The sequence below is a fragment of the Vibrio marinisediminis genome (assembly GCF_014050145.1).
Classification (GTDB): Bacteria; Pseudomonadota; Gammaproteobacteria; order Enterobacterales; family Vibrionaceae; genus Vibrio; species Vibrio marinisediminis.
The window spans coordinates 1-55,599 of sequence record NZ_JACFYF010000005.1 but is presented as its reverse complement, the minus strand read 5'-3'; the positions used below and the strand labels follow the sequence as shown (position 1 = coordinate 55,599).

The 55,599-nt window shown below is 45.0% G+C and carries 67 protein-coding genes and 1 pseudogene (1 of these 68 only partly in view); 53 read left to right on the top strand and 15 right to left on the bottom strand.

Features of this window, described 5'->3' with window-relative positions; translation table 11 throughout:
* The 3 genes from astA to H2O73_RS10265 form a co-directional block, all read left to right on the top strand.
* Positions 1-524, top strand: the 3' portion of a protein-coding gene (gene astA / locus H2O73_RS10275) for an arginine N-succinyltransferase (RefSeq protein WP_182108753.1). 496 nt of this gene lie to the left of the window's left edge; only the last 524 of its 1,020 coding nucleotides appear in the window; its start codon lies off the left edge, out of view; the stop codon is at positions 522-524.
* 45 nt (positions 525-569) lie between these two features.
* On the top strand, positions 570-2,027 hold the full coding sequence (gene astD, locus H2O73_RS10270; RefSeq protein WP_182108752.1) for a succinylglutamate-semialdehyde dehydrogenase: 1,458 nt from the start codon (positions 570-572) through the stop codon (positions 2,025-2,027).
* Between the two features lie 113 nt (positions 2,028-2,140).
* Positions 2,141-2,935: a DUF1338 domain-containing protein gene (locus tag H2O73_RS10265; RefSeq protein ID WP_182108751.1), complete on the top strand. Its 795-nt coding sequence runs from the start codon at positions 2,141-2,143 to the stop codon at positions 2,933-2,935.
* Positions 2,936-3,011: 76 nt separating this feature from the next.
* Here H2O73_RS10265 and crp read toward each other — a convergent pair whose 3' ends face one another.
* From crp to H2O73_RS10235, 6 genes are all read right to left on the bottom strand, one after another.
* The gene (gene crp / locus H2O73_RS10260) at positions 3,012-3,644 is read right to left on the bottom strand and encodes a cAMP-activated global transcriptional regulator CRP (protein WP_005597159.1); all 633 of its coding nucleotides are present in this window, start codon (positions 3,642-3,644) and stop codon (positions 3,012-3,014) included.
* 241 nt (positions 3,645-3,885) lie between these two features.
* Positions 3,886-4,755, bottom strand: coding sequence for a phosphoribulokinase (locus H2O73_RS10255; RefSeq protein WP_182108750.1), 870 nt, complete (start codon positions 4,753-4,755; stop codon positions 3,886-3,888).
* Between the two features lie 106 nt (positions 4,756-4,861).
* On the bottom strand, positions 4,862-5,074 hold the full coding sequence (locus tag H2O73_RS10250; protein ID WP_182108749.1) for a YheU family protein: 213 nt from the start codon (positions 5,072-5,074) through the stop codon (positions 4,862-4,864).
* A 60-nt stretch (positions 5,075-5,134) separates the two neighbouring features.
* Complete coding sequence (locus H2O73_RS10245) at positions 5,135-6,109, bottom strand: hydrolase (RefSeq protein ID WP_182108748.1); 975 nt, start codon at positions 6,107-6,109, stop codon at positions 5,135-5,137.
* Complete coding sequence (locus H2O73_RS10240; protein WP_182108747.1) at positions 6,106-6,594, bottom strand: TIGR02444 family protein; 489 nt, start codon at positions 6,592-6,594, stop codon at positions 6,106-6,108. Before H2O73_RS10240 ends, H2O73_RS10245 begins: the two co-directional genes overlap by 4 nt.
* Positions 6,591-8,513 (bottom strand): ABC transporter ATP-binding protein, encoded by a 1,923-nt coding sequence (locus H2O73_RS10235; RefSeq protein WP_182108746.1) that lies wholly within the window; start codon positions 8,511-8,513, stop codon positions 6,591-6,593. Before H2O73_RS10235 ends, H2O73_RS10240 begins: the two co-directional genes overlap by 4 nt.
* Before the next feature lie 134 nt (positions 8,514-8,647).
* On the opposite strand from H2O73_RS10235, the gene kefG reads away from it, so the two are divergent.
* The 7 genes from kefG (at position 8,648) to motX (ending at position 15,449) form a co-directional block, all read left to right on the top strand.
* On the top strand, positions 8,648-9,253 hold the full coding sequence (gene kefG / locus H2O73_RS10230) for a glutathione-regulated potassium-efflux system ancillary protein KefG (protein WP_182108745.1): 606 nt from the start codon (positions 8,648-8,650) through the stop codon (positions 9,251-9,253).
* Complete coding sequence (gene kefB, locus H2O73_RS10225; RefSeq protein ID WP_182108744.1) at positions 9,243-11,039, top strand: glutathione-regulated potassium-efflux system protein KefB; 1,797 nt, start codon at positions 9,243-9,245, stop codon at positions 11,037-11,039. The genes kefG and kefB overlap by 11 nt, the downstream gene beginning before the upstream one ends.
* Before the next feature lie 77 nt (positions 11,040-11,116).
* Positions 11,117-11,317: a YheV family putative zinc ribbon protein gene (locus H2O73_RS10220; protein WP_182108916.1), complete on the top strand. Its 201-nt coding sequence runs from the start codon at positions 11,117-11,119 to the stop codon at positions 11,315-11,317.
* An 85-nt stretch (positions 11,318-11,402) separates the two neighbouring features.
* Positions 11,403-11,984, top strand: a complete 582-nt coding sequence (gene slyD / locus H2O73_RS10215) for a peptidylprolyl isomerase (RefSeq protein ID WP_182108743.1) — start codon at positions 11,403-11,405, stop codon at positions 11,982-11,984.
* A 143-nt stretch (positions 11,985-12,127) separates the two neighbouring features.
* Positions 12,128-13,066 (top strand): isoaspartyl peptidase/L-asparaginase family protein, encoded by a 939-nt coding sequence (locus H2O73_RS10210; RefSeq protein ID WP_182108742.1) that lies wholly within the window; start codon positions 12,128-12,130, stop codon positions 13,064-13,066.
* A gap of 157 nt (positions 13,067-13,223) precedes the next feature.
* Positions 13,224-14,543, top strand: a complete 1,320-nt coding sequence (locus H2O73_RS10205; protein WP_182108741.1) for an adenylosuccinate synthase — start codon at positions 13,224-13,226, stop codon at positions 14,541-14,543.
* A gap of 270 nt (positions 14,544-14,813) precedes the next feature.
* Positions 14,814-15,449 (top strand): flagellar protein MotX, encoded by a 636-nt coding sequence (gene motX, locus H2O73_RS10200; protein ID WP_182108740.1) that lies wholly within the window; start codon positions 14,814-14,816, stop codon positions 15,447-15,449.
* Between the two features lie 80 nt (positions 15,450-15,529).
* Here the strand turns inward: motX and H2O73_RS10195 are convergent, their stop codons facing one another.
* On the bottom strand, positions 15,530-16,939 hold the full coding sequence (locus H2O73_RS10195) for an amidohydrolase (RefSeq protein WP_182108915.1): 1,410 nt from the start codon (positions 16,937-16,939) through the stop codon (positions 15,530-15,532).
* Positions 16,940-17,188: 249 nt separating this feature from the next.
* On the opposite strand from H2O73_RS10195, the gene rnr reads away from it, so the two are divergent.
* The 30 genes from rnr to rplQ all read left to right on the top strand — a co-directional run bounded on the left by rnr (position 17,189) and on the right by rplQ (position 34,570).
* Positions 17,189-19,660, top strand: coding sequence for a ribonuclease R (rnr, locus tag H2O73_RS10190; protein ID WP_182108739.1), 2,472 nt, complete (start codon positions 17,189-17,191; stop codon positions 19,658-19,660).
* A gap of 24 nt (positions 19,661-19,684) precedes the next feature.
* Positions 19,685-20,422: a 23S rRNA (guanosine(2251)-2'-O)-methyltransferase RlmB gene (gene rlmB / locus H2O73_RS10185; protein WP_182108738.1), complete on the top strand. Its 738-nt coding sequence runs from the start codon at positions 19,685-19,687 to the stop codon at positions 20,420-20,422.
* A gap of 502 nt (positions 20,423-20,924) precedes the next feature.
* Positions 20,925-21,236, top strand: a complete 312-nt coding sequence (rpsJ, locus tag H2O73_RS10180; protein ID WP_001181007.1) for a 30S ribosomal protein S10 — start codon at positions 20,925-20,927, stop codon at positions 21,234-21,236.
* A gap of 14 nt (positions 21,237-21,250) precedes the next feature.
* Positions 21,251-21,880 carry a 50S ribosomal protein L3 gene (gene rplC, locus H2O73_RS10175; RefSeq protein WP_182108737.1) on the top strand — a complete coding sequence of 210 codons (630 nt, stop codon included), beginning with the start codon at positions 21,251-21,253 and terminating at the stop codon, positions 21,878-21,880.
* 17 nt (positions 21,881-21,897) lie between these two features.
* Positions 21,898-22,500, top strand: a complete 603-nt coding sequence (gene rplD, locus H2O73_RS10170) for a 50S ribosomal protein L4 (protein WP_182108736.1) — start codon at positions 21,898-21,900, stop codon at positions 22,498-22,500.
* A complete protein-coding gene (rplW, locus tag H2O73_RS10165) occupies positions 22,497-22,799 on the top strand; it encodes a 50S ribosomal protein L23 (protein WP_005597130.1) in 303 nt (100 codons plus the stop codon). The genes rplD and rplW overlap by 4 nt, the downstream gene beginning before the upstream one ends.
* Before the next feature lie 16 nt (positions 22,800-22,815).
* Complete coding sequence (gene rplB, locus H2O73_RS10160; RefSeq protein ID WP_182108735.1) at positions 22,816-23,640, top strand: 50S ribosomal protein L2; 825 nt, start codon at positions 22,816-22,818, stop codon at positions 23,638-23,640.
* A 19-nt stretch (positions 23,641-23,659) separates the two neighbouring features.
* Complete coding sequence (gene rpsS / locus H2O73_RS10155; protein WP_011078827.1) at positions 23,660-23,938, top strand: 30S ribosomal protein S19; 279 nt, start codon at positions 23,660-23,662, stop codon at positions 23,936-23,938.
* 10 nt (positions 23,939-23,948) lie between these two features.
* Entirely contained in the window at positions 23,949-24,281 is a 333-nt protein-coding gene (gene rplV, locus H2O73_RS10150; protein WP_182108734.1) for a 50S ribosomal protein L22, read from the top strand.
* A gap of 19 nt (positions 24,282-24,300) precedes the next feature.
* Positions 24,301-24,999, top strand: coding sequence for a 30S ribosomal protein S3 (gene rpsC / locus H2O73_RS10145; protein WP_005471060.1), 699 nt, complete (start codon positions 24,301-24,303; stop codon positions 24,997-24,999).
* A gap of 11 nt (positions 25,000-25,010) precedes the next feature.
* Entirely contained in the window at positions 25,011-25,421 is a 411-nt protein-coding gene (gene rplP, locus H2O73_RS10140) for a 50S ribosomal protein L16 (protein ID WP_005379577.1), read from the top strand.
* Positions 25,421-25,612, top strand: coding sequence for a 50S ribosomal protein L29 (gene rpmC / locus H2O73_RS10135; RefSeq protein ID WP_182108733.1), 192 nt, complete (start codon positions 25,421-25,423; stop codon positions 25,610-25,612). Before rplP ends, rpmC begins: the two co-directional genes overlap by 1 nt.
* Positions 25,612-25,866: a 30S ribosomal protein S17 gene (rpsQ, locus tag H2O73_RS10130; protein ID WP_182108732.1), complete on the top strand. Its 255-nt coding sequence runs from the start codon at positions 25,612-25,614 to the stop codon at positions 25,864-25,866. Before rpmC ends, rpsQ begins: the two co-directional genes overlap by 1 nt.
* A gap of 163 nt (positions 25,867-26,029) precedes the next feature.
* A complete protein-coding gene (rplN, locus tag H2O73_RS10125; protein ID WP_004745883.1) occupies positions 26,030-26,401 on the top strand; it encodes a 50S ribosomal protein L14 in 372 nt (123 codons plus the stop codon).
* Between the two features lie 13 nt (positions 26,402-26,414).
* Positions 26,415-26,729: a 50S ribosomal protein L24 gene (gene rplX / locus H2O73_RS10120; RefSeq protein WP_182108731.1), complete on the top strand. Its 315-nt coding sequence runs from the start codon at positions 26,415-26,417 to the stop codon at positions 26,727-26,729.
* Between the two features lie 14 nt (positions 26,730-26,743).
* Entirely contained in the window at positions 26,744-27,283 is a 540-nt protein-coding gene (rplE, locus tag H2O73_RS10115; RefSeq protein ID WP_075711288.1) for a 50S ribosomal protein L5, read from the top strand.
* A gap of 17 nt (positions 27,284-27,300) precedes the next feature.
* A complete protein-coding gene (gene rpsN, locus H2O73_RS10110) occupies positions 27,301-27,606 on the top strand; it encodes a 30S ribosomal protein S14 (protein ID WP_182108730.1) in 306 nt (101 codons plus the stop codon).
* 29 nt (positions 27,607-27,635) lie between these two features.
* Positions 27,636-28,028 (top strand): 30S ribosomal protein S8, encoded by a 393-nt coding sequence (rpsH, locus tag H2O73_RS10105; RefSeq protein WP_182108729.1) that lies wholly within the window; start codon positions 27,636-27,638, stop codon positions 28,026-28,028.
* A 10-nt stretch (positions 28,029-28,038) separates the two neighbouring features.
* Positions 28,039-28,572, top strand: coding sequence for a 50S ribosomal protein L6 (rplF, locus tag H2O73_RS10100; RefSeq protein ID WP_182108728.1), 534 nt, complete (start codon positions 28,039-28,041; stop codon positions 28,570-28,572).
* Positions 28,573-28,581: 9 nt separating this feature from the next.
* Positions 28,582-28,935 carry a 50S ribosomal protein L18 gene (gene rplR, locus H2O73_RS10095; RefSeq protein WP_182108727.1) on the top strand — a complete coding sequence of 118 codons (354 nt, stop codon included), beginning with the start codon at positions 28,582-28,584 and terminating at the stop codon, positions 28,933-28,935.
* Positions 28,936-28,949: 14 nt separating this feature from the next.
* Complete coding sequence (gene rpsE / locus H2O73_RS10090) at positions 28,950-29,453, top strand: 30S ribosomal protein S5 (protein WP_005597103.1); 504 nt, start codon at positions 28,950-28,952, stop codon at positions 29,451-29,453.
* A 7-nt stretch (positions 29,454-29,460) separates the two neighbouring features.
* Complete coding sequence (gene rpmD / locus H2O73_RS10085) at positions 29,461-29,637, top strand: 50S ribosomal protein L30 (protein WP_000201159.1); 177 nt, start codon at positions 29,461-29,463, stop codon at positions 29,635-29,637.
* A gap of 6 nt (positions 29,638-29,643) precedes the next feature.
* Entirely contained in the window at positions 29,644-30,078 is a 435-nt protein-coding gene (gene rplO / locus H2O73_RS10080) for a 50S ribosomal protein L15 (RefSeq protein ID WP_182108726.1), read from the top strand.
* 20 nt (positions 30,079-30,098) lie between these two features.
* A complete protein-coding gene (secY, locus tag H2O73_RS10075; protein WP_182108725.1) occupies positions 30,099-31,433 on the top strand; it encodes a preprotein translocase subunit SecY in 1,335 nt (444 codons plus the stop codon).
* A gap of 39 nt (positions 31,434-31,472) precedes the next feature.
* Positions 31,473-31,586 carry a 50S ribosomal protein L36 gene (gene rpmJ, locus H2O73_RS10070; protein ID WP_000868186.1) on the top strand — a complete coding sequence of 38 codons (114 nt, stop codon included), beginning with the start codon at positions 31,473-31,475 and terminating at the stop codon, positions 31,584-31,586.
* Positions 31,587-31,734: 148 nt separating this feature from the next.
* Positions 31,735-32,091, top strand: a complete 357-nt coding sequence (rpsM, locus tag H2O73_RS10065) for a 30S ribosomal protein S13 (RefSeq protein WP_004410414.1) — start codon at positions 31,735-31,737, stop codon at positions 32,089-32,091.
* An 18-nt stretch (positions 32,092-32,109) separates the two neighbouring features.
* Complete coding sequence (gene rpsK, locus H2O73_RS10060) at positions 32,110-32,499, top strand: 30S ribosomal protein S11 (protein WP_001118870.1); 390 nt, start codon at positions 32,110-32,112, stop codon at positions 32,497-32,499.
* A gap of 27 nt (positions 32,500-32,526) precedes the next feature.
* A complete protein-coding gene (gene rpsD, locus H2O73_RS10055) occupies positions 32,527-33,147 on the top strand; it encodes a 30S ribosomal protein S4 (RefSeq protein WP_021708922.1) in 621 nt (206 codons plus the stop codon).
* Positions 33,148-33,170: 23 nt separating this feature from the next.
* Positions 33,171-34,163 carry a DNA-directed RNA polymerase subunit alpha gene (locus H2O73_RS10050; protein ID WP_075651020.1) on the top strand — a complete coding sequence of 331 codons (993 nt, stop codon included), beginning with the start codon at positions 33,171-33,173 and terminating at the stop codon, positions 34,161-34,163.
* A gap of 26 nt (positions 34,164-34,189) precedes the next feature.
* Entirely contained in the window at positions 34,190-34,570 is a 381-nt protein-coding gene (gene rplQ, locus H2O73_RS10045; protein WP_162047298.1) for a 50S ribosomal protein L17, read from the top strand.
* 84 nt (positions 34,571-34,654) lie between these two features.
* Here the strand turns inward: rplQ and H2O73_RS10040 are convergent, their stop codons facing one another.
* Both H2O73_RS10040 and bamJ read right to left on the bottom strand, forming a co-directional pair.
* Complete coding sequence (locus H2O73_RS10040; protein WP_182108724.1) at positions 34,655-35,140, bottom strand: DUF2780 domain-containing protein; 486 nt, start codon at positions 35,138-35,140, stop codon at positions 34,655-34,657.
* 91 nt (positions 35,141-35,231) lie between these two features.
* Positions 35,232-35,852 carry a BamJ family beta-barrel-assembly machinery protein gene (gene bamJ / locus H2O73_RS10035; RefSeq protein WP_182108723.1) on the bottom strand — a complete coding sequence of 207 codons (621 nt, stop codon included), beginning with the start codon at positions 35,850-35,852 and terminating at the stop codon, positions 35,232-35,234.
* Between the two features lie 234 nt (positions 35,853-36,086).
* Between bamJ and H2O73_RS10030 the strand changes: the two genes are divergently transcribed.
* Positions 36,087-36,656 carry a LysM-like peptidoglycan-binding domain-containing protein gene (locus H2O73_RS10030; protein ID WP_182108722.1) on the top strand — a complete coding sequence of 190 codons (570 nt, stop codon included), beginning with the start codon at positions 36,087-36,089 and terminating at the stop codon, positions 36,654-36,656.
* A 4-nt stretch (positions 36,657-36,660) separates the two neighbouring features.
* Here the strand turns inward: H2O73_RS10030 and H2O73_RS10025 are convergent, their stop codons facing one another.
* From H2O73_RS10025 to cpdB, 4 genes are all read right to left on the bottom strand, one after another.
* Positions 36,661-37,521, bottom strand: a complete 861-nt coding sequence (locus H2O73_RS10025; protein WP_182108721.1) for a DMT family transporter — start codon at positions 37,519-37,521, stop codon at positions 36,661-36,663.
* The gene (locus H2O73_RS10020) at positions 37,521-37,976 is read right to left on the bottom strand and encodes a GNAT family N-acetyltransferase (protein WP_182108720.1); all 456 of its coding nucleotides are present in this window, start codon (positions 37,974-37,976) and stop codon (positions 37,521-37,523) included. The genes H2O73_RS10025 and H2O73_RS10020 overlap by 1 nt, the downstream gene beginning before the upstream one ends.
* Before the next feature lie 66 nt (positions 37,977-38,042).
* Positions 38,043-38,606, bottom strand: coding sequence for a Crp/Fnr family transcriptional regulator (locus H2O73_RS10015; protein ID WP_182108719.1), 564 nt, complete (start codon positions 38,604-38,606; stop codon positions 38,043-38,045).
* A 152-nt stretch (positions 38,607-38,758) separates the two neighbouring features.
* Positions 38,759-40,720, bottom strand: coding sequence for a 2',3'-cyclic-nucleotide 2'-phosphodiesterase (cpdB, locus tag H2O73_RS10010; RefSeq protein WP_182108718.1), 1,962 nt, complete (start codon positions 40,718-40,720; stop codon positions 38,759-38,761).
* Between the two features lie 264 nt (positions 40,721-40,984).
* Between cpdB and cobA the strand changes: the two genes are divergently transcribed.
* The 5 genes and pseudogenes from cobA to cysC all read left to right on the top strand — a co-directional run bounded on the left by cobA (position 40,985) and on the right by cysC (position 46,715).
* The gene (gene cobA, locus H2O73_RS10005) at positions 40,985-41,881 is read left to right on the top strand and encodes a uroporphyrinogen-III C-methyltransferase (RefSeq protein ID WP_182108717.1); all 897 of its coding nucleotides are present in this window, start codon (positions 40,985-40,987) and stop codon (positions 41,879-41,881) included.
* 39 nt (positions 41,882-41,920) lie between these two features.
* Positions 41,921-42,841: pseudogene (gene cysD, locus H2O73_RS10000) on the top strand (sulfate adenylyltransferase subunit CysD); the annotation flags it as partial.
* A 20-nt stretch (positions 42,842-42,861) separates the two neighbouring features.
* Complete coding sequence (gene cysN / locus H2O73_RS09995; protein WP_182108715.1) at positions 42,862-44,289, top strand: sulfate adenylyltransferase subunit CysN; 1,428 nt, start codon at positions 42,862-42,864, stop codon at positions 44,287-44,289.
* Between the two features lie 71 nt (positions 44,290-44,360).
* Positions 44,361-46,085, top strand: a complete 1,725-nt coding sequence (locus H2O73_RS09990; RefSeq protein WP_182108714.1) for an SLC13 family permease — start codon at positions 44,361-44,363, stop codon at positions 46,083-46,085.
* Positions 46,086-46,097: 12 nt separating this feature from the next.
* The gene (gene cysC / locus H2O73_RS09985; RefSeq protein WP_182108713.1) at positions 46,098-46,715 is read left to right on the top strand and encodes an adenylyl-sulfate kinase; all 618 of its coding nucleotides are present in this window, start codon (positions 46,098-46,100) and stop codon (positions 46,713-46,715) included.
* A 146-nt stretch (positions 46,716-46,861) separates the two neighbouring features.
* Here cysC and H2O73_RS09980 read toward each other — a convergent pair whose 3' ends face one another.
* Together H2O73_RS09980 and zur are read right to left on the bottom strand one after the other, a co-directional pair.
* Positions 46,862-47,323: a chemotaxis protein CheX gene (locus tag H2O73_RS09980; RefSeq protein ID WP_182108712.1), complete on the bottom strand. Its 462-nt coding sequence runs from the start codon at positions 47,321-47,323 to the stop codon at positions 46,862-46,864.
* A 16-nt stretch (positions 47,324-47,339) separates the two neighbouring features.
* A complete protein-coding gene (gene zur / locus H2O73_RS09975) occupies positions 47,340-47,804 on the bottom strand; it encodes a zinc uptake transcriptional repressor Zur (RefSeq protein WP_182108914.1) in 465 nt (154 codons plus the stop codon).
* Between the two features lie 252 nt (positions 47,805-48,056).
* On the opposite strand from zur, the gene dusA reads away from it, so the two are divergent.
* The 7 genes from dusA (at position 48,057) to H2O73_RS09940 (ending at position 54,977) form a co-directional block, all read left to right on the top strand.
* Positions 48,057-49,037, top strand: coding sequence for a tRNA dihydrouridine(20/20a) synthase DusA (dusA, locus tag H2O73_RS09970; protein WP_182108711.1), 981 nt, complete (start codon positions 48,057-48,059; stop codon positions 49,035-49,037).
* A 161-nt stretch (positions 49,038-49,198) separates the two neighbouring features.
* Positions 49,199-49,408 (top strand): envelope stress response protein PspG, encoded by a 210-nt coding sequence (gene pspG / locus H2O73_RS09965; protein WP_182108710.1) that lies wholly within the window; start codon positions 49,199-49,201, stop codon positions 49,406-49,408.
* A gap of 63 nt (positions 49,409-49,471) precedes the next feature.
* Positions 49,472-50,128: a TIGR04219 family outer membrane beta-barrel protein gene (locus H2O73_RS09960; protein WP_182108709.1), complete on the top strand. Its 657-nt coding sequence runs from the start codon at positions 49,472-49,474 to the stop codon at positions 50,126-50,128.
* A gap of 140 nt (positions 50,129-50,268) precedes the next feature.
* Positions 50,269-50,508, top strand: coding sequence for a hypothetical protein (locus tag H2O73_RS09955; protein ID WP_182108708.1), 240 nt, complete (start codon positions 50,269-50,271; stop codon positions 50,506-50,508).
* A gap of 86 nt (positions 50,509-50,594) precedes the next feature.
* Positions 50,595-52,484 carry an assimilatory sulfite reductase (NADPH) flavoprotein subunit gene (locus H2O73_RS09950; RefSeq protein WP_438696047.1) on the top strand — a complete coding sequence of 630 codons (1,890 nt, stop codon included), beginning with the start codon at positions 50,595-50,597 and terminating at the stop codon, positions 52,482-52,484.
* Complete coding sequence (gene cysI, locus H2O73_RS09945) at positions 52,484-54,208, top strand: assimilatory sulfite reductase (NADPH) hemoprotein subunit (RefSeq protein ID WP_182108706.1); 1,725 nt, start codon at positions 52,484-52,486, stop codon at positions 54,206-54,208. Before H2O73_RS09950 ends, cysI begins: the two co-directional genes overlap by 1 nt.
* The gene (locus H2O73_RS09940) at positions 54,201-54,977 is read left to right on the top strand and encodes a phosphoadenylyl-sulfate reductase (protein ID WP_182108705.1); all 777 of its coding nucleotides are present in this window, start codon (positions 54,201-54,203) and stop codon (positions 54,975-54,977) included. The genes cysI and H2O73_RS09940 overlap by 8 nt, the downstream gene beginning before the upstream one ends.
* Positions 54,978-55,599: the final 622 nt, after the last annotated feature.

The window sequence follows — 55,599 nt, the reverse complement described above, 5'->3', positions numbered from 1 at the left end:
GCGGTGTTTCTGATGATGAAGGTAACTCTCCCTTTTGGCAGTGGTTGCAAGAGAACTTCTTTAGCATTGATTTCACTCTCGCCGATTACCTTACGGGCATAGGCAAAAAAGGCTTCATCGCTGATCTTATGCCTAAACTGCCAATCTACATCAACCTACTCAGCAAAGAAGCTCAGGCGGTGATAGGTAAAGTGCATGAGAACACCAAACCTGCACTCAGCTTATTAGAGAAAGAAGGGTTTACCTGTCGCAACTACGTCGATATTTTTGACGGCGGTCCAACGGTGGAATGTGATGTGCGCAATATTGAGTCGGTGCGTCACTCTTTTCGCGCCAAAGTGGCGATCAGTGAGCACAGCAGTTGTAACGATTATCTGATCTGTAATACCTCTTTCGAACACTTTAGAGCGGTGGCGGCAAAAGCGGCTTACGATCAGGCAACAGAATCGGTGATTTTGGCTCCCGATGTTGCTAAAGCTCTACAAATCGAATCAGGCAGTTACGTGCGTATGTTGGCGCAATAACGTTAATCAGGGACTCTACGCAATAGACTCAAAGGAAGGAACAGCATGGCTAATTGGATTGCAGGTCAGTGGCTCGCGGGGTTAGGAGAGTGCATCACATCGACGAGTCCTTACAACGGTGATGTTGTTTGGCAAAGTCAGAGTGCCACAGCCCCACAAGTGAACGAAGCGGTTAGCGCCGCGCGTAAGGCGTTTATTGGTTGGAAAAAACGTACGATTATAGAGCGAGAACAAATCGTACAGCGCTTTGCTGATCTAGTGAAAGCCAATAGCGAGCAATTGGCAGAAGTGATTGCAAAAGAAACCGGAAAACCATTATGGGAAACCCGTACTGAAGTCGCAGCAATGGCAGGGAAGATAGCGATATCAATTCGTGCTTATCATGAGCGTACCGGTGAAGCGCAACGCGAACTGGCGGGTAATCAAATCGTACTACGCCATCGACCTTTAGGTGTTATGGCGGTATTTGGTCCCTACAACTTCCCTGCTCATTTGCCTAATGGTCATATTGTGCCTGCAATATTAGCGGGGAATACCGTGGTATTTAAACCGTCCGAGCAAACGCCGTGGACCGGCGAAGTCGCGATGAAGTTATGGCAACGAGCAGGCTTGCCTGACGGCGTGATTAACCTTGTTCAAGGTGGTAAAGAGACAGGTATAGCGTTAGCGGAATCAAAAGGGATTGATGGGTTGCTGTTTACTGGCAGTGCCAATACGGGGCATGTACTGCATCGTCAATTTGCGGGTCAGCCAGAGAAGATGCTGGCGCTGGAAATGGGCGGCAATAACCCGATGGTGATTTCGGAACAGTATGGCGAACTTGATGCGACGGTTTATACCATCATCCAGTCAGCTTTCATCAGTGCCGGACAACGTTGTACTTGCGCTCGTAGGCTCTATGTACCTAGTGGTGATAAAGGAGATGCGTTGCTGGTTCGCTTAGTTGAGGCAACCCGCAATATTGTTATGGATGAGCCTTTTGCCCTGCCAGAGCCTTTTATGGGCTCACAAATTTCGATCGCGGCGGCGCAGCATATTCTTGATGCTCAAACCAAGCTACAAGATTTAGGTGGGGAGAGCCTTATCGAGGCAAGAGCGGGTAAAGGAGCGTTTGTTAGCCCTGGAATCATCGATGTGACGGCAGTTACAGCGTTGCCCGATGAGGAATACTTCGGACCGCTGCTGCAAGTTGTCCGTTATCAAGGGATTGAACAAGCGGTGGCACTGGCGAATGATACTCGCTTTGGATTATCCGCGGGCTTAGTTTCGACCGATGATACCGAGTGGGACTATTTTGTAGAGCATATTCGTGCAGGTATTGTGAATCGCAACCGCCAACTAACCGGCGCCAGTGGTGATGCACCGTTTGGTGGTCCGGGGGCGTCGGGCAATTTACGACCTAGCGCTTACTATGCGGCAGATTATTGTGCATACCCTATGGCGTCTATGGAAGGGGAACAAACTGAGCTACCCGAAACACTAAGCCCGGGTATTCATTTGTAGCAAGTGCGGATGTAGTTCACAGAGGTTAATACTTATGTAACCTGGTATTTTCACTGAACTACACTGTAGTGGTCGAATTAAGCCAAATACCAACATTGAGACAAGGAGGCGCTATGACGCCAAGTATTCTGTTCCAGTCCTTATGGCAAGACTACACCTCTCGTCTGTGTCCATCTGCAGGCAATGTCCATAAGCTATTGCAAGAAGATGAGCCTCTGATTAACGATCACATAGCACTTCGAACGTTCAACTTAGAACCCGTCAGTCTGGCTGTTTTAGCTAAGCCTTTTCTCGAATTAGGTTATGAAGAGGCGGGCGACTACTTATTTGAATCGAAAAAGTTGGTCGCCAAACATTTTCAACATCCAGATCCGAATCAACCGAAAGTCTTTATTAGCCAACTCAAAGTGGAAGAGTGTTCGAGTGAGCTGCAAAGAATTGTCAAACAGTTGGTGGCGCAAGTCGAAGCACAAGAGATGCAAGGGTTTGAGTTTTTATACTCCGGCAGACCTTGGCAACTCACTCAGCAAGAATACCGAGTGTTAGCAAAAGAGAGTGAGTATGCCGCATGGCTTGCCGCTCATGGTTATGGTGCCAACCACTTTACGGTGAGTGTCAATCAACTCAATCAGTTTGATGAAGTGCAACAAGTGAATGATTACTTAAAAGCAACAGGCTTTTTGATCAACCAGTCGGGTGGGGAAGTTAAAGGCTCTGCAGAGGTGCTGCTTGAACAATCATCGACTATGGCCGATCGGGTCAACGTGGATTTTGATGATGGTGTGGTACAGATCCCGGGAGGGTTCTACGAGTTTGCCAAACGTTATCCGATGGCAAATGGTGACTTGTATCCGGGATTTGTGGCGGCGTCCGCAGATAAAATATTTGAAAGTACTGACAATCAATAATTAAGCGGTATTTATCAGCAATAAAAAAGCCACCGAAAGGTGGCTTTTCAAATCAGGCTCTTTCACATTCAGTGAATTAGCGAGTTCCGTACACAACGATAGTTTTACCGTGAGCCGAAATTAAGTTCTGCTCTTCAAGCATCTTCAAGATACGACCAACAGTTTCGCGAGAACAACCCACGATTTGACCGATTTCTTGACGAGTGATCTTAATTTGCATGCCGTCTGGGTGAGTCATCGCATCAGGTTGTTTCGCTAGGTTTAGTAGCGTTTGTGCGATACGACCAGTTACATCTAGGAATGCTAGGTCGCCCACTTTCTGGCTAGTCACTTGTAGGCGACGAGCCATCTGAGAAGACAGACGCATTAGAATATCAGGGTTTACTTGAATCAGTTGACGGAATTTCTTAAATGAAATCTCAGCCACTTCACAAGGAGATTTAGCACGAACCCAAGCGGTACGCTCTTGGTCTTCTTCGAATAGACCAAGCTCACCGATGAAATCACCTTGGTTTAGGTAAGAAAGGATCATTTCCTTACCTTCTTCGTCTTTAATAAGAACCGCAACAGAACCTTTAACGATGTAGTACAAAGTCTCTGCTTTTTCGCCCGCATGAATTAGCGTGCTTTTTGATGGGTACTTATGAATATGACAGTGTGAAAGGAACCACTCTAATGTTGGATCGGTTTGAGGTTTACCTAGAACCATAATATCTCACTTCCTCTGCAGGGTATGCTTGCGCTTTCCATGTTTTAGCTAAGCCCAAAATGGGGAATGCTAGGATAAGAGCACTTCAGTAGTGCTGCAAGCTATCTTGTGTTTCGGCTTAAAATAGTATCCTTTTTCCCAAATCATTTCTTGATTTTAATCGGGTACTAGAGGCTATTTTTGATGCAAAAACGTGCACATGATCACGGTATGAAAAGTAATCGCGTTTTAGTGCTGAGTTTTAGCCGATTTTTCCCGTTTCTATCAATTGTTGAAGAATCGGTCTGACGATTAATTCCATCGCGAAACTCATTTTTCCACCAGGTACAACCAGTGTGTTGTGACGCGACATGAATGAACCATCTATCATTGCTAATAGGTATGGATAGTCAACATTTTTAAAGCCGCGTAGGCGAATTACGACAAAGCTTTCATCCAAGCTTGGAATCCCCTTCGCATCAAGAGGGTTGGATGTATCAACGGTTGGCACTCGTTGAAAGTTAATGTGAGTTCGTGAAAACTGCGGAGTTATGTAGTTTAAGTAGTCATCCATCGAGCGTACGATCGAGTCCATAACCGCTTCGCGCGAATGCCCGCGATCTCGGGTATCTCGCACAAATTTTTGGATCCATTCAAGGTTGACGATGGGTACCATGCCTATCAAAAAATCAACATGTTGCGCGACGTTGATGTCACCATCGACCACGCCTCCATGCAGACCTTCATAGAAGAGGACATCGCTATTTTCAGGGAGATCTTGCCAAGGGGTAAATGTGCCCGGCATTTGATTGTAAGGCACCGCCTCATCAAAGGTATGTAAGTAACGGCGTACTTTACCAGTACCGTCATTACCGTATTGATGGAAGAACTCAGCCAGAGTGGGGAAGTCATTCGCTTGAGGACCAAAGTAGCTAATATGACGACCTTGATCGCGCGCTTTACGGATCTCAATGTCCATTTCTGGACGAGTAAAACGATGGAAACTATCCCCTTCAACCCACGCAGGCTTGATGTCCATCATATTGAACATTTTGCGAAAGGCTTCAGAGGTAGTGGTGGTCCCCGCTCCGGACGAGCCCGTTACGGCGATGATTGGATGTTTTGCTGACATGACAAACCCTGTCTAAAATAACGTTCCTGTTAATATTCGAATGGGTATTACAAATTCGATTCAACAATATAACATGCTTTAACGTTTTGTTTAAAAACTTAAACGTTCAAAACTTTTGTCTGAGTTGGATATCGACAGTCTCATGCAGTTCTGAGTAAACGATGACGGCTTCACCAGAAGCGAGTTGAGCTTTCACTTGGTCGACTTTATCTTGCAGTGATATTTCCATATCGCCGTAATCTGTGCCTTCTCGCAGCACAAATTCGCGGATTAGGTTTTCTAAGGTTTCTGCGGAAATACCTTGCCAAGGAACAATCATAAATACCTCTTCATTCTATGATGATAGAGCCAAACTGCGGATGGTTTGGCTGTGTGGGTATTATGCGGGTTTTAATGGTTGATAGTAAGCGGGAAGCATCTCTTCAAGCCAAAACCTAGGTTTTAACAATGAACCGGTAACAAAGCCAACGTGTCCACCTTTATCAAATAATCGATAGTCAATATTTTCAGGCAAAACAAAGTGAGGGATCACCGCATCAGTCATAAACGGGTCATCTTTGGCGTGAATGATTTGAGTCGGCAGTTTGATTTGTTGTAGGCGATGAATGCCTGAGCAGCGCTGGTAATAATCTTCGGCATCTTTAAAACCGTGCAGTGGCGCGGTGATCAAGTCATCAAAATCATACAGCTTAGTGACACGCTTGATGCATTGATAAGTCAGCCCTAATTCACCTTTGAGTAAGTGATGTTTGCGCAAGGCATTACGCTTGAGTGAGTTGAGCAAATAGGTTTTGTAGATTTTAGAAAAACCTTGCTCAATGCGCAGTGAGCAGGCAGAAAGATCTAACGGCGCAGAAACGATGGAGGCCGCATCAATTAATGGTTCATCGGCATATTCTGCTAAGTAGTTCGCCAGCATATTACCACCGAGAGAAATACCAACAGCGACTTTAACGCGCTCTGGGTATTGTTGATGGATTTTTTCTAAAAAGAAGCGAGCATCCTCGACTTCACCTGAGTGGTAGGCTCGCGGGAGTCGATTGGGTTTTCCACTACAACCACGAAAATGCATCATGACCGATAACCAGCCATCTTTGGCAAAGGCATTCATTAATCCATTGGCATAAGGGCTATAAAAGCAGCCTTCTAAACCATGGAATAGAATGAAAATCGGTTTGTCTTGATCGGTTTTGGCGTTGGGGTCTTCACTCCAAGCAAGATCAATGAAATCACCATCGGGCGTATCTAGAGTTTGCCAAACCGGCTCAAACAGCGCTTTCTTACGAATAAAGCGCGGCGCTAAGGTTTGCAAATGTGGGTTGGTAATACCGGAGGCTGCAGTAAATTTAGTCATAGCGTATCAGTAGGTTCATCCGATGAATAAGACTGTGAAAACACAGCGTAAAGATGTTCACCTTCCAACTGACGACAATAACGAAGAGCCATGGACTCACCATTGGCATTGCCTAACGTGAGCCCATTGATGCAATCAACTAAATCAGATTGTTGTTGCTTTTCTAATTGTAATTCAAACTGTAATGTTTCTCGGTACAAGGTGTCGGGAAGATTACGTTTTAGCTTTCTTCTCAATTCTCGAAAACTACTGAGCAAAGATTCGGAACGACCTAAGCAGAGTTCCACTTTAGGCCAATCACGGTCATCAATGGCTGCGCCTTGTTCATCAAGCCACTTAAGTAGCAAGAGTAAATTCACATTGCCATGGTATTGATTCTGTAGAGCTAAGCACGCCTCTTTCACTTCTCGAACACTGTAATATTGCAAACTAAATTGCCATAGCCGTTCAAGTGTTAAAGAAAGATATACGCGCTCGATACTCATTGATCATTGAACTCCTGTTCCATCTGCTCTAGCTCTTCCTGAAGAGCCATCCAATCCACTTCAACATCTTCTAACTCAGCTTTACTAGAGGCTTGATCAGCCAGAACTTGATTAAGTTTAGCCTTATTTTCGGCTTCATACAGCGAGTTATCAGATAAATTGCCTTCAGCTTCGGATAATTTTTGACCCAACTTATCCATTTTGTCTTCTAGTTGTGTCAATTTTTTGCGAATTGGCGCGGTGAGTTTTCGGAACTCTGCTTCACGTCGCTTTTGGTCTTTTTTAGCCGCAGCACTGTTGGCACTGTTCTTTTCTGGTTGGTCGGCTTGTGCTTCACGACGTTCAGCTCTTTGCTGCTCGGTTAGCCATTTATAGTAATCATTGAGATCACCATCAAATGGGGCAACCTGGCGGTCATGAACTAAATAGAGGTCATCTGTGGTGGCACGTAATAAGTAACGGTCGTGCGAAACAATCACCATCGCACCTTCAAACGTTTGCAAAGCCATAGTCAAAGCTTGACGCATATCGAGATCAAGGTGGTTGGTCGGTTCATCGAGGAGCAGTAAGTTGGGCTTCTGCCAAACAACTAACGCCAAGACTAAGCGGGCTTTTTCACCGCCAGAGAACGGAGCTACTTTCTCCAGTGCCTTTTCACCTTGGAAGCCAAAGCTGCCTAAATAATCACGCAGTTGCTGCTCGGTATGCTTAGGGGCGATTTGCATCAAATGCTGTAAAGGTGTTTCTTCTGGATGTAAGGTTTCAAGTTGATGCTGGGCAAAGTAACCAATCTTGACCCCTTGTGAATAGGTAAGCTCACCACTTTGTGGTTTGTGCTCACCTGATAGCAATTTAATCAGTGTTGATTTACCCGCGCCATTGCGCCCGAGTAGACCAATGCGGCTACCAGGTACCAAGTTAAGGCGGATTTTTTCAAGAATTAGGTTATCACCGTACCCTGCCGATGCTTCATCCATCATGATGATAGGGTTTGGCAGCGCTTCGGGTTCGCGGAACTCAAAACTGAAAGGGTTATCGAACTGCGCTGGCAGTACTTTCTCCATCCGCTCTAGCGCTTTAATACGGCTTTGCGCTTGGCGTGCTTTAGACGCTTTATAACGGAAGCGATCAATGTAGCTTTGCATATGCGCCATGTGCTTTTGTTGCTTGGCAAACATCGCTTGTTGCAGGATCAGTTTTTGTGCTCTTTGTTCTTCAAACGAAGAGTAGTTACCGGTGTATTCGTTGAGGTTCTGATTTTCTACATGGATAACGCGGCTAACAATTGGGTCAAGGAAATCGCGGTCATGCGAAATCAGCACTAGTGTGCCTGGGTAGTTTTGCAGCCAACGTTCTAACCACATTACGGCATCGAGATCCAAGTGGTTGGTTGGTTCATCAAGTAACAAAAGATCAGAACGACATAGTAGCGCTTGCGCGAGGTTGAGGCGCATGCGCCAACCACCCGAAAACTGAGTTAGGTTCCAACTCATTTGTGGCTGAGTAAAGCCAAGACCATCAAGCAGCTCGGCAGCGCGAGCGCGAATGCTGTAACCGCCGATGGTTTCAATTTTGCCATGTAGCTCAGCTACTAACGTACCGTTATCAGCTTCTTCTGCGGCGGTTAGTTGTTGCTCTAGAGAGCGAAACTCACGATCACCGTCAATCACGTATTCCAGTGCGGTGCGATCGAGAGCAGGGGTTTCTTGTGCTACCCAAGCCAGCTCCCAATGAGCAGGTTTGCTAAAGTTGCCAGCATCAATCGAAAGCTCATCTTTGATCAGAGCAAAAAGAGTCGATTTTCCGCAGCCGTTTTTACCCACCAAACCGACTTTATCGCCAGGGTGGATGGTTGCAGATGCATTATCAAGTAGGGGCTTGCCACCACGTAGCAATTGAATGTCAGAGAAGGTAATCATAGCGTTCTGTTTTTTCTTTAATCATTTCGCACCGCATAGTAGGAGGAATGGTCGAAAAAGTCGATCATTGCGTTATTGGCTTCAACCGCGTATAACAAAATGATAACGAAAATAATAGGATTGCTGTACAAGGAATGGTTTTGCCAGCTACTGCTCAGGCTAAAGTACTAGTCATTTACGCTCACCCGGAATCGCAAACTTCCATCGCCAATCAAGTTATGATCAATCAGATCAGCTCACTTGAACATGTAACTGTGCGTGATCTTTACGCCCTCTACCCCGATTTCTTTATTGATGTCAGCGCTGAACATGACGCGCTACTCGAACATGATGTGATTGTGTTCCATCACCCTATGTATCTCTACTCTTGTCCGGCGCTATTAAAAGAGTGGCTAGACCGTGTACTAGGCAAAAAAGGTTTTGCCTATGGCGAAGGGAGTTCACTGCAAGGCAAGTATTGGCGAAGTGTCATTACCACTGGTGGTAAGCAAGAGGCCTTTGGTGAACATGGCTATAATAAATACCCGTTAGAACAGATTTTACAGCCGTTTGAATTGACGGCTGCGCTATGCCGTATGCACTGGATAGAGCCGCTTGTACTTTATTGGGCGCGTAATGTTTCGGATTTGCAGCGAGAGCAGCATGCCGAACGCTACCGTCAATGGCTAAGTGAGCCTCTAATTGGTGTGGAGAGCCAAAGTGATGGCGATGGCAGCACGGGAGGTAACAATGGCGCTTGAAAGTGACTTTTTGCAAAGCAGTGCAATATTTCTAACCGCCGCTGTGGTGGCTGTACCTTTAGCGCAGCGTTTGGGATTAGGTTCGGTACTGGGTTATTTACTGGCTGGCGTGGCGATTGGACCGTGGGGGTTAGGGCTCATCCGTGATGTTGACGCCATCCTACACTTTGCAGAGTTTGGCGTGGTGTTACTGCTGTTTTTGATTGGTTTAGAGCTTAACCCCAAGAAACTTTGGCAATTGCGTGGTCCGATTCTCGGCTTAGGTGGCGCGCAAGTACTGTTTACTACTGCGGTTCTAGCCATCATTGCTAGTGCGTTGGGCATGAGTTGGCAAGTGAGTTTAACCATCGGGATGGGATTGGCATTATCTTCTACGGCCATTGCATTGAAGGTGATCGAAGAGCAAGGTCTGGATGGTACAGAGACCGGGCAGTCAGGGTTTGCTGTATTACTATTCCAAGATATCGCTGTGATCCCGATGCTCGCGATGCTGCCGCTGTTGGCGGGTAATACCAGTGGCAATTGGCAAGACGGCTTATGGATGTTAGGTGGTGTGCTTGGCTTATTGTTCGGTGGGCATTTCTTATTACGTCCCTTGTTTCGCTATGTGGTGACCAGTGGCGTCCGAGAACTCTTTACCGTTGCCGCGCTACTGCTCGTGATTGGTATTGCCCTCATAATGAAGCAGCTTGGGCTATCAATGGCATTGGGAGCGTTTCTTGCCGGGGTGCTGCTGGCAGAGAGTGAATATCGCCACGAACTAGAGATAGCCATTGAGCCATTTAAAGGTTTATTGCTTGGGTTGTTCTTTATTGCGGTTGGTATGGCGGTGAACCTAGGTTTATTGGCTCATCAACCTTGGGTGATTGTATTTAGCGTACTGGCGTTGGTGACGATTAAAGGCTTATTGCTGTATGTATTAGCGCGAATCGCGGGAAGCCGAGCGAAATCTCGTAGCCGTATGGCCGCAATTTTAAGCCAAGGTGGCGAGTTTGCTTTTGTTATTTTCACCGCGGCGCAAAACCAAAACCTATTAACCAGCGAGCAAACGGCCTTTTTGTTGGTGGTTGTCAGTTTATCCATGGTGACAACACCTATTTTGTTGATGGGGCAAGAAAAGTGGTACGCACGAAAGCTCAACCAAGAGGAAGAAGCGCAACTTGCCAGTGATGTGGTGGATAACCAACCCAGAGTGATTATTGCGGGATTTGGTCGTTTCGGACAAATCGTTGGTCGCCTGTTGTATGCCAACAAAATTAAGCTCACCATTTTAGAAAGCGACGCGAGCCAAATTCAGTTACTGAGAAAGTATGGCTATAAGGTATTTTATGGTGATGCGACCCAATTGGATTTATTACGAGCGGCAGGGGCGAGTAAAGCCGAAGCCATTATCTTGTGCACCGACTCGCCTGATGAAATGATGCAAATCGTTGATTTATGTCGTCAGCATTTTCCTCAACTTAAGGTATTGGCTCGGGCTCGCAGCCGTGTAGAGGCGTATCAATTGCTCAGCCATGGCGTCGATAAGTACTCTCGTGAAACTTTCCTCGGCGCGTTAGATTTAGGTAAATTAGCTTTAATCGAGTTGGGGATGCACCCTTATCAAGCTCATCGAGCGGAAGCGCATTTTAGAAAACTCGATAATGCGATGCTCAAAGAGTTACTACCGCAACACAGTGAAGATAAGCAATTGGCACAAAGAGCCAAAGAAGCTCGTAAAGAACTGGAAGAGATTTTTGGTCGTGAGATGGAAAATGATCAGCAAACGAAAAACTTCTGGGACTGATTATAGAGAAACAACGTGAAATGCTTGGTTCAGCGACAAGGCTCTGAATTCAGCATGGTTTGCCTAAGGGAAAGAGAATAAAAATGAAGAAACGATTCATTGCAGGTGCGAGTTGTCCACAGTGCCAGCAGCAAGACAGTTTGCGCTGGTGGATAGAAAATAATATTGAATTGGTAGAGTGTGTTGATTGCGATTACCACGAACAGCGTAAGCCTCAATCGGTGGAAAAAACGCAGCGTGCTGATGAAAATATGATCGGTATTTTTAGACCTGACTGATTGTGTTTCTCAAATTGATCCCCATAATAGCCGGGTTAATGTTTTATTCCCCAGCTGTCTGGGTACCCAATGCCTTGGAGCAAGTATGAAAATTGAAAAGAACGTAGTCGTAAGCCTAGCGTACCAAGTGAAACTAGAAGACGGTGCAGTTGTTGACCAATCAACAGTTGAAGCACCACTAGACTACCTACACGGTAACAACAACCTAATCTCTGGTCTTGAAGCTGCGCTAGAAGGCAAAGTTGCAGGCGATAAGTTTGACGTAACGATCGCTCCAGAAGACGGTTACGGTGAGCACAGTGATGAGCTAGTGCAACGCGTTCCTGCGAACGTATTCCATGGTGTTGAGCAAATTGAAGTAGGTATGCGTTTCCTAGCGGATACTGATCAAGGTCCAATCCCTGTAGAAGTAACAGAAGTTGATGGCGATGAAGTGGTTGTTGATGGTAACCACATGCTAGCTGGTCACACTCTAACATTCGTTGTTGAAGTTGTAGCAGTTCGTGAAGCAACAGCAGAAGAAATCGAGCACGGTCATGTACACCAAGCTGGCGGTTGCTGTGGTGGTCACGATCATGACCACGACCACGAAGGCGGCTGCTGTGGCGGCGAAGAGAAAGGCGACGATCACGAATGCTGCGGTGGCGGCGGTTGTGGTTCTCACTAATCACATGCCTTTAGATTAAGTATTAAGCCAAATGTATAAAAAGCGCAGCTTGTGAATTCAAGCTGCGCTTTTTACTTTTAAAGGCTGGGTGTTTGCTGGTTCAAACATTTGGTTGATCTATTTTCTTATCAGAGGTCGAGAGTATGCCCCCATTTTCTATCGCTATTCATGGCGGCGCTGGCACCATTTTACCCGAGCAAATGAGTGCTTCGCTGCAATCGGCAATTGAGCATGATCTCGAAGTTGCAGTCAAAGCCGGATATCAGGTCCTTACACAAGGTGGTTTGTCTGTCGATGCCGTGGTCGCAGCGGTTAAAGTGCTTGAAGACTCTCCCCATTTCAATGCCGGCAAAGGCTCTGTACTCACCCATAAAGAGATGGTTGAGATGGATGCCTGTATTATGAATGGCAATAGTGAAGCCGGAGCGGTTGCCTGCGTTCGTCACATAAAAAATCCCATTGCTTTGGCTTATGACGTAATGCAGCAAAGTCAGCATGTGTTATTGATGGGGGATGGTGCAGAAGAGTTTGCCTTTCAGCATGGGCATATTTTTACCGAGCAAGATTATTTCTTCACTGACCGACGATATGAGCAACTGATGGCGATCAAAGATTCCAATTCGGTGGCACTGTCAGAAGCCAATTATCCGGATGATGACAAACATGGAACCGTAGGTGCGGTGGCGCTCGATCAGTACGGCAATCTTGCGGCGGCTACGAGCACTGGTGGCATTACCAACAAGAAATACGGTCGAGTTGGCGATTCTCCGATCATCGGAGCGGGTACTTTTGCCGAAAATGGCAATGTCGCCATTTCCGCCGCAGGTGTTGGCGAATTTTTCTTACGTAAGGCGGTGAGTGCTGATATCGCAGCACGAATGCGCTACCTCGGTGAAAATGTTCAAACTGCCTGTGAAGCTGTCATCCAAGGGGAGCTAAAAGAGATGGGCGGGGAAGGTGGTGTGATTGCTGTCGACTGCCAAGGTGAAATTCATTTTGCGCTTAATTCTATCGGTATGTATCGAGCCAGTGTGGATAAATCTGGGCAGCTAAATGTGAAAATTTATGCAGAAAAAACATGAAATTATCAGCATATAATCTAGCGGGTTGAGTCTGCCCATTCTTTTATCAACTCAAAACCTATAAGCAGTACATTACGCATGCATGATTAAAAAATGACTGCAAGCGAGCTAATTCGGTGCTAAAATCCTTTTTTAACTAGCTATCAGACTTGGAAAGATGGGAAATAACGTAGTCGTTCTAGGCACCCAATGGGGTGACGAAGGAAAAGGTAAAATCGTAGACCTTTTAACTGAAGATGCAAAATACGTAGTGCGCTACCAAGGCGGACACAATGCAGGTCACACACTTGTAATCGACGGTGAAAAAACCGTTCTTCACTTAATTCCATCAGGTATCCTTCGCAATAATGTTAAATGCATTATCGGCAACGGTGTAGTTTTATCACCTGACGCATTAATTAAAGAAATGAAGCCTCTTGAAGAGCGCGGCATTGCAGTACGTGACAGCCTTTTCATTTCTGAAGCATGTCCTCTAATTCTTCCTTACCATGTTGCTTTAGACCAAGCGCGCGAAATCGCTCGTGGTAAAAAAGCAATTGGTACGACTGGTCGTGGTATCGGTCCTGCTTACGAAGATAAAGTTGCTCGTCGCGGTCTACGCGTTGGTGACCTTTTCGATATGGAAGCATTCGCTGAGAAACTAAAAGAAGTAATGGAATACCATAACTTCGCATTAGTGAACTACTACAAAGCGGAAGCGGTAAGCTACGAAGAAGTACTTGAGCAAGCGAAAGGCTATGCTGATCTACTAACTTCAATGGTTATCGACGTAACTGACGAACTAGACGCAGCACGTAAACGCGGCGACAAGATCATGTTCGAAGGTGCGCAAGGTACTCTACTTGATATCGACCACGGTACTTACCCATACGTAACGTCTTCTAACACGACTGCTGGTGGTGTTGCTGCAGGTTCTGGTTTTGGTCCTCGTCACCTAGGTTACATCCTAGGTATCGCGAAAGCATACTGCACACGTGTAGGTGCAGGTCCATTCCCTACAGAACTTTACGACGGTCTAGATAAGCAAGATCCAGTTGGTAAGCACCTAGGTACTGTTGGTCACGAGTTTGGCGCAACAACAGGTCGTCTACGTCGTACTGGTTGGTTTGATGCTGTCGCAATGCGTCGTGCAATCCAAATCAACTCTGTGACTGGTTTCTGTCTAACGAAACTAGATGTATTAGATGGTCTAGAAGAGCTAAAAATCTGTACTGGTTACAAGATGGAAGATGGCTCTGTACTAGAAGTTTCGCCAATGGCTGCTGACGCATACGAAAAAGTAACGCCAATTTACGAAACAATGCCTGGTTGGTCTGAAAACACATTTGGTGCTAAATCTATCGATGCGCTTCCACAAGCCGCTCTAGATTACATCAAGCGTATTGAAGAACTAACTGGTGTACCAGTCGATATCATCTCAACTGGTCCAGACCGTAACGAAACTATTATCAAGGTTCACCCATTCGAGTCGAAGTAATTCGAATCTAAATAATACGTTACATAGTTTGATGAAAGCCGACCTCAGGGTCGGCTTTTTTATTGGCTGTTATTTACTCGAGCATTTCGTGAACGCAGGCGACTGAATCGCAAATGGTTGCTGGTTTTTTCAACATCTTGTGGCAAACTATTGCCAACTCGCGGCAAATTTTGTCTAAAGACTTTACCAACTTTGCCGATAAAGTTATCGAACCTAGCTCTGCTTGCTATTAAGTCAGGGTAGGCATCGAATTCAACAAAGAGTGCAGGTATGAAGCTACGAACAGTGGCAGCTTCGTTGATGATGACATTGAGCGCGACCTTCAGTTACGCCAGCGTGACTGATATCGGTGGGCCAGTGCCGATATATTCCGAAGCTGAACTAATCAAACTGATCGAACAGAGTAAACATTTAGAGCAAGTGAAAGCGGACAACTGCCAGTTGGTCGAAGATATTGTCGCGCGTGCGACACGTATTAGCTTACCGTCGTATGAGTTTCTATACGGAGATATGCTGGCGTGGGGCGTATGTGTTGACCAAGATGTCGAGCTTGGACTTTACTATATGGAAAACGCAGCTCACCAAGGTTTGCCAACTGCGTTAGAGCAGTTGGGGCGCTATTATTCTCGCGGTACTTTGGTGCAGCAAGATAAAGAGCGGGCGATTCCGTATCTACGTGAAGCGGCGGCTATGGGGAACCTTAATGCACGTATTCATCTCGCAGAACTGCTTTTGCGTGATTACGGTAGCCCATTAGATTATGAAGACGCCTATCGTTGGCTATATAACTCGGTGACTGCCGATCAGCGACAACATAAACGCATTTCGCGCTTGAGAGATGGTCTTGAGCGTCGCATGCCAGATAACATCATCGCTCGCGCTAAGCGTCGTGATACTTTCTGGTAAGCGATAAAAAATTTTAAAACCTGCACTTACAAAAATGCCCAGCGATTGCTGGGCATTTTTGTTATCTAGAACAGAGTTAGTTATTGAACAACTTCACCTGATGCAATCACGGTATCACGCACGACTTGGGTAAACGCTAGTGCTTCTTTACGAATTTGTTCTTCATCTACTGTTAGGATTTGGCGATCTTTCATTAGCAATTTGCCATCCACAATAGAGTGGCGAACGTTAGCTGAGTTTGCTGAGTAAACCAATGCAGAGTATGGGTTGTAAACAGGAATCATATTCGGCGCTTTGGTATCGATTACGATGATGTCAGCCAGTTTGCCAGTTTCAAGTGAACCAATTTTATCTTCCATATGCAGTGCTTTTGCTGCGCCCATCGTTGCCATATCAATGACTTTAATTGGTGGCATTGCTGCGCGGTCTTTGTTTACTAGCTTGTGAACTTTAGCCACTTGGTTAAATTCATCGATGGTGCTCAGTGTGTTGCCAGACATAGGACCGTCAGTACCTAGACCGATGCGCACGTCTTGATCATACATTTTAAGTGCAGGTGATACGCCTTTTGCTGATTTGATGTTTGCACTCATATTGTGCGCAACACCCATATCGGCTTTTTTAACCAGCTCAATATCTTTGTCGTCCACTAGGATCATATGTGCACCAACAAGGTTTTTGTTTAGTGCGCCAATACTGTCCATATATTCAACTGGCGATAGACCCTTTGATCGTTCCGCAATCTTTTCCTCTTCACGGTCAGATTCCGCAAGGTGAATCATCACAGGAACATCATGCTCTAATGAAAGTTTTGCGACTTTCTGCAAGGTTTCTGTGGTGTTGGTGTACGGCGCATGAGGAGCGAACGCTGGTGTAATGCGTGGGTGATTTTTGTATTCTTCAATAAAATTAAGCGTGTAATCAATACCTGCGTCAGCATTTTTCGCTGAAGCGACAGGGAACTTGATGATGGTTTCACCTAGGATTGCGCGCATACCAATTTTGTCGACAGTTTTCGCTACTTCGTCTTCAAAGTAGTACATGTCAGCATAAGTGGTCACCCCACCTTTTAGCATTTCAACGTTACCTAGGTTGGCACCGATGCGCACCATGTCGCGAGACACTAGTTTGGCTTCTAATGGGAAAATGTAGCGGTGCAAGCGATCAGGCACGTCATCCGCTAATGAACGGAACACCGTCATTGAAACGTGAGTATGTGTATTGATAAGACCCGGCATAACAATGTCGCCATCAACATCCAGTACTTTATCTGCTTTGTATTGCTTCTCTAACGACTCATCGCCAACAGCGATAATTTTATTGTCTTTGATTACCACAGTACCGTTTTGGTAAACGGTTTTGTCTTGATTCATAGTAAGAACCATAGCATCGGTGATCATCAAATCAGCTTGCTCTTCGGCATGAGAAAAAGCAGAAAATAGACCTAAGCTGGCAATAGCGGTAGCGAGTAAAGTGCGTTTCATATAGATAACCAAACCTAAAAAGGGGGATAGGAAATTGGCGCTGAATATCGCAATAAGGGTGATCCATTGCAAACGTTTGCTTTATAAATTGCATTGAAGCGTGATCTTGATCACTACTGACAATTCCCTGCGTTATGGTTGGCTAAGTTATGAAAATAGCGTAGCTATTTTTCCTTTTTGTAACCAGTAAGCTGTAGGTTACCTCGTTAGTCGGATATAATAGCCACATACCTTCCTTGCTAATTGGGCTTGCTTATGTCAGACCAAATCCATAACGATCCGTTCGCTGATCGTGAATCAGAAAATTACGAAAATCCGATTCCAAGCCGTGAGTTCATTCTCGAGTTCTTGAAACAGGCTGGGGTTCCTATGAACCGCAATGATCTGTTTGAAGCATTGAAACTTAAAGGTGAAGATCAATACGAAGGGCTACGTCGTCGCCTACGCGCGATGGAGCGTGACGGTCAACTGGTCTTTACTCGTCGTCAATGCTACGCATTACCTGAAAAGCTAGAAATGGTGAAAGGTTATGTGATCGGTCATAAAGACGGACATGGTTGGGTTCGCCCTGAAGGTAGTACCGGCAAGGATAACGACATCGTGCTGCCTCACCATCAAATGAAAAACATCATCCATGGTGATTATGTTTTAGTGCAACCAACAGACAACTCTAAGCGTGGTCGCAAGGAAGGTCGTTTGGTTCGCGTATTAGAAGAGCGTAAAACGCAAATCGTTGGTCGTTTCTTCCTTGAGTATGGCTACTCTTATGTCGTGCCTGATGATTCACGAATTTGCCAAGATATTTTGATCCCAAATGAGCATAAATCAACGGCTCGTATGGGTAATGTCGTCGTGATTGAAATCACCGACCGTGGTACTCGTTCTCGTGGCATGATGGGACAAGTTGTCGAAGTGTTGGGCGAAAAAATGGCACCGGGTATGGAAACGCAAATTGCGATTCGTACTCACCAGATCCCACACGAATGGCCGGAAGCGGTCGATAAGCAGATTGAAAACCTAGGCGAAGAAGTACCAGAAGAAGCAAAAGCGGGTCGTGTTGATTTACGACAATTGCCGTTGATGACTATCGATGGTGAAGATGCGCGTGACTTCGATGATGCGGTTTACTGTGAAGCGAAAAAAGGCGGCGGTTGGCGCTTATGGGTAGCTATTGCTGATGTTAGCTATTATGTTCGCCCAAATACCGCATTGGACAAAGAAGCCATTAACCGCGGTAACTCAGTTTACTTCCCATCACAAGTAGTACCAATGCTACCTGAAGTGCTGTCTAACGGCTTGTGTTCACTTAACCCACAAGTAGATCGCCTGTGTATGGTATGTGAAATGACCATCTCGGCGAGTGGCAAGCTTTCAAGCTACAAGCATTATGAAGCGGTCATGAATTCACATGCCCGTCTGACTTACAACAAAGTTGGCGCTGTGTTAGATGGTGATGAAGAACTGCGTGAACGTTACGCACCACTAGTTCCGCACCTTGAAGAACTGCACAAAATGTACAAAGTGCTGAAAGTGGCTCGTGACAACCGTGGTGCGATTGAATTTGAAACGGTTGAAACTAAATTCGTCTTCAATGCGGAGCGTAAGATCGATCGCATTGAACCAGTGATCCGTAACGATGCACACAAATTGATCGAAGAATGCATGATTTTGGCTAACATCGCCTCTGCATCTTTGGTTGAAAAAGCGAAAGAAGCGGCGTTGTATCGTATCCATGAAACGCCAGGAGAGATCCGCCTACAAGGTTTCCGTGATTTTCTTGGCGAGCTTGGTCTTAACCTTGGCGGTGGCTTAGAACCTTCACCAACCGATTACGCTGAGTTAGTTAAGCAAATCGCTGAGCGTCAAGATAAAGAGCTTATTCAAACAATGCTGCTGCGCTCGATGAAGCAAGCGGTATACAACGCAGATAACTGTGGTCACTTTGGTTTGGCACTGAAGCGCTATTCGCACTTCACTTCACCAATTCGTCGTTACCCTGATTTGCTATTACATCGTGCGATCAAATACTTGATTGCGAAAGAAGAAGGCCGCACTCAAGACCGTTGGACGCCAACGGGCGGTTACCATTATTCATTCGATGACATGGACTTCTATGGTGAGCAATGTTCGATGACAGAGCGCCGAGCTGATGACGCAACGCGTGAAGTGTCTGATTGGCTTAAATGTGAATATATGCAAGACCATGTTGGTGATGAACTTGAGGGCGTGATTGCTAACGTGACCAGTTTTGGTTTCTTTGTCCGCTTAACTGAACTTCATATCGATGGTTTGGTTCATATTTCATCTCTTGCCAATGACTATTACCATTTTGACCCAATTGGTCAAAGACTTATCGGTGAAAGCTTCGGTGCAATTTACCGACTTGGTGATGCAGTGAAAGTGAAAGTGCAAGCGGTAAACCTTGATGATCGCCAAATTGACTTTGCATTAGTTGAAACAAGTCGTAAGCTACGCGGCGAAGGTAAGACGGCTAAAAAACGTGCGGTTGAGGCTCAGCAAAAAGCCAAAGCCAAAAAACGAGCGGCAACGGGTGATCGTGGAGAGCGCAAAGCAAAACCTGCGATTGAACCAGCTAAACGCCCAGCGAAGCCTGCAGAGAAATCTGAAGCTAAAGGCGAAGCGAAGAAGCCGAAAGTGAGAAAAGCACGTAAGAAAAAACCGCACAGCAATTCCAAAAAAGGGAAGCGCAGCGCTAAGAGCGAATAGTCGTTTCAACAACAGGTTTAGAAAATGAGTAACGAATTTCTTTATGGTATCCATGCTGTAAAAGCAGTATTGGAACGCGAACCAGAACGTTTCATTGAAGCGTATGTTTTAAAAGGTCGTCAAGATGACCGTTTAATGCCAATTTTGAATGAGCTGCAAAGATGTGGTGTCTCTATTCAACAAATGGGGCGTAAAACTCTGGATGATAAAGCGCAAGGTGCGAACCACCAAGGCGTTATCGCTCGCGTGAAGCCAGCTAAACAACTTAATGAAAATGATCTCGATGACATTTTGGCGCAGCATGAATCACCATTGATATTAGTGCTAGATGGCGTCACTGACCCGCATAATCTAGGTGCATGTTTGCGTAATGCAGATGCGGCTGGTGTTGCGGCGATTATTGTACCAAAAGATAGATCGGCACAAATTACCGCGACAGTAAGCAAAGTAGCTTGTGGTGCAGCAGAAGTCGTGCCTTTGGTTCGCGTGACAAACCTTGCTCGAACTATGCGTGCATTGCAAGAGCAGGGCGTATGGTTTGTCGGTACGGCGGGTGAAGCGACTCATGATATCTATCAAGCAAAATTAACCGGCAAGCTCGCTATCGTGATGGGTGCGGAAGGTGATGGTATGCGTCGCCTAACGCGCGAAACGTGTGATGACCTGATCAAAATTCCAATGGCGGGTAGCGTTTCTAGCTTAAACGTATCAGTAGCATCGGGTATTTGCTTGTTTGAGGCAGTGCGCCAACGCATGCTATAACGCTACATATCTTGAAGAGATATAAAGTTATCGTCGATGATTCTTTGAGATAACGTTGTGCAAATTTAAACGCAGTTTGTCATCGCAAGCTGCGTTTTGTTTTCTAGCTAATGCTGTTTATTTGAACATCAATGGCTTAAAAGAAATTACGTTTATTTTTCACGCGATGCTTGCAGATAAAACTGTGATCTGTATAATGCGACGCACTGGTTTAAGCCAGTTGTGAACCAATGAGCGGCGAGGAGCTAACGAACCTTTGGATTTGTTAGGTAATGTAGACTCAGCTTATGTTCGCAGTTAATACAATTAGCTATCTTTTCTTCGGAAAAACTATCCCCAGAGGTGACTCTGGTATATAGGGATAGGTAATCGAAAATTAACTGACAATGCGTCCTAATCTTGGATGCTACGGTTTCACATAAATCAATCGGCATTCTCTCGTTTTCACGAGTTTGAGTGGCGATATTGTTTGTGTAATATTTACTAATTGGAGCTCTGTCTCATGCAGAACCAACGTATCCGTATCCGCCTAAAAGCTTTCGATTACAAACTAATCGATGCTTCTACAGCGGAAATCGTTGAAACAGCTAAGCGCACAGGCGCACAGGTTCGTGGTCCAATCCCACTACCTACTCGTAAAGAGCGTTTCACAGTTCTTATCTCTCCACACGTTAACAAAGATGCACGTGATCAGTACGAAATTCGTACTCACAAACGTCTAATCGACATCGTTGAGCCAACAGACAAAACTGTTGATGCTCTGATGCGTCTAGACCTAGCTGCAGGCGTTGACGTTCAAATTAGCCTAGGTTAAGGGAGATTAGAATAATGATTGGTCTAATCGGTCGTAAAGTGGGTATGACCCGCGTATTTACTGAAGAAGGCGTTTCTATCCCAGTAACAGTTGTTGAGGTTGAAGCGAACCGTGTAACTCAAGTTAAATCACTTGATACAGACGGCTACGCAGCAATCCAAGTTACTGCTGGAACTAAGAAAGCTAACCGCGTTACTAAACCAGAAGCTGGTCACTTTGCTAAAGCAGGTGTAGAAGCTGGTCGTGGTCTTTGGGAATTCCGTTTGGAAAACGGTGAAGAGTTTGCAGTTGGCGCTGAGCTAACAGTTGAACTATTCAACGAAACTAAAAAAGTAGACGTTACTGGTACATCTAAAGGTAAGGGCTTCCAAGGCGCTGTTAAGCGTTGGAACTTCCGTACTCAAGATATGACTCACGGTAACTCATTGTCTCACCGTGCACCGGGTTCAATTGGCCAATGTCAAACTCCAGGTCGCGTGTTTAAAGGCAAGAAAATGGCAGGTCACATGGGTGCTGAGCGTGTAACGACTCAAAACCTAGAGATCGTACGTGTTGACGCTGAGCGCAATCTGCTTCTTATTAAAGGTGCAGTCCCAGGCGCAGTTGGTGGCAACGTGATCGTTAAACCAGCTATTAAAGCATAACGTCTCAGGAGTAAGTAATGGAACTTATGGTTAAAGGTGCTGATGCACTGACTGTTTCTGAAACTACTTTCGGACGTGAGTTTAACGAAGCTCTTGTACACCAAGTAGTTGTTGCGTTTGCAGCAGGTGCTCGTCAAGGTACACGCGCTCAAAAAACACGTTCAGAAGTTTCTGGCGGTGGCGCTAAGCCATGGCGCCAAAAAGGTACTGGCCGTGCACGTGCTGGTACAATTCGTAGCCCAATCTGGCGTTCAGGTGGTGTTACTTTTGCTGCGAAAACTCAAGATCACAGCCAAAAAGTAAACAAGAAAATGTACCGCGGTGCTATGAAGAGCATTCTTTCTGAGCTAGTTCGTCAAGAGCGTCTAATCGTTGTTGATAACTTCTCTGTAGAAGCGCCGAAAACTAAAGAGCTAGTAGCTAAGCTTAAAGAGCTTGAGCTTAACGATGTACTAATCGTTACTGGCGAAGTAGATGAAAATCTATTCTTAGCGGCTCGTAACCTGTACAAAGTTGATGCACGTGATGTTGCTGGTATTGATCCAGTATCTCTAATTGCATTTGACAAAGTACTAATGACTGCAGACGCAGTTAAACAAGTTGAGGAGATGCTAGCATGATCACTGAAGAACGTATCCTAAAAGTTCTACGTGCTCCGCACATCTCTGAAAAAGCAACTATGGCTGCAGAGAAAGCGAACACTATCGTTTTCAAAGTAGCTAAAGATGCAACTAAGAAAGAGATCAAAGCAGCTGTAGAAAAGCTATTTGAAGTTGAAGTTAAGTCTGTAAATACTCTTATCACTAAGGGTAAGACCAAACGTCAAGGTCTACGCCAAGGTCGCCGCAGCGACGTTAAGAAAGCGTACGTTACTTTGAACGAAGGTCAAGATCTTGACTTTGTTGGCGGCGCGGAATAACAGGAGTAGTTGAGAAATGGCTATTGTTAAATGTAAGCCGACTTCCCCTGGTCGTCGTCACGTTGTTAAAGTTGTTAACGCTGACCTACACAAGGGTAAGCCTTACGCACCACTTCTAGAGAAAAACTCTAAGAATGGCGGTCGTAACAACAACGGTCGTATTACAGTACGTCACATCGGTGGTGGTCATAAGCACCATTACCGTCTAATTGACTTTAAACGTACTAAAGACGGTATCCCAGCGAAAGTTGAACGTCTAGAATACGATCCAAACCGTAGCGCTAACATCGCTCTAGTTCTGTACGCAGACGGTGAGCGTCGTTACATCCTAGCACCTAAAGGTCTAAAATCTGGTGATGCAATCCAGTCTGGTGTTGACGCACCAATCAAAACTGGTAACACGCTTCCAATGCGTAACATCCCAGTAGGTTCAACTGTACACAACGTTGAACTTAAACCTGGTAAAGGTGGTCAGCTAGCTCGTTCGGCTGGTGCATATGCTCAAATCGTTGCTCGCGACGGTTCATATGTAACTATCCGTCTACGTTCTGGCGAAATGCGCAAAGTATTGTCTGAAGGCCGTGCAACAATCGGTGAAGTAGGCAACTCTGAGCACATGCTACGTGAATTAGGCAAAGCTGGTGCTAAGCGCTGGCGTGGTGTTCGTCCAACCGTTCGCGGTGTGGTAATGAACCCGGTTGATCACCCACACGGTGGTGGTGAAGGTCGTACATCAGGCGGTCGTCACCCAGTATCACCATGGGGTATGCCAACTAAAGGCTTTAAGACTCGTAAGAACAAACGCACTGACAAGTACATTGTACGTCGTCGTAACAAATAATCTATAAAGAGGAATCGCCATGCCACGTTCTCTCAAGAAAGGTCCATTTATTGACCTACACTTGCTGAAGAAGGTAGAGAAAGCGGTGGAAAGCGGAGACAAAAAGCCACTTAAGACTTGGTCCCGTCGCTCAATGATCATCCCTACGATGATCGGTTTGACCATCGCTGTCCATAATGGTCGTCAGCACGTTCCAGTTTTCGTTACCGAAGAAATGATCGGTCACAAACTGGGTGAATTTGCACCAACTCGTACTTACCGTGGCCACGCTGCGGATAAGAAAGCTAAGAAGCGTTAAGGAGTAAATGATGGAAGCATTAGCTAAACATAACTTTGCTCGCATTTCTCCTCAGAAAGCTCGCTTAGTTGCAGATCAAATTCGTGGTAAGTCAGTTGATCAAGCTCTAGAAATCTTGACATTCAGCAACAAAAAAGCTGCTGAACTAATCAAGAAAGTTCTTGAATCAGCTATCGCGAACGCGGAGCACAACGAAGGTGCAGATATCGACGATCTAAATGTCGCTAAAATCTTCGTAGATGAAGGCCCAACCATGAAGCGTATTATGCCTCGTGCTAAAGGTCGTGCGGATCGTATCTTGAAGCGTTCAAGCCACATCACTGTTGTTGTAGCAGATCGCTAAGAGACTAGGAGAGTAAGCAATGGGTCAAAAAGTACATCCAAATGGTATTCGTCTAGGCATCGTTAAGCCTTGGAATGCTACATGGTTTGCTAACACCAAAGATTTCGCTGACAACCTAGACGGCGACTTCAAGGTACGTCAGTTCCTTACAAGCGAACTGAAAAAAGCATCACTATCACGCATCGTTATCGAACGTCCTGCGAAAAGCATCCGTGTGACTATTCACACTGCTCGTCCAGGCGTAGTAATCGGTAAAAAAGGCGAAGACGTAGAGAAACTACGTGCAGCTGTAGCGAAAATCGCAGGTGTACCAGCGCAAATTAACATCGCTGAAGTACGTAAGCCTGAGCTTGACGCTCAACTTGTTGGTGATAGCATCGCGTCTCAGCTAGAGCGTCGCGTTATGTTCCGTCGTGCTATGAAGCGCGCGGTACAAAATGCTATGCGTCTAGGCGCTAAAGGCATCAAAGTGGAAGTAAGCGGCCGTCTAGGCGGCGCTGAAATTGCACGTTCTGAGTGGTACCGTGAAGGCCGTGTGCCTCTACACACTCTACGTGCTGACATTGATTACGCAACTTCTTCGGCTCACACTCAATACGGTGTGATCGGCATTAAAGTTTGGATCTTCAAAGGTGAGATTCTAGGCGGTATGCCAGCAGCTAACGCTGTAGAGCCTAAAGGCGATAAGCCTAAGAAGCAGCGCAAAGGCCGTAAGTAAGGAGTCGACAGATGCTACAACCTAAACGTACTAAGTTCCGTAAGGTTCAGACAGGTCGTAACCGTGGTCTGGCTAAAGGTACTGATGTAAGCTTCGGCGAATTCGGTCTTAAAGCTGTTGGCCGTGGTCGTCTAACTGCTCGTCAAATTGAAGCGGCACGTCGTGCAATGACACGTCACGTTAAGCGTCAAGGTAAAATCTGGATCCGTGTGTTCCCAGACAAACCAATCACAGAAAAACCACTTGAAGTTCGTCAGGGTAAGGGTAAAGGTAACGTTGAGTACTGGGTAGCCCAAATCCAACCTGGTAAGGTAATGTACGAAATGGGTGGTGTACCTGAAGAATTGGCTCGTGAAGCGTTCCGCCTAGCGGCTCGTAAACTGCCATTCAAAACTACATTTGTAACTAAGCAGGTGATGTGATGAAAGCACTAGATCTACGCGAAAAAAACGTTGAAGAGCTTAACGCAGAGCTATTGAATTTGCTACGTGAACAGTTCAACTTGCGCATGCAAGCTGCAACTGGTCAACTACAGCAAACTCACACTCTGAAAGCTGTACGCCGTGATATCGCACGTGTGAAAACTGTTTTGACTGAGAAGGCAGGCGCATAATGAGCGAAGTAAAACGTACTCAACAAGGCCGTGTAATTAGCGACAAGATGGACAAGTCTATCGTAGTTGCAATCGAACGTTTCGTAAAACACCCAATTTACGGTAAGTTCGTTAAGCGCACGACTAAAGTACACGCACACGATGAAACCAACGAATGTGGCCTAGGCGACAAAGTTGAAATCGCTGAGTGTCGTCCACTGTCTAAGACTAAGTCTTGGATGTTGGTAAAAGTTCTAGAAAAAGCGAAAGGTTAATCCCAAGCTAATTCTATGAATTTAAACGGCTCCAAAATTATTTTGGAGCCGTTTATTTTTTGACTACCCAATCACAAAAAAGGGTGGTACAATTCGCGTCCCTTTTAAAGAGGCAGCCCGACCCGTGATGGGTCTAGTTTTAATATTTAGCGGAGCACTAACAATGATCCAAATGCAAAGTACACTTGACGCAGCAGATAACTCTGGCGCGCGCAAGGTAATGTGTATTAAGGTCCTGGGTGGCTCACACCGCCGTTATGCACATATCGGTGACGTCATCAAAGTTACTGTTAAGGAAGCAATTCCTCGCGGTAAAGTAAAGAAAGGTGATGTCCTGAAGGCGGTAGTAGTGCGCACCCGTAAAGGCGTTCGTCGCCCTGACGGTTCTGTCATTCGCTTCGACCGTAATGCTTGCGTATTGCTTAACGACAATACTGAGCAACCAATCGGTACACGTATCTTTGGTCCTGTGACGCGTGAACTTCGTGGCGATAAGTTCATGAAGATCGTTTCACTGGCTCCAGAAGTTCTGTAAGGAGCGCTAAGAGATGGCAGCTAAAATCCGTCGTAATGACGAAGTAATCGTTCTTGCTGGTAAAGATAAAGGCAAGAAAGGTAAAGTAACTAAGGTTCTGACAACTGGTAAAGTTATCGTAGAAGGTATCAATCTAGTTAAGAAGCATCAAAAACCTGTTCCAGCTCTAGGTATCCAAGGTGGTATTGTTGAGCAAGAAGCAGCTATTGACGCATCTAACATTGCGATCTTCAACGCAGCTACTGGTAAAGCGGACCGTATCGGTTTCCGTTTCGAAGAAGGTAATAAAGTACGCTTCTTCAAATCAAACGGTGAAACAATTAAGTAATTTGGAGTTCTACTATGGCGAAACTGCATGATTACTACAAGTCGTCTGTAGTCGCTGAACTGACCAAAGAGTTCAGCTACACAAGCGTCATGCAAGTCCCTAGAATCGAAAAGATCACCCTAAACATGGGTGTGGGCGAAGCAATCAACGACAAGAAACTGCTAGAAAACGCAGCTGCTGATATGGCAACGATCTCTGGTCAAAAGCCACTTATCACTAAAGCTCGTAAATCTGTTGCAGGTTTCAAAATCCGCGAAGGCTACCCAATCGGTTGTAAAGTAACCTTGCGTGGCGAACGTATGTGGGATTTTCTGGAGCGTTTGATTAACATCGCTCTTCCACGTGTACGTGACTTCCGTGGTGTTAGCGCTAAGTCTTTTGATGGACGCGGTAACTACAGCATGGGCGTTCGCGAGCAAATCATCTTCCCGGAAATCGACTTTGATAAAGTTGATCGTGTCCGCGGTCTTGATATTACTATCACGACGTCTGCTGGTTCCGATGAGGAAGGCCGTGCTCTGCTGGCTGCCTTTAACTTCCCATTCCGTAAGTAAGGTGAAGGGTTACTGTTATGGCTAAAAATTCAATGAAAGCACGTGAAGTAAAACGTGCGAAGCTTGTTGCTAAGTTCGCTGAAAAGCGCGCTGCGCTTAAAGCTATCATTAGCGATGTAAACGCATCAGAAGAAGATCGTTGGAACGCAGTTCTTAAACTGCAAGCTCTTCCACGTGATTCAAGTGCATCACGTCAGCGCAACCGTTGCAACCAAACTGGTCGTCCACACGGTTACCTACGTAAGTTCGGTCTAAGCCGTATTAAGGTTCGTGAAGCTTGCATGAAAGGCGAGATTCCGGGTCTTCGTAAGGCTAGCTGGTAATTGCCACTTAATCATTTGGAGTAAATCATATGAGCATGCAAGATCCGATTTCGGATATGCTGACCCGCGTTCGTAACGGTCAGGCAGCAAATAAAGTTGCTGTAAAAATGCCTTCTTCAAAGCTTAAAGTTGCAATCGCTGCACTACTGAAAGCTGAAGGTTACATCGTTGACTTCGCTGTTGATGGCGAAGCAAAACCTGAGCTAGAAGTTACTCTTAAGTACTTCCAAGCTAAACCAGTAATCGAGCAACTTAAGCGTGTTTCTCGTCCAGGTCTACGTGTTTACAAGAAGAAAGATCAACTTCCTTCTGTAATGGGTGGTCTAGGTGTTGCTATCGTTTCTACTTCCAAGGGTCTTATGTCAGACCGCGCTGCTCGTAAAGCAGGTCTTGGTGGTGAAATCATCTGTTACGTTGCGTAAGGAGTAGACTATGTCTCGTGTTGCTAAAGCACCTGTCGCTATTCCAGCTGGCGTAGAGGTGAAACTAAACGGCCAAGAAGTTACTGTAAAAGGTGCTAAAGGCGAACTGACTCGCGTTCTTAACAACGCAGTTGTTATCGCTCAGGAAGAAAACAACCTTACTTTCGGTCCACGTGAAGGTGTTGTTAACGCATGGGCACAAGCAGGTACTGCTCGTGCACTAGTAAACAACATGGTTATCGGTGTGACTGAAGGCTTTGTGAAGAAGCTAACTTTAAAAGGTGTTGGTTACCGTGCTGCTATCAAAGGCAACGCTGTAGGTCTAACACTGGGCTTCTCTCACCCTGTTGAGCACGAGCTGCCAGCAGGTATTACAGCAGAATGTCCAAGCCAAACTGAGATCATTATTACTGGTTGCGATAAGCAAGTAGTAGGTCAAGTTGCGGCTGATATTCGTTCTTACCGTCAGCCTGAGCCTTACAAAGGTAAAGGTGTTCGTTACGCAGATGAAAATGTGCGTACCAAAGAAGCTAAGAAGAAGTAAGGTAACACTATGGATAAGAAAGCATCTCGCATCCGTCGTGCTACACGCGCACGTCGTAAGATTGCAGAACTTGGTGCAACTCGCCTGGTAGTACACCGTACTCCTCGCCATGTTTACGCACAAGTTATCGCGGCAAACGGCTCTGAGGTTATCGCAGCTGCTTCTACTGTAGAAAAAGCGATCCGTGAGCAAGTGAAATACACTGGTAACATCGATGCAGCTAAAGCAGTTGGTAAAGCTGTTGCTGAGCGCGCTCTTGAAAAAGGCGTGACTTCAGTTGCATTCGATCGTTCTGGTTTCCAATACCACGGTCGAGTAGCGGCGCTAGCAGAATCTGCTCGCGAAGCTGGTCTGAAATTCTAAGGTAGGGTTGGAAGATGGCTAAAGAACAACAAGTTCAAGCGAATGATTTGCAAGAAAAATTAATCGCAGTTAACCGTGTTTCTAAAACGGTTAAAGGTGGTCGAATCATGAGCTTTACTGCACTAACTGTAGTTGGTGACGGTAACGGTCGCGTAGGTTTCGGTTACGGCAAAGCTCGTGAAGTACCTGCAGCGATTCAAAAAGCAATGGAAAAAGCGCGTCGTAACATGACTACTATCGCGCTTAACGAAGGTACTCTTCACCACCCAGTGAAAGGTCGCCATTCGGGCTCTAAAGTTTACATGCAGCCAGCTGCAGAAGGTACTGGTGTAATCGCCGGCGGCGCAATGCGTGCAGTACTAGAAGTTGCTGGTGTACATAACGTACTATCTAAAGCATACGGTTCTACGAACCCTATCAACATCGTTCGTGCTACGATCGATGCACTAGGTAGCGTGAAGTCACCAGAAATGGTTGCTGCTAAACGTGGTCTAACTGTTGAATCTATTTCGGAGTAAGCACACGATGGCAACTATTAAAGTAACTCAAACTAAAAGCTCAATTGGTCGTCTGCCAAAGCACAAAGCTACTTTGCGCGGTCTAGGCCTTCGTAAAATCAACCACACAGTAGAACTTGAAGATACTCCGTGCGTACGCGGTATGATCAACAAGGTTTACTACATGGTTAAAGTTGAGGAGTAATCAGAAATGCGTTTGAATACTCTATCACCGGCTGCTGGCTCTAAACATGCTCCTAAGCGTGTAGGTCGCGGTATCGGTTCTGGCCTAGGTAAAACTGGTGGCCGTGGTCACAAAGGCCAAAAATCACGCTCTGGCGGTTCTGTACGTCCAGGTTTTGAAGGCGGTCAGATGCCTCTAAAACAACGTCTACCTAAATTCGGTTTCACTTCTCGTAAGAGCCTAGTGTCTGCTGAAGTTCGTCTAGCTGAGCTAGCGAAAGTAGAAGGTGACGTAGTAGATCTAAACAGCCTGAAAGCTGCTAACGTAATCACTAAGAACATCGAGTTTGTTAAAGTTGTTCTTTCTGGTGAAATCAGCAAGTCAGTGACTGTTAAAGGTCTAGGCGTGACTAAAGGCGCTAAAGCTGCTATCGAAGCTGCAGGCGGTAAAGTAGAAGATTAATCTTCGAAGGAAAGGTACAGATGGCTAAAAAACCAGGACAAGATTTTAGTAGTGCGAAAAATGGATTGGCGGAGTTAAAATCGCGCCTATTGTTTGTATTAGGTGCTCTTTTGGTATTCCGTGCAGGATCTTTCGTACCGATCCCTGGTATTGACGCAGCTGTACTTGCCGATTTGTTCGAACAGCAAAAAGGCACCATCGTTGAAATGTTTAACATGTTCTCCGGTGGTGCACTTGAGCGTGCATCTATATTAGCATTGGGCATCATGCCGTATATTTCGGCGTCAATTGTTGTCCAATTGCTAACCGTAGTACACCCAGCGTTAGCTGAACTCAAAAAAGAGGGTGAAGCAGGCCGTCGTAAGATAAGCCAATATACACGCTACGGCACGCTTGTACTTGCAACATTCCAAGCTATTGGTATTGCAACTGGCCTACCAAACATGGTCGACAATCTGGTTGTTATCAACCAAACCATGTTTACGCTAATTGCTACCGTAAGTTTAGTAACCGGTACCATGTTCTTAATGTGGTTAGGTGAACAAATTACAGAGCGCGGAATTGGTAACGGTATTTCGGTACTGATATTTGCAGGTATTGTTGCTGGATTGCCATCGGCAATCGGTCAAACAATCGAGCAGGCGCGTCAAGGTGAACTGCATGTACTTCTTCTGCTGTTGATTGCTGTACTTGCTTTTGCAGTTATTTACTTTGTTGTTTTCATGGAGCGTGGTCAACGTCGTATCGTCGTTAACTATGCGAAGCGTCAACAAGGTCGTAAAGTTTTTGCTGCGCAAAGCACTCACTTGCCACTTAAAATTAATATGGCAGGTGTTATTCCAGCAATCTTCGCATCGAGCATTATCCTGTTCCCAGGAACATTGGCTCAGTGGTTTGGTCAAAATGGTGAGAGCAGCGCGTTCGGTTGGTTAACTGACGTGTCATTAGCTCTTAGCCCTGGTCAGCCTCTGTATGTAATGCTTTATGCAGCAGCTATTATCTTCTTCTGTTTCTTCTATACAGCGTTGGTGTTTAACCCTCGTGAAACAGCAGATAACTTGAAGAAGTCTGGTGCATTCGTACCCGGTATCCGCCCAGGCGAGCAGACAGCCAAATATATTGATAAAGTGATGACAAGACTAACCCTAGCGGGCGCGATGTACATTACCTTTATCTGTCTGATCCCAGAGTTTATGATGGTCGCGTGGAACGTTCGTTTCTACTTCGGCGGTACATCACTACTAATCGTAGTGGTTGTAATCATGGACTTTATGGCACAGGTACAGACTCATCTGATGTCTCAACAGTATGATTCTGTGTTGAAGAAAGCGAATCTGAAAGGCTATGGCCGTTAATTCGGCGGTAGTGTCAGATTTCATTTACGGAGTTTAGCAATGAAAGTTCGTGCTTCCGTTAAAAAAATCTGCCGTAACTGTAAAGTTATCAAGCGTAACGGTGTAGTTCGCGTGATTTGCAGTGAGCCAAAGCATAAACAGCGCCAAGGCTAATCAGCAGAAATTTTTACTTGAAATGTAAGGTAGTGTCGAGTATATTCCTCGGCCTACCTTTTGCGTGCAAAAGAAGTAGTACTCCGCAGCGTATCCGAGACGGGCTTTGCTGCGGCTAATTCTTTTATGAAACACTATGGAGTGAATAATGGCCCGTATAGCAGGCATTAACATTCCTGATCAAAAACATGCTGTGATTGCACTAACGTCAATCTACGGCATCGGTAAGACTCGCTCTCAAGCTATTCTAGCTGAAGTGGGTATTGCTGAAGATGTTAAGATCAGTGAACTATCTGAAGAGCAGATCGATCAACTGCGTGATGGTGTAGCTAAATACACTGTAGAAGGTGATCTACGTCGTGAAGTATCGATGAACATCAAGCGTCTTATGGACCTTGGCTGTTACCGCGGTCTTCGTCATCGTCGCAGTCTACCACTACGTGGACAGCGTACTAAAACCAACGCTCGCACCCGCAAGGGTCCGCGTAAGCCGATCAAGAAATAGTCGGGAAGGTAGAGTACAATGGCTAAACAACCAACTCGCGCGCGTAAGCGCGTTCGCAAACAAGTTGCGGATGGCGTTGCGCACATCCATGCTTCTTTCAACAACACAATCGTTACCATTACTGACCGTCAAGGTAATGCACTAGCTTGGGCTACTGCAGGTGGTTCAGGTTTCCGTGGTTCTCGTAAGTCAACTCCGTTCGCTGCACAGGTTGCTGCTGAACGTTGTGCTGAAATGGCTAAAGAATACGGTCTAAAGAACTTAGAAGTTATGGTTAAAGGTCCAGGTCCAGGTCGTGAATCTACTGTTCGCGCACTGAACGCTGCTGGTTTCCGCATCACAAACATTGTTGATGCTACACCAATTCCTCATAACGGTTGTCGTCCACCTAAGAAACGTCGCGTATAACGTTTCTAGGACTATTGGAGAAGAATCATGGCAAGATATTTGGGTCCTAAGCTGAAGCTTAGCCGTCGTGAAGGCACTGACTTATTTCTTAAGTCTGGTGTTCGCGCGATCGATACCAAGTGTAAAATTGATAACGCACCAGGTGTACACGGCGCTCGTCGCGGTCGTCTATCTGAATATGGCGTTCAGCTTCGTGAGAAGCAAAAAGTTCGTCGTATGTACGGCGTTCTAGAAAAACAATTCCGTAACTACTACAAAGAAGCTGCGCGTCTTAAAGGCAACACAGGTGAAAACCTGCTTCAGCTTCTTGAAGGTCGTCTTGATAACGTAGTTTACCGCATGGGCTTTGGTGCAACTCGCGCTGAATCTCGTCAGCTAGTAAGCCACAAAGCTATCCTAGTAAACGGTAAAGTTGTAAACGTTCCTTCTTTCAAAGTAGCGGCTAACGACGTTGTATCTATTCGTGAGAAAGCTAAACAGCAATCTCGCATTAAAGCAGCTCTAGAAGTTGCAGAACAACGCGAAAAACCAACTTGGATTGAAGTAGATGGCGGTAAGATGGAAGGTACATTCAAGCGTATGCCTGAGCGTTCTGATCTATCAGCTGACATCAACGAACAATTGATCGTCGAGCTTTACTCTAAGTAAGGTTAAACTAAAGAGAGGACACAATGCAGGGTTCTGTAACAGAATTTCTTAAGCCACGTCTTGTTGACATCGAACAAATCAGCACGACTCACGCAAAAGTAACTCTTGAGCCGTTAGAGCGTGGCTTCGGTCATACTCTTGGTAATGCACTTCGCCGTATTCTTCTATCTTCTATGCCGGGTTGTGCGGTAACAGAAGTAGAGATTGAAGGCGTTCTACACGAATACAGCACGAAAGAAGGCGTTCAAGAAGATATTCTTGAAATCCTACTTAACCTTAAGGGTCTTGCTGTACGCGTTGCCGAAGGCAAAGATGAAGTGTTTATTACGCTGAACAAATCAGGCTCGGGCCCTGTGGTTGCAGGTGACATCACCCATGATGGTGATGTAGAGATCGTTAACCCAGAACACGTAATTTGTCACCTAACGGATGACAATGCTGAGATCGCTATGCGTATCAAAGTAGAACGTGGTCGCGGTTATGTTCCTGCTTCTGCTCGTATCCATACTGAAGAAGATGAGCGCCCTATTGGTCGCCTACTGGTTGATGCAACTTACAGTCCAGTAGACAAGATTGCTTATTCTGTTGACGCGGCTCGTGTAGAGCAACGTACTGACTTAGACAAGCTTGTCATCGACATGGAAACGAACGGTACTCTTGATCCTGAGGAAGCAATTCGTCGCGCAGCTACTATCCTAGCTGAGCAACTTGATGCGTTCGTAGATCTACGTGATGTACGTGTACCTGAGGAGAAGGAAGAGAAGCCAGAATTCGATCCGATCCTACTGCGTCCTGTAGACGATCTTGAACTAACAGTTCGCTCTGCTAACTGTTTGAAAGCAGAAGCGATTCACTACATCGGTGATCTTGTACAGCGAACTGAGGTTGAGCTACTTAAAACGCCTAACCTTGGTAAAAAATCTCTTACTGAGATTAAAGACGTACTTGCATCACGTGGTCTGTCTCTGGGCATGCGCCTAGAAAACTGGCCACCAGCGTCTATCGCTGAAGATTAATCGATACTAGTTAGAAGGATTAGGTCATGCGCCATCGTAAGAGTGGTCGTCAACTCAACCGCAACAGCTCACATCGTAAAGCGATGTTTAGCAACATGGCTAGCTCTCTAGTACGTCATGAAGTTATCAAGACTACTTTGCCAAAAGCAAAAGAGCTACGTCGCGTAGTTGAGCCTTTGATTACACTAGCTAAGACAGACAGCGTTGCTAACCGTCGTCTAGCATTTGCACGTACTCGTGATAACGAAGTCGTTGCAAAACTATTCAACGAATTAGGTCCACGTTTTGCAGCTCGCCAAGGCGGCTACACACGTATCCTAAAAGCTGGCTTCCGTGCTGGTGATAAAGCTCCAATGGCTTACATTGAGCTTGTTGATCGCCCAGCTGCTGAAACTGCTGCTGAGTAATCAGGTTCGAAAGAACAAAAAAGGCCGAGCAATAGCTCGGCTTTTTTGTATCTGCAATTCCATGCCTGTTGTTAACAACCGCTTTTATTCGTTAGTTTTCCAAAGGTTACCAAGTGATCCTAATAAACCCTCACTGGCACCACTATCCCCTAGATAGCCAAGAATGACGGGCACAAATTGACTGATCATCGATGGGTCAATACCCGCTGCTTTGAACGCACTTTCGACGGCTTGCATGCTCTCTACGCCACCCAGAAGGTTTTGCGCACCAGGGATGCTTGAAGACCAAGGGATCAGAGATTCTAGCTCTGACAAGTCACCGGAAGAAAGTTGGTTTTGTGCGAGTGAAAATAGCGCACTGCTGCCTGATAGTGCTTGCTCTGGCGATACGGATAGTTGGTTGGTCAGTAAATCGGTCATCGGCAAAGAGTGGTCCGCAATACCTGCTTCCTCTGTAGCACTCTTCAATAGGCTATTTTGCGTATCTTTATCCACGACGGCATCTAAAAAATTGGCATTGGCATTTGCTGCAAACAATAAAATCGCCAAACTCGCTGCACTTCTTTTCATGGTTTATTCCTTTAGAGTTATTGGTCTCGTTATTTTAGGTAAAAAAAAGCGACGCAGTGCGCCGCTTTTAAATTTATCACTACAAAATCAATTATAGGATATCTAGTAGTTCCACTTCGAAGACTAGTGCTGCAAAAGGAGGAATCGCCGCGCCAGCGCCACGCTCACCGTATGCAAGGTCTTGAGGGATGTACAGTTTCCATTTAGAACCAACAGGCATTAGTTGAAGTGCTTCAACCCAACCTTTGATTACACCTGTTACTGGGAATTCAGCTGGTTGACCGCGAGATACTGAGCTATCGAATACAGTACCGTCAGTCAGTTCACCGTGGTAGTGAACACGAACTTGCTTGTCAGATGTTGGGATTTCGCCAGTACCTTCAGTGATGATCTCGTATTGTAGACCAGACTCAAGAACGGTTACTTCTGGACGAAGTGCGTTGTCTTTTAGGTAAACTTCGCCGTCAGCTGCCGCAGCTTTTGCTGCTTCTTGACGAGCTTCTTCAGCACGCATTTGCATTTCTTGAAGTGCGTTATTGATTTCGTCGATTTCGATTGCTGGCATGTCACCAGTCAATGCTGTTGCGATACCAGCAGCGATTGCAGCAACATTAAGACCTTCAAGACCAGCACCAGCAAGTTGCTGACCCATTTGTAGACCAATACCGTAGCTTGCTTTTTGCTCTACAGTTTCAAATTTTACTTCAGACATGGAGTCTCTCTTTATATGGGTGTAGTAAACGACAAAGGATACCAGCATTAGCTTTCGGATGAAACGTCGACTCTAACAGTTTGTTTACTTGCTTACAGAGTGGGAGTTAAGTCTTAGTTTTTATCCGAAAGTGTGAGATTTGACAGGAGCATTACTTTCAGTGGCGAAATTTCCTATACTCGACGCAACTAGGTTTTTATACTTACTAGCAGAGAAGTTTGGAGACGCGTTGCAATGAATCGCCGTAAGAAAAAGCCACAGCAAGTCGATTACATTCAATTGGCCAAGGAAAAGGTTTCCGCCATTGATTGGAGTCACATCAAGCACGAGGCGAAAAGCCGATGGCTTCAATTGCCTAAATTGCACCAGCGTGCATTATATATCTTAGTACCGGTCGTGTTGTTGTTGGTACTCATTCCGTTTCCTGACACGACAAAGGAAGCTGATAGCGTCGAGCCTATTGAGTCACAACGTGTCTCTGTAGCCGTTAATACTGAAAGCTTAAGTGAACAAGGTGAGCCAAAAACTCAACCGCTTCAATCCGAGCAATGGAAAGAGTACCAAGTAAAATCCGGAGATACGCTGGCGCGAGTATTTCGTGCTAACAATCTTGCGATGGCGGACTTAAAAGCTTTGGTCAATGTAGAAGGAAAAGACAAGCCGCTGAGCCAAATCAAAGTTGGTCAGCAGGTTCGCTTCAAAGTTAAAGAAGATGGTAATTTGGATATTCTACAGCTAAAAGATGCCTCTAAATCGGTGATGTTTTACCGTAATTCAAGCGGCAGTTTTACCAAAAGTAAGTAATTACTTACTGAATTCGTTTTCGCCGCTGGATCATTTCTCGATATGGTAGCAGCGGCAATATGATCAATATAATTCCTAGAGCAGTTAAGCTGTCAGGAATCTCATTAAATCCCCATACCCCTATCGCTGCAATAAACACCAATCCTGAATACTCTGCTAGCGCAATTTGTCCCGCAGGCGCTTTTTTGTAAGCGATAACGGCAAGTCCGTTATAAGTCAAAATCAAACTGGCACTTATCGCAATCAACCAAAGCTGCTCTGCATTGATTGGCTGCCAATACATAGCCGCTAAAATAGCAGAAAAAGGCACCGTCATTACTGAAGTCCAAAATAGGGTGGTAATAACCGGTTGGCTCTGGGGCAGTTTTCGCGAAAGAATATTAAATATTGCTAACGTAGTGGCAGTGCCAAGTGCGAACCATGCCGCCCAATGGAACTGAGAAGGTCTGAGGACAAGCAGTACCCCAACAAAGCCGATGGCTGTGGCAACTATCTTTGCCAGCGGTGGTGTTTCTTTTAGAACCCAAACAGAGAGCGGTAACATCAAAAGTGGCGCGGCGTAGAATACGGCGTTTGCCGTTGCAAGGGGTAAGTGAGTGATCGCTACCATCATACAACCACTACCAATCATAATCAGGACGGCTCGTATGGCGATAATCCCCGGAGCCGAAAGTGCGCGCTCAGTTGCTGGGAGTCTGAGCCATAATGGCAGTAGCAACAACACCGACAGTGATTGGCGCACAAATACGTATTGGAATGAGCTTATGTCGCCTTCGAGTAATTTGACCGCAACGTCAGAGAGTGACGCGGCTAAATTTCCCGCAACCAATAATACAATCGCAATCGTGCTTATCGACCAAGCCACTACACAGCTTCTCGGCGCATATCGACATGAGGGATGTCATCTTCGAGGTACATTTCAGAGGTTTGTATAAAACCGTGCTGTTGATAAAAGGGCGTAAGGTGCTCTTGTGCGCCAATCTCAATGCTCTCACCGGACCACAGTTTATTACATTCAATAATGGCTTGATGAAGTAGTGCATGACCTAATCCATCACCTCGAGCGGTTTGTAAGGTGGCAACACGACCAATGCTGACGCAAGGATAGGTGATCCCTTTATTGAGTAGTCGAGCGCAAGCGACCAGCGTATCGCCCTGGTAACCAAGTAGGTGATAAACACCATCAAGGATGTCATTACCATCCAACTCTGGATAAGGGCAGTTTTGTTCAACTACGAATACATCGACTCGTAATTTCAGTAATTGGTACAACTCAATATTGGTTAACTGAGTAAAAGGGATAAGCTTCCAATGGGTCATAATCTAACTTCGTGACTGATTTTTCTCAAAGTTAACAAGTTTCGCCGTCGTCAGCATTAACAATTGTTATTCAGCACTTCGATTTTTAATTCGGCTAAGACTGACAGGTGAAATCCCTAGATAGGCAGCAATTTGATAATCAGTAAGTCGCTGTTCAAGATCAGCAAAGTGTTGGCAAAACAGTTGGTAGCGCTGCTCTGCACTGTAGAGCAACATAAAGCGTTCTTTGTTTTCTTTATTTATTAGCTGAGTTTCAACTAATTTGAGATAGATAGAGTGGTTGTTGTGTCGCCATTGCTCTAGTGTCGCAAGCGGTAAACAAAGCAAGTAACATGGTGTCAGCGTTTCAAGCAAAAAGGCAGAAGGTTGCTGCTTAATCAGGCTTTCAAAACCGATAATCCAATCGAGCTCCCAGTAAAACTCCTTACTGTATTCCTTTCCTTGTTCAGTAAGGTAGCTGGCATGGCATAGTCCATCCAAAACAAAAAAGAAGCTATCTGAGTTGGCACCTTGCTCGACCAAAATATGGCGGGTAGGTAGTTCTAAAGGTTTAGCCAGTTGAGATAATTGGTTGATTTCATCCGCAGAGAAGCCGTGTTGAGATAAGTAATTGGTAAATCTTGTGTCCATGGTTTCTCTCCATAAAAAAGCCGCTATAAATTTATAGCGGCTTGATATTAACACCTATCCTCTTCGAACTTGAAATTGCCATGGTGTTGAGTCATCGAAAAGCTCATCCTCCACAATTTCTGATCGTTTTGCTATAGGCTCATGGCAAGACATTATTTTTGTAGATCAATTTGGTAAATTGCAAAACCGAGATCATCAGTTGCAACTTGCTTCATTGGGTATTGACCTCTGTCTTTGACAAATTGCGCTGCTTTTTCGCTTGGCGAAGTTTCAAAGCGAATATCTAGCGTTTTGTCAGATTTGATTGGTGCAAAAGTCCAGTTATTGTCTGCACTAGGTGTCACTTCACCTTTCTCTTTGCTCACGCGAGAGATGTAAGCGGCAACCACAGAGCGGTTTTCATCTGGAGAGTCGAATGCAACATGTTCGCTACCAGTGCCTGGGAATTTGTTGCTGTACGCACGGTAGTTGTTAGTTGCAATGATAAACTCTTGCTTCATGTCGATAGGTTTACCTTGGTAAGTTAAGCCAACGATACGAGCCGCGTCTGGGTTTACGACCTTACAATCACCATCGTATTTTGCTGGCTGAGTAATATCGATTTGGTAGTTCACGCCATCAATGACATCAAAGTTGTAAGTGCGGAAGCCATCCCAGTTAATTAATGACTGAGGCGCTGTGCTATCGACGTCAACTTGGTTGAATTGACCCGCAGAACACTCTAACCACTCTTTAACTTCATTACCTGTCATCTTAAGTGCTACAAGTGTATTCGGGTAAAGGTAAAGATCGGCTGCGTTACGGAACGTTAGCTGACCTGCTTCAACTTCAGTGAATCCTGATGGGTCATCTTTACGACCGCCTGCTTTAAATGGTGCTGCTGCAGAAAGAACAGGGATATCAGCTAGATCTGGGTCACCTTGAATAAAGCGTTCTACGTAATCTTGCTGTGCAAGGTTCACGATTTGTACGGTTGGATCGTCTTGCACTAGCGATAGGAAGCTGTACATTACATCGCTTGCTTTACCAATAGGTTGGTTAACAAATTCACGGGTTGCTTTGTGATCTGCTTCTAGTGCTTTCACTAGACCTTGGTCCGCTTTTGCGAGTGATTTTTTGTTAACACCATCGTAGATTGGGCGAGCTTCTGTTTTGCCAGAGGTCACTTCCCACTTGCCGTCTTTTTGCTCAAGCTGAAGATCGATAACACCAACATGGCTACCCCAACGACCAGGCATAACAGCGGCTACGCCATTGATAGTACCGTTTTGGTTATCAATGCCAGGAATGTTGTCAAAGCCTTTACCTGGGAATACTGCGTGTGAGTGACCAAATGCAATGGCATCGATACCTTCAACTTCTGATAGGTAGTAAGTCGAGTTTTCTGCACCTTGCTTGTAAGCTTCAGAGGCAATACCAGAGTGAGGGATAGCAACGATCACGTCCGCGCCTTCCGCTTTCATCTGTGGTACTAGTTCTTCTGCCGACTCTTTGATGTCTTTAGCAAAGACTTTACCTTCTAGATTCTTCTTATCCCAAACCATGATCTGTGGCGGTACAAAGCCAATGTAGCCAACCTTGATCTGATGCTCGGCACCATCGGCATCTTTGAAAGTATGAGTTTTGATGATGTAAGGTTTGAAGTAGTGCTTACCAGTTTCTTTATCAAAAACGTTCGCACTAACGTATGGGAAGTTCGCATCATTCAATGTTTCTGCTAGGAACTCTAAACCATAGTTAAATTCGTGGTTACCAATATTAGCTACATCATAGTTAAGCTGGTTCATTGCCTTATAAACAGGGTGAACTTCGCCAGCTTCGATGCCTTTATCCGCCATGTAGTCACCCATAGGGCTACCTTGGATTAAGTCACCGTTGTCAACTAAAACGCTGTTTTCAACTTCAGCACGAGCCTGTTTTACAAGAGTCGCAGTACGAGTCAGACCGATTTTCTCTGACGCAGAGTCCTTGTAGTAGTCGTGATCCATCACATTAGTATGGATATCTGTCGTTTCAATAATACGAAGTTTGATCGTATCAGCCATTGCAGGGCCTGCCATCGCTAGCATGCCACCTAGTACAGCGAGGGTTAAGGGTTTCACTGTTACTTTCATTTTTATTTAGCTCCAATAGCGTTAGTTTTAACTCGTGTAATGTAACAAAATCTTATGCAACAATAATTTCGCCGCATGTCAAAATGTGATATTGCGCTGCTACTAAATACGCTTCTGCCAGCGTATTCTCAGAATTGTTGTTTGTTTGAACAATCCCTATTTTGCTGCCTTAGTAGTAAATGATATAAAAAATGAAATTTTAGAATTTCAGGTAATATAAAGAGACAGCCATAATGCAATCATTCATACGAAAGGAATGTGCAAATGGCGAGCAAGGATAAAGTGTCTCAGTTTCCACTGAATCACTTACGCGCAACACAAACAGTTACCCATAAACCTAGCGTTACCGTGAAGAGCCAACTCAAACACGGTGAGGTTGCCTTAGTTGGCGCCGGTCCTGGTGATGCCGAACTCCTCACGATTAAAGCACTGAGTTATATACAGCAAGCCGATGTCGTGCTTTACGATTATCTTGTCTCTGATGACATTTTAGCTCTGATCCCAAATGACACCATTTTAGTTTGTGTCGGGAAACGAGCTGGGCATCACAGCGTTCCTCAAGAAAAAACCAACCAGTTATTAGTCGACTTTGCTAAGCAAGGTCATCGAGTGGTGCGCGTTAAAGGCGGCGATCCGTTTGTTTTTGGTCGTGGTGCGGAAGAACTGGAAGTATTAGCTGATGCAGGCGTGAGCTTCCAAGTCATTCCAGGGATAACCGCGGCTGCCGGTGCAACAGCTTATGCCGGCATTCCACTGACTCATCGAGATTACGCACAAACCGCAATGTTTATCACCGGGCACCTTAAAGCTGAGAGTGACGAAATGGATTGGTCAACGTTGGCTCGTGGCAATCAAACCTTAGTGATTTATATGGGCTTGATGAAATCTGATTATATTCAACAGCAATTGATTCGCCATGGGCGCCAAGCCAACACCCCAATTGCAATTGTTGAGCGTGGCACTCAAGCCTGCCAAAAAGTATTCAAAGGTGAGCTCTCAGAGTTAGCCGATTTAGCACAAGGCGCCGAATCGCCTTCATTGATTGTGATTGGTGAGGTGGTGGCGCTGGCTGACAAATTACAGTGGTTTAATCAAGATGATAAAACCACGTCGCAGCAAACCTCTTTACAAAATAAAGTAACACAACGTCATTACGCATAAAGATTAAAGACTAGCCGAAATGCTCGTAAGAGCCGCAAAGGAAGCACCAACATGGACCAAGAACGTTTAACTCACCTTAAACAGTTAGAAGCCGAAAGCATTCACATTATTCGTGAAGTCGCGGCAGAGTTTGATAACCCGGTGATGATGTACTCCATCGGAAAAGACTCCTCGGTAATGTTGCACTTAGCAAGGAAAGCGTTTTATCCAGGAAAAATTCCTTTCCCGCTACTGCACGTTGATACCGATTGGAAATTTAAACAGATGATTGAGTTCCGCGACAAAACAGCGGAAAAGTATGGCTTTGAGCTTTTGGTACATAAGAACCCAGAAGGTCTTGCGATGGGGTGTAACCCCTTTGTTCATGGTTCATCTAAACATACCGACATCATGAAAACTCAGGGTTTGAAGCAAGCACTGAACAAATACGGTTTTGATGCTGCTTTTGGTGGTGCTCGTCGTGATGAAGAAAAGTCTCGAGCAAAAGAGCGAGTCTACTCATTCCGCGACAAAAACCATACTTGGGATCCTAAAAATCAGCGCCCTGAATTATGGAAAACCTATAACGGTCAAATCAATAAAGGTGAAAGCATTCGAGTCTTCCCATTATCGAACTGGACTGAGTTGGATATCTGGCAATACATCTACCTAGAGAACATAGAAATTGTGCCACTTTACTTGGCAGAAAAACGCCCAGTGGTTGAGCGTGATGGCATGTTGATTATGGTTGATGATGAGCGGATGGAAATTGAACCGGGTGAGGTTGTGGAAGAGAAAAGTGTTCGTTTTCGTACCTTAGGTTGCTACCCGTTGACGGGGGCGATTGAATCAGAAGCCAATACACTGACAGGCATTATTGAAGAGATGCTTGTGGCGACCTCGAGTGAACGTCAAGGGCGTGCGATCGACCACGATCAGTCAGGATCGATGGAACTCAAGAAGCGTCAGGGTTATTTCTAAAAAGGATCTAAGGAAAGAACATGAACAGTGCAGTAGAAGCTCAATTATCAGAGCTGGGTATTGAAGGTTACCTAACACAACATCAATACAAGTCATTACTTAGATTCTTGACTTGTGGCTCAGTGGACGACGGTAAAAGTACTTTGATCGGTCGTTTGCTCCATGATTCAAAACAAATTTATGAAGATCAATTGGCGGCGGTTCATTCTGATAGCCAGCGAGTTGGAACGACAGGTGAACGTCCAGATTTAGCATTACTGGTTGATGGCTTACAGGCTGAGCGTGAGCAAGGCATTACTATTGATGTGGCATACCGTTACTTTTCAACGCAAAAACGAAAGTTCATTATTGCTGATACCCCAGGGCATGAGCAGTATACGCGCAATATGGCGACGGGTGCCTCGACTTGTGATCTGGCGGTGATCTTAATTGATGCTCGTAAAGGCATTTTGGATCAAACACGTCGTCACTCATTCATTACCAATTTGCTGGGTCTTAAGCATTTTGTTGTCGCGGTGAATAAGATGGATCTGGTGGATTACTCGCAAGATCGCTTTGAACAAATTCGCGATGAGTACTTAGAGTTTTCGAAAAACCTTCATGGTGAAATCGACATTGAGATCATTCCACTGTCGGCGCTAGAAGGGGATAACGTCGTCGAAGCTAGCCCAAATATGAGCTGGTTTAAAGGCAAGCCTTTGCTCGATATTCTAGAAAGTGTCGACGTAGACCAAGAGAAAGAAGTGGGTGAATTCCGCTTCCCAATTCAATACGTCAATCGTCCAAACCTAGATTTCCGTGGTTTTGCCGGCACCATCGCTTCTGGGGTTGTTAGTGTCGGTGATACCGTCCAAGCATTACCATCTGGAAAAACATCCAAAGTCGCTCGTATTGTCACTTTTGATGGTGATCTGCCAACGGCGCACGCAGGACAAGCGGTAACGCTTACGCTAGAAGATGAGATTGATATTAGCCGTGGTGACTTATTGGTATTGGAGAGCGCTCAGGTAACCTCAAGTAATCATCTACTGGCGGATATAGTTTGGATGACAGAGCAGCCACTGCAACCGGGTCGTGAATATGACATTAAGATTGCCGGCAAGAAAACGGTTGGACGTGTTGAAGCGATTCGTCACCAATACGATATTAATAACCTCTCTTCACACAGTGCGGCTGAATTACCCCTCAATGGGATTGGTTTATGTGAATGGAGCCTAACGGAGTCTGTTGCGCTCGATAGCTATACCGAGTGCCAAGATACTGGTGGCTTTGTGGTGATTGACCGTTTAAGCAACGTTACGGTTGGCGCAGGTTTAGTACGTGAAAGCCTAAGCCAGATTGAGCATAACACCGGTCATTTATCGGCTTTTGAAGTCGAACTAAATGCGCTGATCCGTAAGCATTTTCCTCATTGGGATGCGAAAGATATTAGTCAATTATTGAAGTAATCACCCTGTCAGTGAATGAGGTTTCAATTGTGCAACCTCGTTAGCTAACAAGGGTGGAATAGGGAAGCGGTATGTGGCAACAAGGATTTGTGTTGGCTATCTTACTTGGCATTGTGACATGCCTTGTCGCCACTCGTATTAAACCTAGCTCTATTTTTGCGGGCGCGGCTTTTATTGCTTTTATGGCGGGCATGATTGATCTGAGGGAAGTCGCCACCAATTTCACCAATTCATCTCTACTGACATTAGTACTGCTGGTCTTGGCATCTTGTGCGTTAGAGAAAACGTTATTGATCAGTTGGGTTAGCCGTAGCCTTTCTACTGGACGGTTAGGCTCAGTGGTCGCAAAAATGGGTGTCTCCACAGCACTGTTGTCTTCGTTTACTAATAATACCGCAGTAGTGGTCTCTCTGATTGGGGCGATCAAACGCAACCAACAACATGCACCATCGAAATTGTTAATACCGCTCTCCTACGCGGCGATCTTGGGTGGAACGTTAACCTTGATCGGTACCTCGACCAACTTGATCATTAACAGTTTTGTTGAAGATGCAGGTCTACCCAGTTTGGGCTTTTTTACCCCAACGATGATCGGTCTATCAGTGCTGTTTGGTGGTATGTTGATCTTGATCCCACTGAGCTATCTTTTACCTAATTACGATGATCAATCTCAAGACGATTTACCTTATTTCCTTGAGGCCCGAGTGGAACCAGGCTCGCCATTAGTCGGGCGTAGTATCACGGAGAACAACTTACGTGCACTACGAAAATTGTTTCTTGCGGAAGTGATCCGTGATGGAAAAACCATGCCATCAGTAGAGCCTGACTTTGTTCTTAATGCCAATGATAGGCTGCTTTTTTGTGGTGATATTGAAAGCGTGGCAACACTGCAAGAAATTCAAGGCTTAACCTTGTTTGGTCAGCACCACTTAAATGGACAAAGTTTTGTTGAAGTTGTGGTGAGTTCTTCCGCTAGTTTTTGCAATAAAACCCTGAAAACCAGCCATTTTCGTGACCGCTTTGATGCGGTTGTGGTCGCGATTCGTCGCGGGCATGAACGCTTAGAGGGGGGCTTGGGCAATATAACCCTCAGCGCCGGTGATACCTTAGTATTGGTTCCTGGCAAACGGTTTGAATCAGAACGTCGCGCCCACCGTAAAGAGTTTGTTTTAGTTAACGACTTAGATTCAAGTGCCCGTTTAGATTTCCGTAAGTCGAGTACCGTGTTATTCGGTTTTGCCTCGGTTATCACCCTCGCTGTGCTGGAATGGGTTCCATTAATAAAAGGTTTATCGGTATTTTTACTGGTGACGTTATTTCTCGGTATTGTTCAACTTGGGGAGCTTCGCCGCCGCTTTCCAATTGATATTGTGGTGATAGTTGGTTCCGCACTTTCCATCGCACAATTGATGCTTTCATCAGGGCTATCAGTCAAGCTAGGGCAGATGTTTATTGAAACCTTTAATGGCTGGGGCGTATTTGGAGCCTTGGTGGCGACTTACTTACTTACGCTCATTCTGACTGAACTTGTGACTAACAATGCCGCTGCTGCTTTAGCCTTTCCCATTGGCTACAGTATGGCGATTGGCTACGGTGTGGACCCTATGCCTTTTATTATGGCGGTGTTGTTTGGTGCTAGCGCCAGTTTTATTTCACCTTATGGTTATCAAACCAACTTATTGGTTTATAGCGTAGGGAACTACAAATTAACGGATTATGTACGAGTTGGGATCCCACTATCGATTGTCTATTCGGTATTGGTATTAGCTTTAATCCCACTCTTTTTCCCTTATTAAAGGACAAGTAAAATGACAACAAAGACTCGCGCTAAAGATGAGAACGTCATATGGCATCAGCACAGCGTCAATAAGGAATCCCGTGCCAAGTTAAAGCAACAAAAGCCGGTAGTACTTTGGTTTACAGGGTTATCTGGTGCGGGGAAATCAACGATTGCAGGTGCATTAGAAAACCAGTTAGCAGAACTTGGGTATCATACCTATCTGCTTGATGGGGATAATGTCCGTCATGGCTTATGCAATGATCTTGGTTTTTCAGATCAAGATCGCCGAGAAAATATCCGCCGTATTGGTGAGCTTGCAAAGTTAATGGCTGACGCAGGATTAATCGTGCTTTCTGCGTTTATTTCACCACATCGAGCTGAGCGTCAATTAGTGCGTGATCTGCTGCCAGAAGGTGAGTTTTTAGAAGTCTTTGTTAATGCGCCTTTGGATGTCTGTGAGCAGCGAGACCCGAAAGGTCTGTATAAAAAAGCTCGCGCAGGTCAAATTGCTAATTTCACTGGAATTGACTCCGAATACCAAGCGCCACTTGAGCCTGAAATTGACCTACCAGCGGGGGAACTCCCTATTGAGGCGCTGGTGGATAAATGCATCATTGCCCTTAAGCACAAAGGGATCATCGTGTAACCGGGAGTGAGCATAGCTTTGGGTTACCTATGATCTAAAAGCTATCAAAGCAGCGCAAGGTTACCCATGATCCAAAAGCTCACTAAGCAGTACAAACGAAAAAAGCTTCCCTATAGGAAGCTTTTTACTCATCGGTGGTCTAAAGCTTATTCGAAGCAAATCTCGATAAAAGCATTACCCCACTGAGAGGTGAAAGGCATAATAATAATTGCCCCATCGCATTTGTGACGAATAGTATGCGCTCGACCTGAAACTACGACAGGTGTTGCCATATCAAAATCAAAGCCACTTTCAGCCAAAATTCGTTTAGCACCACCAGTGACCATGTTAGTGATTTCACCAACCATATCAGTCACTTCATCATTTAAGCCGTTCGGGCGTTCACCCAACATGTTTTGCATAATTTCAAGTGCGAGGCTTTCATCAAATGTAATCGACATAGAACCGCGAGTTTGCGGACCAACCATCCCGATTAGGCCAGACACATCACCACGTGCGATCTCGTCTTTTTTTACACGAGGCTTTTGCGGCTTCAACTCAAGTGAAGCCATCGTTTTTAGGACATTCATCAATGAAGCCAAAAACGGGTTTACAAATTCAGCGCGCATAATTTTCTTCTATATCTTATTCTTCGGTATTAGATGAACATGACAGGCAAATACCATGTGATTCAATAACATGGTTCGTAATTGTAAAACCATGCTTTTCTGCGTTATTAGCCAACAAGGCTACCAAACTATCATCTTGCAGTTCAATAACGTTACTACATTTATCGCAAATAAGCAGATGTGAGTAGTGTTTATGTGCGTTACATGAGCAACATTGTATAAAACTGTTGGTAGATTCCACTCTGTGGATAAAGCCTTGCTCTAATAAAAAGTCTAGTGCTCGATAAACAGTTGGTGGTTTTGCTTTAGGTTCGGTGATCTGTAGTTGTTCTAGCAATTCATAAGCACTTGATGCTTTAGGGCTAGCACAGATCAATTGGAAAACCTGTTTACGTTGAGGCGTAAATCTCACGCCCCTAGCTGCACATATCTCTTCGGTTTGCTTTATTAGCTCTTGGTCCAAAATATTCACCATAACGATTGGACTTTTTAGACAATATACCACTCTACATCGAATGATGTTCATCATTCGCGTCATTATGATAAGGGCATCGAGACTTAAATGAGTGCCAAGGAGACTCTGTGCGACTTGCAATAGAGGCGTCTAACTTATCAAAATTACTAAAGAAACGATACTAGAGAAGATAAATTGGCGCCTATCTTTGGAAGAGATTACAATATTCGCCCTAATTTATTTGCTTAAATCTACTCCATTAGACTGGAACTCAGACTTATGACTCACTCGTGCAAGTTCTCTATCGCTCCAATGTTGGATTGGACTGATCGTCACTGTCGATATTTTCATCGCTTACTCTCTAGCGAGACTCAGCTGTACACAGAAATGGTGACAACAGGTGCCATCATCCACGGTAAGGGCGATTTCCTTGCTTACAACGAGGAAGAACATCCTCTGGTTCTGCAATTGGGCGGATCCAATCCAGTTGATTTAGCGACATGTGCTAAGCTCGCGGCAGAGCGCGGTTATGATGAAATCAACTTAAACGTCGGCTGCCCGTCAGACCGTGTGCAAAATGGTCGCTTCGGTGCTTGTTTAATGGCAGAACCACAACTAGTGGCTGATTGTGTGTCAGCAATGAAAGATGTGGTTGATATTCCCGTCACTGTAAAAACACGTATCGGTATTGATGATCAAGACTCTTATGAGTTTTTGACAGACTTTGTTTCTATCGTGTCAGAGAAAAGTGGTTGTGATCAGTTTACGATCCACGCGCGCAAAGCATGGTTGTCTGGCTTAAGCCCGAAAGAGAACCGTGAGATTCCACCATTAGATTACCCTCGCGCTTACCAACTGAAGAAAGATTTCTCGCATTTGGTAATTGCGGTGAATGGTGGTGTTAAAACATTAGCAGAGACAAAAGAGCACCTGCAATTCCTTGATGGCGTGATGATGGGGCGTGAAGCTTATCAGAATCCATATATTCTGGCTGAAGTCGACCAACTGATATTTGGCTTAGATAAACCAGTAAAAAAACGCACTCAAGTGGTTGAAGAGATGTATCCATACATCGAACAGCAACTTACTCAAGGCGCATATTTGGGTCACATCACTCGTCATATGTTGGGTCTATTCCAGAATATGCCTGGGGCTCGTCAATGGCGTCGTCACATTAGTGAAAATGCGCATAAGCCGGGTTCTGGTATTGAAGTAGTGGAAGCGGCACTGGCAAAGATACCTAAAGAACTAAATGTGTAAATTTTGCCATATTTAGGTGGTTAAAATTACCAAGTCATAATGTAAAAGCGCCCTTATCCGAGGGCGCTTTTTATTTGTAGTTAATTAAATCAATTGGTTATGTTGTTTTTAAAACTTGGCACAGTTTCTGCGATAGAACAGGTAAAGAAAGGAGACACGCTATGTTTGAGTTAATCTTTATTTTAGTTTTTATTGCCACGTTGCTAGTGACAGGTATAACCATGATGACGGTATTCGCTGCCGCTGGTTTTGCTCTTGCTGTGATGTTCTTGATGGGTATGGTTGGCGTGGTATTCAAAATCCTGCCGTGGTTAATTGTGATTGCGATAGGTATTTGGTTTTTCAAGAATCATGTTTATAGCTCTCGATAGCGAAGTCGTAAAAATGTGATAGGCTCAAAGTAAGCACTGGTAATACTGAGAGCCTACTAAATTATGACGAGAACCCTGCATTTATTCGTAACCATGATGATGCTGTTATTTTCAACTTCATTAATGGCGAACTCATTTCGTACAACGATAGGGGCTGATGCATGGTTGGCTGATAGCAAAATTGATGATCAGCGTCGTGATGATGATATTGCTCCCAACGTATTTATTACGGTTGAGCATGATCTGGATTATGTACCTTATGTGAGCCTGCGTTATTCGAGCGTTGATGGGGATTATGCCGGTTTTGATAAATACGATTTTTCTTTTTATTACCGCCTCCTTGAACGAGACAACATGCTATTCGATGCTGGTGTCACTTTTACGCAATATAACAATAGTTACTACTACGCTATTCAATCACCTGAGCAGAAATATGATTTTGATGAACTGACCTTCAATTGGTATGCCTACGCTGAATTAGCGATCCCCAATAGTTCGTTTGACATCATTGGTCAGTTTGACTTTGGTAATAGCAAAGAAATTAAACGTGCTGATGTATTAGCTGGTGTGCAGTATCGGGTTAATGATGAGGTTGCAATACGAGCGGGTTATCGAGTTGTGGATCTCGAGCTTGATAATTTGGCGACGTTAACCCCTGAGGTAACCGAGTCGTTGATTTTCGTGAATGGCTTTTTTGTCGGTGCGGAATATCGTTTTTAATTCCCCGATTTTTAAAGCGTCGCCTTTTAAGGCGGCGTTTTTTTATACCTTTTTGTCATAACTGCTGAGTTTTTATTAGCAGATTTGTTCTCATGCACCATGCTTAGTAAAACAAGGACAGTTACGCAGAGATAGCAATTATGACCATAAATGAACTGCGCGCATTGTATAGAGAGAACCAGTTAGTTGAAGCCATCATCGAACCCTCGGCAGAGGAGGGGTTGTGGGTGGTAGAGTTTAGGTACGCCCAAGGTGGGTTTGTTCTTCTAACTGATGTTCATGGAGAAGAATGTCATTACGGTGACCTTGATATTGCTTCTCGATCGGCGATGGCTGTGGGCTTTAGCCAAGTACGAATAGAAGCGAACCCCGCCAGTTAAACCATTTCTTTAATTCCAAAAGTTATAAAACATTCACTTCTATTCTTTCTTGTTATTAAAAAGAGTGGTTAATCTATCATCACGCAATGAATAGGGATGTCGAGACCATGTCTTTGAATAAGAAAGAGTCCTCAAGTAATACAGAGCTCTCTCAAGGAAATACACCAGAATTACCATCTATCGCTAGTCCACTTAATGATCAGCAACTTAATCAACTTCAGCAAACGGTGACCAGTTTGTCATCACAGCAGTTAGCTTGGGTAAGTGGCTACTTTTGGGGGCTATCTCAGAACCAACCTGCTGCCGCTGCTGCGCCAATAAATCAAGCTGCGGCTGTTGTCGCAACAAAACCTGCGGGAAAATTGTCGATTATCTTTGCTTCACAAACAGGAAATGCCAAAGGTGTTGCTGAAGCGTTAGAGCAAGAGGCAAAAGCGCAAGGTATTGCGGTAGCGTTATATGATGCCAGTGACTACAAAGGTAAAAATCTTGCCAAAGAAACTCACGTTATTGTCGTTGCTTCAACTAACGGTGAAGGTGAAGCGCCTGACAATGCCATTGAGCTGCACGAATTTTTGCAATCTAAGAAAGCACCCAAGCTGCCGAACCTTAATTATGCAGTGATTGGTCTTGGTGACTCTAGCTACGAGTTTTTCTGCCAAACAGGGAAAGACTTTGATGCCTATTTATCCAAACTTGGCGCGACATCGTTTATCGACCGTATTGATTGTGATGTTGACTACGAAGCGCAAGCCAAAGAGTGGCGAGGAAAAGCGTTAGAGTCAGTAAAAGAAGCACTCTCTTCCGGTACAGAGGCTGACGTTGTTCAGCTTCCAGTCGGGCAAGCTGCCGTAGGGCATAGCCAATACAATAAGCAAAACCCGTATACCGCAACGCTGCTCGCTAGTCAGAAAGTCACGGGTCGAGATTCAGGCAAAGATGTTCGCCATATCGAAATTGACCTTGATGGCTCGGGTATTACTTACCAACCGGGTGATGCTTTAGGTGTTTGGTATGAAAATAGCTCTGAGCTTGCCAATGCTATTTTGGCGAAAGTGGGTCTTTCCGGGGTAGAGAGCGTTGATGTAGAGGGCGAGAGCCTATCTATTCATAGTGCGCTGGTGGCTAAGTATGAGATTACTTCTGCGAATCCTCAATTGGTGAGTAAATTCGCTGAGCTGTCTGGGAGTAAGAAACTACAAAAGCTGGTGGAAAATAAAGACAAACTGCGTGAATACGCAAGTAACACCCAAATTATTGACGTGCTCGGTGAAAAGAAAACTAAGCTGACAGCAGAAGAGTTAGTGGGCTTACTGCGAGGTTTAACGCCTCGTCTCTATTCTATTGCTTCTGCCCAATCTGAAGTTGAGGAAGAAGTGCATCTTACGGTTGGTGTTGTCGAATATGCACAAGGCGATGAAACTCGTTTTGGTGGCGCTTCAAGCTTTCTCTCTCATCGCTTAGAAGAGGGGGCGGAAGTGAAAGTGTTTATAGAGAACAACAATAACTTCAAGTTGCCACAAGACGATAATACGCCAGTGATTATGATTGGTCCTGGAACTGGTATCGCCCCGTTTCGTAGCTTTCTTCAAGAACGCGATAATCGCGATGCACAAGGTAAAAACTGGTTGTTCTTTGGTGACCGCACCTTTACTCAAGACTTTCTCTATCAAGTGGAGTGGCAGAAATACCTCAAGTCAGGGTTGCTTACCCAGCTTGATGTTGCTTTTAGCCGCGATCAACAAGACAAAATTTATGTGCAGCACCGTATTTTAGAGAATGGCGAGAAATTATGGCAGTGGATTCAAGATGGCGCTTATCTATATATATGTGGCGATGCGACCCGTATGGCGAAAGATGTACATGAAGCGTTAATCGAAATCGCGCAACAACACGGCAAGCTAAGCAGACAACAAGCAGAAGAATTGATGAATAATCTGCGTAAGGAAAAACGTTATCAAAGGGATGTGTACTAATGAGCAAAGAACAACAACAAGTACTCGGTGAAGTACTCGGCCCTTTGGCTGACAACGAACGATTGAAGCGTGAGAGTAATTTCTTGCGAGGTACCATTGAACAAGATTTGCAAGACCGCATTACGGGTGGTTTTACTGCAGACAACTTCCAACTGATTCGATTTCACGGCATGTACCAGCAAGATGACCGTGATATCCGTAATGAACGAGCCAAGCAAAAGTTGGAGCCTTTGCATAATGTCATGCTTCGCGCTCGTATGCCGGGTGGTGTGATCACACCAACTCAATGGCTAGCGATTGACAAGTTTGCTACCGATCATTCGCTCTACGGCAGTATTCGTCTCACTACGCGCCAGACTTTTCAGTTCCACGGCGTGTTAAAGCCGAATATTAAACTGATGCACCAAACTCTCAATAGTATTGGTATCGATTCGATCGCGACAGCTGGTGATGTAAACCGAAACGTATTATGTACCACGAACCCAGTGGAGTCAGAGCTTCATCAAGAAGCGTATGAATGGGCGAAGAAGATCAGTGAACATCTATTACCTAAAACCAAAGCGTATGCCGAAATTTGGTTAGATGGTGAGAAAGTAGAAACCACAGAAGATGATGAGCCGATTTTAGGCAAGCATTACTTGCCACGTAAATTCAAAACGACGGTCGTGATCCCTCCACAAAATGATGTCGATGTGCACGCCAACGACCTTAACTTTGTCGCTATTGCTGATCAAGGCAAGCTAGTTGGCTTTAATGTGCTGGTGGGCGGTGGTCTGGCGATGACGCACGGTGACACGTCTACTTATCCGCGTCGCGCAGATGACTTTGGTTATATCCCATTGGATAAAACACTTGATGTGGCGGCTGCGGTGGTGACCACACAACGAGATTGGGGAAATCGCTCAAACCGTAAGAATGCCAAAACTAAATATACCTTAGACCGTGTTGGCAGTGATGTCTTTAAAGCTGAAGTAGAAAAACGTGCGGGTGTGGTATTTGAGTCAAGCCGCCCATATGAATTCACCGAGCGAGGTGATCGCATTGGCTGGGTTGAAGGAATAGATGGCAAACATCATCTTGCTCTCTTTATAGAGAACGGGCGTTTATTGGATTTTCCGGGTAAGCCTTTTAAAACGGGTGTGGCTGAAATTGCCAAGATTCACAAAGGTGATTTCCGTATGACGGCAAATCAGAACTTGATCGTTGCAGGTGTTTCGACTGCGAATAAGAACAAAATAGAGAAAATTGCAGTTGCTCACGGCTTAATGGATGCAACCGTTAGCGAGCAGCGCAAAAACTCAATGGCGTGCGTGGCATTTCCTACGTGTCCACTTGCCATGGCGGAGGCTGAACGCTTTTTACCTCAATTTGTCACTGACATAGAGGGGCTTTTAGAAAAACATGGTCTCGCCAAAGAAGACAATATCATCATGCGAGTGACGGGTTGTCCGAATGGTTGCGGTCGAGCAATGTTGGCTGAAATAGGTTTAGTGGGCAAAGCTCCGGGTCGCTATAACTTACACCTTGGTGGTAATCGTGGCGGAACACGAGTTCCGAAGATGTATAAAGAGAACATCACTGAAAAGCAAATCCTAGAAGATATTGATCTGCTGGTTGGGCGTTGGGCAAAAGAGCGCAATGACAACGAAGGATTCGGTGACTTTACGATTCGCGCCGGAATAATAGAGGAAGTTGTCGTATCTAAGAGGGATTTCTATGCTTGATTCAACGACTCAACTGGTCGATCTAAAAAAGCTGCTCTCATTAACCAAGACCGAGCAGATACTACAATTGAGTGCTATTAATGCTGAGCTAGAGAAAATGACTGCCCAGCAGCGAGTGGCATGGGCATTAGAGAACCTTGATGGTCAAGCGGCTGTCTCATCCAGTTTTGGTGTTCAAGCGGCAGTCATGCTGCATTTGGTTACTCAAGCCAAAGCGGATATTCCGGTTATCCTGACAGATACAGGTTATCTATTTTCAGAAACCTACCAATTTATTGATCAGCTAACAGAACAATTGCAATTGAACCTAAAGGTTTATCGAGCCCAACAAAGCCCTCTTTGGCAAGAAGCCTTGTATGGAAAGTTGTGGGAGCAGGGTAGGGAAGGCTTAGAGAAATACAATAAGTTGAATAAAGTTGAGCCAATGCGTAGAGCTTTAGATGAACTTGAAGTAACGACTTGGTTTTCGGGGTTACGTAGAGAGCAATCTCAATCTAGATCTAATCTACCAATCTTATCGATTCAAAATGGCGTCTTTAAGTTTTTACCCGTTATCGATTGGACGAATAAAGATGTGCACTATTACTTAGAAGAACATGGCTTGCCATATCACCCGCTAAGAGAGGAAGGTTACCTTTCTGTTGGGGATACTCATACCACTAAGAAGTGGGAACCAGGAATGAAAGAAGAAGAAACGCGATTTTTTGGTTTAAAGCGTGAATGTGGTCTGCATGAAGATGATAGTGAACAGTTTGGTTCAGGCATTTAACCAATAATAGAGAAGAAAAGGCTGCGATTAGCAGCCTTTTTTATGCGCCAGCATCTCTTGTTGTGGATAACTTTGTGGGTTTCTTGTTGGCTAGTTTTGGGTAAAGTTGAATAAATAAGGCTTTGAGTGAAAAAAACGCATATAGACGTTATTTTTGCAATTTTTGCAAAATAGAGCTTGCCAATGTGATGGCGATCTCTATAATGCACCCCATCGACGAGGCAAGAGCCCATAAGGGTTTAGCGCTAGTTCGGTAAGGTCAGAAAGAAAAACGAAATAAACGAAGAAAGTGTTTGACACTGAAGATTATCTCGTTAGAATGGCCGCCTCTTCCAAGTGATGTGAGTCACAAGAAGAACGCTCTTTAACAATATAAACCTATCAATCTGTGTGGGCACTCGTTGATGATAATCCAATAAGTTATTGCTTAGGCAATGACTGTTTCTTCGGAAACACATTGGGTTCAATGAACTGAGTGACCAATCAAGTCTTCGGACTTGGCACAGTCAATTCATTATCGTTCTGTTGGAACGATAATAGCTTTAGAATTACTTTTGTAGTTTTGAAGTCAGTATTCATTGAGCCGAAAAAACTTTAAATTGAAGAGTTTGATCATGGCTCA

Coding starts and splice junctions, on each gene's coding strand:
- rpsK (WP_001118870.1), top strand. CDS start 32,110: ATGGCTAAACAACCAACTCGCGCGCGTAAGCGCGTTCGCAAACAAGTT.
- cobA (WP_182108717.1), top strand. CDS start 40,985: ATGGCGAGCAAGGATAAAGTGTCTCAGTTTCCACTGAATCACTTACGC.
- rpsM (WP_004410414.1), top strand. CDS start 31,735: ATGGCCCGTATAGCAGGCATTAACATTCCTGATCAAAAACATGCTGTG.
- H2O73_RS09990 (WP_182108714.1), top strand. CDS start 44,361: ATGTGGCAACAAGGATTTGTGTTGGCTATCTTACTTGGCATTGTGACA.
- rnr (WP_182108739.1), top strand. CDS start 17,189: ATGTCAGACCAAATCCATAACGATCCGTTCGCTGATCGTGAATCAGAA.
- rpsN (WP_182108730.1), top strand. CDS start 27,301: ATGGCTAAAAATTCAATGAAAGCACGTGAAGTAAAACGTGCGAAGCTT.
- rplQ (WP_162047298.1), top strand. CDS start 34,190: ATGCGCCATCGTAAGAGTGGTCGTCAACTCAACCGCAACAGCTCACAT.
- H2O73_RS10250 (WP_182108749.1), bottom strand. CDS start 5,074: ATGATTGTTCCTTGGCAAGGTATTTCCGCAGAAACCTTAGAAAACCTA.
- rplX (WP_182108731.1), top strand. CDS start 26,415: ATGGCAGCTAAAATCCGTCGTAATGACGAAGTAATCGTTCTTGCTGGT.
- motX (WP_182108740.1), top strand. CDS start 14,814: ATGAAGCTACGAACAGTGGCAGCTTCGTTGATGATGACATTGAGCGCG.
- rlmB (WP_182108738.1), top strand. CDS start 19,685: ATGAGTAACGAATTTCTTTATGGTATCCATGCTGTAAAAGCAGTATTG.
- H2O73_RS10235 (WP_182108746.1), bottom strand. CDS start 8,513: ATGATTACCTTCTCTGACATTCAATTGCTACGTGGTGGCAAGCCCCTA.
- rpsS (WP_011078827.1), top strand. CDS start 23,660: ATGCCACGTTCTCTCAAGAAAGGTCCATTTATTGACCTACACTTGCTG.
- H2O73_RS10210 (WP_182108742.1), top strand. CDS start 12,128: ATGCCCCCATTTTCTATCGCTATTCATGGCGGCGCTGGCACCATTTTA.
- rplC (WP_182108737.1), top strand. CDS start 21,251: ATGATTGGTCTAATCGGTCGTAAAGTGGGTATGACCCGCGTATTTACT.
- rpsQ (WP_182108732.1), top strand. CDS start 25,612: ATGAGCGAAGTAAAACGTACTCAACAAGGCCGTGTAATTAGCGACAAG.
- rpsD (WP_021708922.1), top strand. CDS start 32,527: ATGGCAAGATATTTGGGTCCTAAGCTGAAGCTTAGCCGTCGTGAAGGC.
- kefB (WP_182108744.1), top strand. CDS start 9,243: ATGGCGCTTGAAAGTGACTTTTTGCAAAGCAGTGCAATATTTCTAACC.
- H2O73_RS09960 (WP_182108709.1), top strand. CDS start 49,472: ATGACGAGAACCCTGCATTTATTCGTAACCATGATGATGCTGTTATTT.
- cysN (WP_182108715.1), top strand. CDS start 42,862: ATGAACAGTGCAGTAGAAGCTCAATTATCAGAGCTGGGTATTGAAGGT.
- H2O73_RS09950 (WP_438696047.1), top strand. CDS start 50,595: ATGAATAGGGATGTCGAGACCATGTCTTTGAATAAGAAAGAGTCCTCA.
- H2O73_RS10015 (WP_182108719.1), bottom strand. CDS start 38,606: ATGGACACAAGATTTACCAATTACTTATCTCAACACGGCTTCTCTGCG.
- rplR (WP_182108727.1), top strand. CDS start 28,582: ATGGATAAGAAAGCATCTCGCATCCGTCGTGCTACACGCGCACGTCGT.
- rplD (WP_182108736.1), top strand. CDS start 21,898: ATGGAACTTATGGTTAAAGGTGCTGATGCACTGACTGTTTCTGAAACT.
- rplE (WP_075711288.1), top strand. CDS start 26,744: ATGGCGAAACTGCATGATTACTACAAGTCGTCTGTAGTCGCTGAACTG.
- cysI (WP_182108706.1), top strand. CDS start 52,484: ATGAGCAAAGAACAACAACAAGTACTCGGTGAAGTACTCGGCCCTTTG.
- H2O73_RS10040 (WP_182108724.1), bottom strand. CDS start 35,140: ATGAAAAGAAGTGCAGCGAGTTTGGCGATTTTATTGTTTGCAGCAAAT.
- rpsE (WP_005597103.1), top strand. CDS start 28,950: ATGGCTAAAGAACAACAAGTTCAAGCGAATGATTTGCAAGAAAAATTA.
- rplV (WP_182108734.1), top strand. CDS start 23,949: ATGGAAGCATTAGCTAAACATAACTTTGCTCGCATTTCTCCTCAGAAA.
- rpsC (WP_005471060.1), top strand. CDS start 24,301: ATGGGTCAAAAAGTACATCCAAATGGTATTCGTCTAGGCATCGTTAAG.
- rpmJ (WP_000868186.1), top strand. CDS start 31,473: ATGAAAGTTCGTGCTTCCGTTAAAAAAATCTGCCGTAACTGTAAAGTT.
- H2O73_RS09955 (WP_182108708.1), top strand. CDS start 50,269: ATGACCATAAATGAACTGCGCGCATTGTATAGAGAGAACCAGTTAGTT.
- rplF (WP_182108728.1), top strand. CDS start 28,039: ATGTCTCGTGTTGCTAAAGCACCTGTCGCTATTCCAGCTGGCGTAGAG.
- secY (WP_182108725.1), top strand. CDS start 30,099: ATGGCTAAAAAACCAGGACAAGATTTTAGTAGTGCGAAAAATGGATTG.
- cpdB (WP_182108718.1), bottom strand. CDS start 40,720: ATGAAAGTAACAGTGAAACCCTTAACCCTCGCTGTACTAGGTGGCATG.
- H2O73_RS10205 (WP_182108741.1), top strand. CDS start 13,224: ATGGGAAATAACGTAGTCGTTCTAGGCACCCAATGGGGTGACGAAGGA.
- pspG (WP_182108710.1), top strand. CDS start 49,199: ATGTTTGAGTTAATCTTTATTTTAGTTTTTATTGCCACGTTGCTAGTG.
- rplW (WP_005597130.1), top strand. CDS start 22,497: ATGATCACTGAAGAACGTATCCTAAAAGTTCTACGTGCTCCGCACATC.
- H2O73_RS10030 (WP_182108722.1), top strand. CDS start 36,087: ATGAATCGCCGTAAGAAAAAGCCACAGCAAGTCGATTACATTCAATTG.
- rplP (WP_005379577.1), top strand. CDS start 25,011: ATGCTACAACCTAAACGTACTAAGTTCCGTAAGGTTCAGACAGGTCGT.
- H2O73_RS09940 (WP_182108705.1), top strand. CDS start 54,201: ATGCTTGATTCAACGACTCAACTGGTCGATCTAAAAAAGCTGCTCTCA.
- H2O73_RS10245 (WP_182108748.1), bottom strand. CDS start 6,109: ATGACTAAATTTACTGCAGCCTCCGGTATTACCAACCCACATTTGCAA.
- H2O73_RS10265 (WP_182108751.1), top strand. CDS start 2,141: ATGACGCCAAGTATTCTGTTCCAGTCCTTATGGCAAGACTACACCTCT.
- H2O73_RS10240 (WP_182108747.1), bottom strand. CDS start 6,594: ATGAGTATCGAGCGCGTATATCTTTCTTTAACACTTGAACGGCTATGG.
- rpsJ (WP_001181007.1), top strand. CDS start 20,925: ATGCAGAACCAACGTATCCGTATCCGCCTAAAAGCTTTCGATTACAAA.
- rpsH (WP_182108729.1), top strand. CDS start 27,636: ATGAGCATGCAAGATCCGATTTCGGATATGCTGACCCGCGTTCGTAAC.
- dusA (WP_182108711.1), top strand. CDS start 48,057: ATGACTCACTCGTGCAAGTTCTCTATCGCTCCAATGTTGGATTGGACT.
- rpmC (WP_182108733.1), top strand. CDS start 25,421: ATGAAAGCACTAGATCTACGCGAAAAAAACGTTGAAGAGCTTAACGCA.
- rplN (WP_004745883.1), top strand. CDS start 26,030: ATGATCCAAATGCAAAGTACACTTGACGCAGCAGATAACTCTGGCGCG.
- H2O73_RS10255 (WP_182108750.1), bottom strand. CDS start 4,755: ATGTCAGCAAAACATCCAATCATCGCCGTAACGGGCTCGTCCGGAGCG.
- crp (WP_005597159.1), bottom strand. CDS start 3,644: ATGGTTCTAGGTAAACCTCAAACCGATCCAACATTAGAGTGGTTCCTT.
- rpmD (WP_000201159.1), top strand. CDS start 29,461: ATGGCAACTATTAAAGTAACTCAAACTAAAAGCTCAATTGGTCGTCTG.
- slyD (WP_182108743.1), top strand. CDS start 11,403: ATGAAAATTGAAAAGAACGTAGTCGTAAGCCTAGCGTACCAAGTGAAA.
- H2O73_RS10020 (WP_182108720.1), bottom strand. CDS start 37,976: ATGACCCATTGGAAGCTTATCCCTTTTACTCAGTTAACCAATATTGAG.
- rplO (WP_182108726.1), top strand. CDS start 29,644: ATGCGTTTGAATACTCTATCACCGGCTGCTGGCTCTAAACATGCTCCT.
- bamJ (WP_182108723.1), bottom strand. CDS start 35,852: ATGTCTGAAGTAAAATTTGAAACTGTAGAGCAAAAAGCAAGCTACGGT.
- cysC (WP_182108713.1), top strand. CDS start 46,098: ATGACAACAAAGACTCGCGCTAAAGATGAGAACGTCATATGGCATCAG.
- rplB (WP_182108735.1), top strand. CDS start 22,816: ATGGCTATTGTTAAATGTAAGCCGACTTCCCCTGGTCGTCGTCACGTT.
- kefG (WP_182108745.1), top strand. CDS start 8,648: ATGGTTTTGCCAGCTACTGCTCAGGCTAAAGTACTAGTCATTTACGCT.
- H2O73_RS09980 (WP_182108712.1), bottom strand. CDS start 47,323: ATGCGCGCTGAATTTGTAAACCCGTTTTTGGCTTCATTGATGAATGTC.
- astD (WP_182108752.1), top strand. CDS start 570: ATGGCTAATTGGATTGCAGGTCAGTGGCTCGCGGGGTTAGGAGAGTGC.
- H2O73_RS10050 (WP_075651020.1), top strand. CDS start 33,171: ATGCAGGGTTCTGTAACAGAATTTCTTAAGCCACGTCTTGTTGACATC.